Consider the following 57,671-nt stretch of genomic DNA (forward strand, 5'->3'; position numbering starts at 1 on the left):
GTATGGAACTGAATATATTTGTTAAACAAATCCAACAATTGGAACTTAGGTTATTGCAAAGTGATCTGACCGCGCATCCTGAATTGATTGATGAATTGTTGGCGGAAAATTTTGAAGAAGTTGATAGTAATGGAGAAATTCGTACCAGAAACGACGTGATCGATTGGTTGTTACACAAAGATAAGCACATTCAATGGACCTTTAAGGATTTTCGTATTAAAGCACTAACGGATGATATGGTGCTGGCAATTTATTCGTTGTGCAAACCGGATTGCATGAATGGCGCAGGGTCCACCAGAACCTCAATTTGGCAGTACCAGAAAAACCGGTGGAAAATGGTTTTTCACCAAGCATCCAGGAAAAATTAATTTCTCGAATAACAGGAGCAGCCCGTGGAATTCAGCGCAGAGCAGCAATTCAAAGACATCCAGAACAATCTCTCAACTGTCAAGCAACGCATTGTTGATGCTTGCAAGAAAGCGGGACGTGATCCTGCCAGTGTGCGATTGCTGCCAGTAACAAAAACGGTGCCTGCGGAAAGATTGCGCATTGCCTACGCTGCGGGTTGTCACGAAATGGGCGAAAACAAGATTCAGGAAGCGCGCGAGAAATCCGAGGTATTGAGCGACTTAAACATCAAATGGGCGGTCATCGGTCATTTGCAAACCAATAAAGCCAAATATCTGGCTCGCTTCGCCAATGAATTTCAAGCACTTGATAGCCTTAAAGTTGCCGAGGAACTCGACAAGCGTCTGCAAAATGAAGGGAGGGCGATTGATGTGTATGTGCAAATCAACAGTTCCGGCGAGGCCAGCAAGTTCGGTCTTCCACCTGAGGATGTACGCGATTTTGTCCAGAAACTCCCCAATTATTCGTCGTTGCGGATTAAAGGACTGATGACATTGGCCATTTTTTCTTCGGATCACGATCGGGTGCGCGAATGTTTCGTCAAAATGCGTGAAATCCAGGCCATGTTGCGCCAGGAAGCACCGGCTGGATTGTCATTTGACGAGCTATCAATGGGCATGTCGGGAGATTATGAATTGGCGATTGAGGAAGGTGCAACGGTGGTGCGGGTTGGGCAGGCGATATTCGGTAAGCGGCCACTGCCGGATAGCCATTATTGGCCTGGATTGGGGTAATGAAAGATTTTCGGAGCGATATAAAATCCGTTCCGAAGATACGGAGCAGACATTGTATGTTGATTCATGTGGAGAGCATTTTGGAGCGAGTTATGCCATTATAAGTCGGAATATGAGGGAGGTAGAAAAGATGAGAATATTAAATGATGTAAAATCTGAATCTATTTTTGCTTTATGACTTCTCTACTAATCTTTGTTGCGTAAAATAAAAAAGATTATCGAATAGGTCAATTGGTATATCGAGCCCTAGACCAAAATAAGCAGTACGAAACTCCTCAAGCTTTAAAGGTGAACCATCAAATTGTTCCCGACCTCTAGAGAACTCAAATATTCTATTAACAAGAGCTTGCAATTCTCCAAGAGAATACATATACGAAACTATATTTTGAGGAATTTGTACTATGTTGCTACTTTCACTAAATTCGTTTTCTAAACTTTGTAATCTTGAGTGGTGAATTTGTAAGCGAGTTAAAATACAAGCTAAGTGCTCACCAAAATCCGGTTTGGAAAATACGATGCAACGGCTAAATATTTTTTTATATGAACAGGGCAATTTTGGTAATGGTTTTTTTAAAGGTGTTTTACATTTATCCTTTGCATTATTTGCTCTATCCCAAGCTTCCTTTAACAAAGGAGAACACTGCTGAAAATATGAAGTAAGCTCGCTTAGGGTCTCAGGAAGGAATGCTCGAGCAGCGACAAATTCGCGCTCGCTTTGTTTTTTAGCGTTGTATCTAGATATATTGAAAGCGATTAAACTTGAAGTAAAAGCAAGTATGCCAACATTGAGAGATTGCCAACTGTGCCACACACTTTGCACATAAATCAATTCCCCTTTTCCTACAATAAAAGGGCATACAACCATGCTAATAATATAAATAACAAAAAACGGCCAAACTGCCCAGTTTAAAATGTTTATCCAGTCGTCAGTTTTTAGAATAAAAATACGTTTCAATAGATATTCCTTTGATTTTGAACTGAGATGTTTACTTCTACATTTCTCCTTCTATTGCGATGAGCTAGACTTGGATTTGTATAGTTGAAGGTGTTCCTCACTACAAAAAAATTGCTCTTTATCTTGGATGGCCTCATCCCGCGGTACCGGTACGTTACACTGTGCGCACTGAACGAGTTCTCTGGAATTCGAATGGATAAATTTGCTATCCGATGCAGGATAATGTTTTTTTGTTTCAGCTTCGTCCTTCTTTGATTCTTCAGTGGCATTAGTCCAGTTTGCTTGCTGATAATCGTGCCCGGATTCGTTATTTTTGAACCGGAGGGGTTCATTCAGGAAAATATCTTTATAACTCACATAAATGGAAGTGAAAATCGTTGGAATCAGAATCACGAGTCCCACACCGTAAGGCATTATGCTCAGAATGGTTAGAAGGATGAGCGTGATGCCATAGAGTTGGAAAGGAATGAAATTTCTTAAGCAAGCAAAAAAGCTTTTTTGCATGGCGGCAATAGGCGGAATATTGTGAAAGATCACCAATAGCGGAGAAAACCAGGATGCCATCATGAGCGGAATGGAAAGCGCTAATGTAAGCAACGATGCTGTGAGCATATTGCTCATGACGCCCATGAGCTCGCTTTCATCGACTCGTTTTCCATATAGCAGCATGTCCGTCATTTGAGAGCCTCCAACCAGGATGACCAAACCAATAATCAGAATTTGCCCGATCAGATAGATGCCGCCGATAGTGATTAAGGGTACTGGATTGGTTTTGAAAGCCATGAATAAATGCGATATATCCAAAGGTCTACCCTGTTCCATGTCTTTGCAGCCCAGCATGATACCGGCCAGAAAAACGGGTGAAATCAAGGTGAAAATAAATTTCCCCAGTAGTGGCACCAATGACATGGTAATAGCGATCAACATCAAGGAAAAGCATACAAATACCCAGGCTAGCGGGGCTTTGCGGAACAGGTAGAAGCCGCTTAAGATCCATTGCAATCCCTGTTTTGCATTAACTTGATGAATTTCCATTGATGTTTCTCCAGTTGAATTCGGTGATTAATATGAATAATGAGTTACAGCCAGAGTTGCCGCAGTTTTATCGAATCTGCGGCATGATTTTCCAATATTTCCCGGAAATGTGCCGGGTCTTTGGCGTGCGTTAATTCTCCCGGGCGTGGCAAATGATAGTCGTATAACCGGGAAATCCAGAAACGTAATGCGCCTGCGCGCAGCATGGCAGGCCAGGCATCGTGTTCGACCGCAGTGAGCGGGCGAATATCATGATAGGCTTTCAGCAAAGAAAGTGTGCGGGTTTCATCCAGAGTTTTGTTTTGAGCCATGCACCAGTCATTTACAGTAATGGCCAGGTCGTATAAGAAATTATCATTGCAAGCAAAATAAAAATCAATGACACCGCCTATTGTATGATCGGTAAACAGAATATTGTCGCGAAATAAATCGGCGTGAATAACTCCCTTGGGTAATGTGACTTTGTGTTGCGCTAACTGAAAATCCAATTCATTTTGGAGCAGATGATTTTCTGCATGAGATAAAAAAGGTGTGATCTCGGGTGCTCGGGCTTGCCACCATGTTAATCCGCGAGGATTATTCATTTTTTCGTGATACGAACCTCCTGCTAAATGCATCCTGGCCAGCACAGTACCGACTTCCGTGCATTCCATAGCGGTTGGATGAATCACTGATTGTCCGGGCAAGCATGTAACAATTGTTGCCGGTTTGCCGTTCAGTTCACCCAGTAACTTTCGGTCCAGTCGCGGGATTGGTGCGGGGCAGGGTATATTATGTTGTGACAAATGCGCCATCAGATTCAGATAATACGGTAGTTCATGGCTGGTAAGTTTTTCAAAAAGAGTTAAAACAAATTTGCCTTGCGTAGTGGTGACCCAATAATTGGTATTTTCTATACCTGATGTGATGCCTTGTAAATGGATGAGTTTCCCAAGTTCATAATCTTGTAACCAAATCGTAAGCTGGTTATCGGTAACAGGTGTGAAAACAGACATGAATTAGCAGAAAATAAAGGTGCGAATGTAGAAATACCGATTATTCATGGAATACAAATAGCTGCCTATTAATTATCATCAGAATCTCAATATTTGCCACATAGGTGGATTAACATCAATACCGCCCTCACCCGCATGATCGTGATGACTCCTGATAGGATTCTTTTTCAAATAGTAAGGGGGGCCAATACGCGGAATCACTTTGATCATCAGAAGTTCACCGTTCACGCGATGTTCTTCAATGGTATCTCCGCCCCGTTTAATAATGGTGACTTCGGTTTCCAGTTCAGGATCTATCGGAATCTCAGGCAGCGGCGGTGAAGAATCGGTTTCAGGGGGCAGTTCGGGAACCTCAGGTAAGGGTATAAGATTGTCGGGGTGCTTAGGTTTCTTCGATTGCTGGGGATGCCCTGACTCCGCCATTGCAGGCGGTATCGAACATAGCAATGCAATTAAAATAAGTGGGTATAGGTGCATGAATGATTCCCGGCGGGTCAGGATTACCGTATTCTACCTAAAATCGCTGTTGAGGGTTATAAATTGAGTTGAATTTCTCGTTCAGCGGCAGATGGCTCAAATCCACTGGTTTCGTAATATTGGAAAATTGCGCTGACAACTTGTTCGGGTTCATCGATAACTTGAATCAGATTCATATCATCGATTGAGATAAAGCCTTCAGCAATCAACGCGTGTTGGAACCAGTCGAGCAAGCCGTGCCAGAATGCTGAATAAACAAGGATAATAGGCATTTTGCGGGTTTTTCCTGTTTGTACCAGAGTTAACGCTTCCATAAGTTCATCCAATGTTCCGAAGCCGCCGGGAAGCACGACGTAAGCGGTGGCAAATTTAACAAACATATATTTACGGGCAAAGAAATGCCGGAAAGTCTGGCTGATATCTTGAAATGCATTGCGATGTTGTTCGTGTGGCAATTGGATGTTTAAGCCGATGCTGGGTGATTTTCCGTAATAAGCGCCTTTGTTCGCCGCTTCCATAATACCCGGACCGCCGCCGGAGATTACAGCAAAGCCGGCATCAGAAAGTTGTTTGGCAATTTGCTCAGCTAATTTATAGTGTGGGCTGTTGGGATGGGTACGCGCACTGCCAAAAATGCTGACAGCGGGTTGAATGGTATCGAGTCGTTCTGTTCCTTCCACGAATTCTGCCATAATTCCAAACAGGCGCCATGACTCTTTGGCTGACCAGGGTTTATCCACGGACAGGGGGGCGATCGGTTTAGGTTTATCTTGCAAGCTCATAGGAAATTTATAAATGAAAACAGTGTTGCTGGTTGATGGTTCATCGTATTTATACCGCGCTTATCATGCATTGCCTGATTTACGTAATCGCAATAATGAACCAACGGGCGCTATTCATGGTGTTCTCAATATGCTGCGGCGTTTGCACAAGGATTACCACGCGGATTATAGCGCGTGTGTGTTTGATGCAAAAGGTAAAACTTTCCGTGACGAGATTTATCCTGAGTATAAAGCGCATAGACCTTCTATGCCTATGGAACTGGCAGTCCAGATCGAACCCTTGCATGCCTGCATCCGTGCTATGGGCTGGCCGATGCTGATTATTGACGGTGTGGAGGCGGATGATGTTATCGGTACCTTGGCGAGGCAGTCGGTCGAAGCTGATATGCGGTGCATTATCTCCACCGGAGACAAAGATATTGCGCAACTGGTGGATTCTCATATTTCATTGGTCAATACCATGAGTAATGAAGTACTTGATGAAGCGAGCGTGTTAGCCAAATTTGGTGTGCCGCCGGAGCGCATGCTGGATTACCTGATGCTGGTAGGCGATACATCGGATAATGTCCCCGGGGTACACAAAGTAGGACCCAAAACAGCCGTGAAATGGCTGACGCAATATGGATCATTGGATAACATCATTGCACATGCCGATGAAATCAAAGGGGCAATAGGTGATAATTTACGCACGGCTTTGGATTGGTTCGATACCGCGCGCCAGTTAATCACCATCAAATGTGATGTGGATTTGCCAATTAAAATCACAGATCTAGCCTTGCAGCCTCAAGATACCGAACAACTGGCACGGCTTTACGAGCAGCTGGATATGAGGACGTCGTTGCGTGAATTACGTCAACAAAGAGGGGCGTCAGATCCGAATCAACCGGGATCAGCCACTGTGAGTGAAAACCAGCTGGCCGCGGGCGATGGCGGAAATGATAAAGCCGTTATGGGTCAATCAGTAACTTATCAAACGATCTTTACCGACGCGGAATTGGATGATTGGTTAACTCGATTGGATACAGCGCAGCTGGTATCGATCGATAGCGAAACCACCAGTCTGAATCCAATGCAGGCAAAACTGGTGGGTATTTCGTTTTGCGTTGAAAGCCATCATGCAGCTTACCTTCCATTGATGCACAGGTATCCCGGGGTGCCGCAGCAACTTTCGTTTGATCGCGCGTTAAAGAAACTTAAGCCGTGGCTGGAGAGTGCAACAAAGCCCAAAGTGGGGCAGAATTTAAAATACGATAAACATGTTTTTGCCACCCATGGTATTCAGTTGAACGGTATCGTTCATGATACATTGCTGCAATCCTATGTGCTGGAATCTCATCGTCCTCATAATATGGATAATTTGGCGTTGCGCCATCTCGATGTTAAAACGATCAGTTATGACGATGTTACCGGGAAAGGCGCCAAGCGTATCGGCTTTGATGAAGTAGCGATTGATACCGCCACGCAATATGCTGCGGAAGATGCAGATATCACGTTTCGTTTGCATCAAACGTTGTATCCCGATATCCAAAGTAACGCGCAATTGAATCATATCTATCGTGAAATAGAAATGCCGATACTCAGTGTGTTATTTGAGATTGAAAGAAATGGCGTTTTATTGGACTACAAATTGTTACAAAAGCAGAGTCACGAACTGGGTGAAAAGTTGCATGCGCTGGAACAACAAGCCTATGACATCTCCGGACAGCCGTTCAATTTGAATTCACCCAAGCAGATACAGGAAATTTTGTTTCACCAGCTTAAATTACCGATCGTCAAAAAAACACCTACGGGGGTCCCTTCTACCGATGAAGATGTATTGCAGCAGCTTGCATTGGACTATCCATTACCGAAGTTATTACTTAATTATCGTAGTCTGTCTAAATTGAAATCCACATATACGGATAAATTACCGCTTATGGTGGATCGCAATACCGGGCGGGTGCATACCAATTATTCCCAAGCCGTCGCTGTGACTGGCCGCTTAGCCAGTTCGGATCCTAATCTGCAGAATATTCCAGTGCGTACCAGCGAGGGCCGCAGAATTCGTGAAGCGTTTATAGCCTCAACGGGATGCCGGATTATTTCAGCCGATTACTCACAGATAGAATTACGCATCATGGCGCATATTTCCCAAGACGAGGGTTTGTTAAAAGCTTTTGCGGCCGGAGAAGATATTCATAGTGCAACGGCTGCAGAAATTCTGGGGATTCCCTTGAGTCAGGTTGATCAAGAACAGCGCCGTTATGCTAAGGTGATTAATTTTGGCTTGATTTACGGTATGTCCGAGTTCGGTTTGGCGACGCAATTGGGCATTGAGCGTAGTGCTGCCCGTGCTTATATGGAGCGTTATTTTGCCCGGTATCCGAAAGTGGAGAGCTATATGCAGCAAACCCGCGAGAAAGCCAGACGGCTGGGTTATGTTGAAACTGTCCTGGGACGCAGGCTATGGTTGCCCGAGATTAACAATGCCAATGGCAATCGCCGGCAAGGGGCGGAACGGGCTGCCATTAATGCACCGATGCAAGGCACTGCCGCTGATATTATAAAGTTGGCAATGATCGCGGTACACAGCTGGTTACACAAGGAAAAATTACACAGCAAGCTGATTATGCAAGTCCATGATGAGTTGGTTCTGGAGGTTCCAGATAATGAGGTTGCATTAATAAAATCTAGCCTGCCCAAGTATATGGGTGATGTTCTGCAGCTTGACGTACCGCTAGTAATCGAGATCGGAGTCGGAGATAACTGGGAACAAGCGCACTAGAAAATTATATGCGCTTGCAGTGTGCACAGGCTTCATTCGCGTGTTTCGATTTGCATTAACGGCTCAACGGGAGCATCGGAGATTTGCTTGGTTTTTCTTCTTCGTGGTCTTTTAGGATTAACGATTTCTTCGGTTGCCAGCTCAACTTTTTCGGGCGGTGTTTCTATCATCACGAGGCCACTTTCCGTGAAATCCGGAAGTGCTTTAGTTACAGGGACTTCCTGTTGTTGTACAAGAGATGATTCATCGGGAAGATTATTGCTACCGGTTATTTCAGAATTGTCAGCAGGGTGTTTTGTAACTTCTTTTCTCACGGATTGCTTCTTAGCAGGTTCAATGACCTGAGTGGATGTTTCAATATCCTGTATAAAATTTGCCGAATTATCTTCATTAGTCGATGGAGTATCCGAAATATCCTGATTTTCAACCAAAGTTTTAGCGCGTGCGGATTGATCGCGATTCTTATTTCCGCGATGCCGGCGCGTACGTTTACGATCCACGGGTTTTGCATCTATGCCGTCATGATTTTCTGTTTCACTGATCAGTGCATTGTCTGGCAGTGATTTTTCATCAGAATCCGGATGGTATTGCGGAGAAGACTTGCTTCCGACATTTTTTCGTTCTGTAGATTGCTCTAGCGTATCACCAAATACCGCTGAGATGGGGTATTCTTCCGGTATCGCAGCGGTGGTACCGGAATCTGTCAATTCGCCTGATTTAACCGGCTTGTGCATAGAGGCATCCTTATTGCGCTCATTGCGATTTCTTCCACGTCGCCCTCTCGATCGCGTGCGTTCTTGAGACATTTTGTTTTTGTCAATGTCAATCTGTTGTTTTTTCTCAGGATCGGATTTGATCTCTTCATTCTTAACAGGCTTAAACCAACTGAAGAATTTATCCAACAACGAAGTGTCGCGTGATTTATCTTCCCGTACCGGTGCGGGTAGAGTAGGGGTTATACCTTGAACCGCAGCTTGAGGACGGATAGGTTTATTTTTCTGTTCGGAAAATACTAGATTGTTATCTTCAGTATTTTTTTCCACCAATTTATAACTGGCGACTGCTTCATTTGATCTCAGGTCTTCCTGGCGTAAACGATTAATACTATAGTTAGGTGTTTCAATATGAATGTTGGGGATCAGAACAATATTGATCCTTTGACGCATTTCAATGTCATAAATTTCCGCACGTTTTTCGTTTAGCAAGAAGGTGGCCACATCAACCGGCAATTGAACATGTAACGTGTTGGTGTTTTCTTTCATGGCTTCTTCCTGGATGATTCTTAGTATATGCAGCGCCGAAGAATCGGTTCCACGGATGAAGCCAGTGCCTTGGCATCGTGTGCATGGAATGTAATTGCTTTCCCCTAATGATGGACGTAAACGTTGACGGGATAATTCCAGTAATCCAAAACGCGAAATTTTCCCCACTTGAATACGCGCGCGGTCTTGCCGCAATGCCTCATGCAATCGAGCTTCAACTTCACGCTGATTGCGCTGTACATCCATATCGATAAAATCGATAACAATTAATCCACCCAAATCCCTTAATCGCAATTGACGAGCAATTTCATCCGCTGCTTCAAGATTGGTATTGAGCGCAGTATGCTCGATATCCAGACCGCGGATTGCACGGGCTGAGTTTACGTCAACCGAAACCAATGCTTCAGTGTGATCGATAACGATCGCACCGCCTGAAGGAAGAGAAACCTGTCTGGAATAGGCTGTTTCTATTTGATGTTCAATTTGAAAGCGTGAGAATAAGGGGACATCATCGTGATAAAACTTAAGGCGATCCACATTTGCAGGCATAACGTGTGCCATAAATTGACTGGCCTGTTCATAGATATCACGGCTGTCAATCAGGATTTCACCAATTTCTTGACTAAAATAATCACGAATTGCGCGGATAACCAGGCTGCTTTCTTGATAAATCAGAAAAACACCATCCTGATTATTGGCAGCTTCTTCAATGGCATACCAAAGTTGTGTCAGATAGTTCAAATCCCATTGCAGTTCTTCTTTACTGCGACCGATTCCGGCAGTTCTGGCAATAATGCTCATCCCTGTGGGAATTTCAAGTTTTGCAATGACTTCGCGTAAATCATTGCGTTCTTCACCTGTGATGCGACGCGACACGCCGCCACTATTGGAATTATTAGGGATTAAAACCAAATACCGGCCAGCCAGAGAGATATAAGTCGTTAATGCAGCACCCTTAGTTCCTCGTTCGTCTTTATCGACTTGAACAATGAGTTCTTGTCCTTCTTGCAGAAGATCCTGGATTCGCGCATTAGGATTGCTGCTTTCAGCAAAACACGAGGGGGCGATTTCTTTAAATGGTAAGAAACCATGTCTTTCACAGCCGTAATCAACAAACGCAGCTTCCAGGCTGGGTTCGACGCGTGTAATAACAGCTTTATAGATATTGCTTTTACGTTGTTCTTTGCTTACAGATTCTATATCGAGGTCGATCAGCGTTTGACCGTTTACTATTGCAACGCGCAACTCTTCAGGTTGTGTCGCATTAAATAACATTCGTTTCATTTACAAACCTTACGTGTTTTATTTGTCCATGCACTATCCATAATTTGTCGAATAGATAGATTTTTCCGGTGTACGTAGTTGTAATGACGAGGTTTGGGTTTATTGTTTGAATTACAAAAAATATTTGTCAATTAAGTGTTTCTTTTTTATTAATTTATTTAATATGTTGAATGACTTTGTAGTTTTAAGCTCAACGATATTTATAGATGTTATGCAAGCTGTTTAAGGTAACAGATTTTACATAAAGTTCCAAACGCCACTTTGTTTTAAGCTGCTCATTCGTTAATCTAAGAGTACATGAGCTAAAGCAGCGAATTTATAATGCATATTATGTCTTGAATGTCTAATTTTATAGAGAAAAAATGCTTAATCCCCTTACATCCCCTTGGAGCTTACATATTATATCTGGGATTTCATTAAATCAAATATATAATTAAAGTATGGAATCTATTACATCAATAACCAAAGAGCGTGTGAAAGAAGATGGAGATGATCAGCGGATCGATAATTTTTTATTCAAGCGATTTAGGAATGTACCCAAAAATCATTTGTATCAATTGGTAAGAAGTGGTCAGGTACGTGTTAACGGAAAGCGGATAGATGCTAACTATCGATTGCGATTAGGCGATATGGTGCGAATTCCACCAGTTAAAATTGAAACAAAAGATTCCTTAAATCGAACTGCAATTACTTGTTTAAATTTTTTCTCTTTTACTCATCTATATGAAGATGATGCAGTGCTGGCTATTGACAAACCAAGTGGAATGGCTGTTCATGGCGGAAGTAACGTCAGCTTTGGCGTGATCGAGCAATTACGTGCGCAAAACCCATCATGGAAATTTCTAGAGTTGGTGCACCGTTTGGATCGGGAAACTTCGGGTGTGCTGTTATTGGCAAAGAAACGCAGTGCATTGGTTGAATTGCATCGACAAATTCGCGAAGGCCTGGTGGAGAAACACTATTTGGTTATGGTCAAAGGTAAGTGGCTCAATGCTAAACAGCATGTAAGGCTGATACTTGACAAATATGTGACGGCCAGTGGTGAGAGGCGTGTTGCTGTAGTCACCAGCATTCGTCCTGGCAACAAGCCGATGCCTTCTCATTCGATATTTAAGCTGGATAAATCCTGGGATAATTTCAGTTTATTGGATGCACAAATAAAAACCGGACGCACGCATCAAATCCGTGTTCATCTTGCACATTTGGGTTTTCCCATTTTGGGAGATGATAAATATGGTAATTTTGAGATTAACAAGCGACTCGCTAAAGGTGGCGGGGACGGGAAGAGTAAACTGATGCGTATGTTTTTGCACGCTCATTCGTTGCAAATCACACACCCTGTTTCAGGACAGCGTATCAATCTGCGGTCGCCTTTGTCCAGTGATCTGCAGAAATTCATCGACGATCTGGATCGAATCTAAAGGCTTAGTTTAAGTTCTTTTGATGAAGTTGCGATGATACAATATACAACTAAATATCCGGATTGGTGGCAATTTGTTCAGTTTTAAACATGGTTTGCAAAACTTCCCAGACATTTTCTACAATTTTTTTCTGTGCGACTTCGGTAGGATGTATTCCATCAGCTTGGAAGAATTCGTGTTTATCGCCAAAACCAGCTAGTAAGAATGGTATTAATTTGATTTGATAACGCTCGGCCAATTGCGGAAAGATGGCTTGGAATTTTTGCGTATACGTTTTGCCATAATTCGGTGGTAACTGCATGCCGGCAAGTAAAACCAGTGCGTTGTTTTGTTGACATTCTTCTATAATGGCAGCTAGATTTTCATAAATGGATTGGATCGATGTACCGCGTAAACCGTCATTTCCACCAAGTTCAACGATAACAATTTCGGGGCGATGTGTTTCAAGCGCTTGTCGGATTCGATTGCGACCACCCAATGCCGTTTCGCCACTGATGCTTGCGTTAATGATGCGATAATCAGCATACTTTGACTGTAATCGTTGTTCCAGCAGTGTAACCCAGCCTGCTTCGGTCGATATGCCATAGCTGGAGGATAGGCTATCGCCAAAGACCAAGATAGTTTTGGTGGATGCGACTGCCGGAGCGCAGATAGTAAAAACAACAATCAGAATAATCAGGAAATTTTTTTTCATGTTAGATAATCATGTTAATCAACCTATTCTTTGGACACATGCATTGACCAAGCAGGTCAGTACCGGAGATACACAACTTACGATATTGCAAGATATCGATCTGCAAGTGTATGCGGGTGAAGCTGTTGCAATTATAGGCGCATCCGGTTCGGGAAAATCTACTTTATTAGGCTTGCTGGCAGGATTGGATTTGCCAACCGCAGGGAAAGTTCATCTGGATGCAGTCGATATTTTTACATTGGATGAGGATAGCCGCGCGGCTTTGCGCGGGAAAATTTTGGGTTTTGTTTTTCAATCGTTTCAATTATTACCCGCGTTAACAGCGATTGAGAATGTGATGTTGCCTTTGGAGCTTTCTCAACAGAACAAAAATGCTGAAGCGATTGCCCGGAAATTGTTGGAGCGCGTAGGACTGGCCAAACGCCTGAATCATTATCCTAAACAATTGTCCGGGGGAGAGCAGCAACGGGTTGCCATTGCACGTGCTTTTGCCACGGATCCTAAGTTATTGCTGGCGGACGAGCCCACTGGGAATCTTGACTCGGCTACCGGTATACAGATCATTGATCTTATGTTTGAGCTTAATCGTGAGCATGGTACGACATTGGTTCTGGTTACTCATGATGAAGTATTGTCACGGCGCTGTTCGCGTCAGATTCGCTTGGCGGACGGCAAATTGGTGCAATAGTTGCAGAAGCTTGGCATTATTGCTATTCATTTCATCTTTTCAGCACAGGGATAATTTTCATTATGAGTCATTTGAAATTGTCTTTCCGTATGTTATGTCGCGATTGGCGCGCAGGTGAGCTTAATGTTCTGGTGTTGGCATTGATCATTGCGGTGAGCGGTATGACCACGGTAGGTTTTTTTGCCGAGCGGGTGGAATTGGCCCTCACGCGTGAGAGTAATCAATTATTGGGCGCCGATTTACTGGTCATTTCGAGTCGGCCTTTGCCGGAGATGTATGCCGATGAGGCCAGTCGATTGGGGTTAACCATATCCTCGTTAACCAAGTTTCCCAGCTTGATTTCTGATGGTGAGAATAATTTGCTCACGGAAATTAAAGCGGTGACTGAGGGATATCCCTTACGCGGGCGTATACATCTGGCTAGCCGGTCGTCAATGTCGCGTGCAGAGCAACCAGAAATTACGATAGCCGACACTATACCGCAACCGGGTACTATTTGGGTGGATGAGAAAGTCATGACGCGACTCGATCTGAAAGCAAATGATGTGGTCGATGTCGGGGCGGCGCAACTAACCGTAACCGAACTGGTTGTACGCGAACCGGATCACTCGGTGGGATTCATCAATATGGGTGCACGCGCCATGATCAATGCATCCGATTTATCAGAAACGGATTTGATTCAAGAAGGCAGCCGTGTTTCGTATCAACTGCTGGTGGCAGGGGAAGTAAAAGCAGTGCAGCAATTTCGCGATTGGATAAAACCACAACTGACAAAAACACAAAGGGTGGAAGGCATTCGCGATGCGCGTCCCGAGATTAAAGCCGCGTTGGAACGTGCGGAAAAATTCTTAAGTCTGGCCGCATTGGCCAGTGTGGTTTTGGCAGCCGCAGCAATTGCATTAGCAGTGCGCCGGTTTACTCAGCGCCATTTGGATGGATGCGCTGTAATGCGCAGTCTGGGAGCCAGCCAGCAGCAACTATTTTATCTCTATTGGTATTATTTTATTACCCTGGGTGTTATTGCCAGCGCCATCGGCTGTTTGATAGGCTTTGCCGCGCAACAAATTCTGGCGCATTGGCTGATCGGTATCGTGGATACTGCATTGCCCTGGCCAAGTTGGTTGCCAGCGTTGCAAGGATTGCTGGTTGGCTTAGTGCTATTAGTAGGTTTTGCATTACCGCCGGTGCTGAATTTGCGTAGCGTTCCGGCGTTACGTGTGTTGCGTAGAGACATCGGCTTATCCAATGCACACAGTTTGGCAGGTTATTTACTGGGATTGATAACTTTATCGCTATTGTTTATTTGGAAAGCGCAGGATCTGAAGCTGGGTCTTTATATCGTGACGGGGTTTGTTGCAGCGATTATTATTTTTGGTTGCTTCGGTTGGTTGCTGATTAAGGTGCTTTCAGGTCTGCGTCATCAAGCCGGCGGTGCCTGGCGTTATGGTTTGGCCAGTATTCACCGTCGTGCGATTTCAAGCGTGTTGCAAGCCGTGGCTTTGGGATTGGGATTGATGGCATTACTTGTGCTGACTTTGATTCAGAATGACTTGATTGACGATTGGCACGCTAGCTTACCTCCTAATGCACCTAATCACTTCCTGGTAAATATACAAGCGGATCAAGTGCAATCGCTGCAAGAATTTTTTCAGCAATACGAGATAGAGTCGCCGCCGATGTATCCGATGGTCAAGGGGCGATTGGTCAAGATTAATGGTAAAAATGTGTCACCTAAGAGTTATAAGGATGATCTGCATGCCGAGAGGCACATACGGCGTGAATTCAATTTAACCTGGGCAAACGAACTTTCATCGGATAACCAGATCATTCAGGGCTCCTGGTGGAAAGTGGGCACCCAAGAGGCTGAACTGTCGATTGAAGAAGGCATAGCCAAAACCATTCGCGTGAAGTTGGGGGATGAATTGACTTATGATATTGCCGGGAGTCACTTCACAGCCAGGATTACCAGTGTAAGAAAAGTAGATTGGGACACTTTCCGGGCTAATTTTTTTGTTGTGGTGCCTCCGGGTTTGCTGAATGACTATCCGGCCAGTTTTGTCACCAGCTTTTATGTGCCGCCAGCAGAAATTTCCATGATTCACGAATTGGTCAGAACATACCCAAACATTCTGGTCGTTGATGTGGCTGTGGTTATCAATCAGGTACAGCAAATGATCCAGCAGGTTTCTCAAGCCATTGAATTTGTTTTTTTATTTACTTTGTTGGGAGGATTCGCCGTACTGTATGCAGCGATTGCCGCAACACAAGATGAGCGCATTTATGAAGCGGCCATTTTCAGAACACTGGGTGCCAAGCGGGAGCAGTTGTCACGCGCCTGGGCTGCCGAGTTTGCGATTCTGGGCGGATTGGCCGGCTTATTTGCATCTGCTGGTGCCAGCGCGCTTGCCTATGTCATCAGCAAGCATGTTTTGCATTTCGATTACACATTTAATCCGTGGATCTGGGTGATTGGCACATTGACAGGTGTGATCGGTGTTTTAGTGGCGGGTTTACTGGGTACGCGCTCGGCGCTATCCAGTCCGCCACTATTGACGTTACGCAAAATTGGTTAGCTCAATGCTTGATTGCAAGACTCCGAAGCTTAAATCGCTGCCGCCACTGAGTTTATATGTTCATTTTCCGTGGTGTCTGAAAAAATGTCCTTATTGCGATTTTAATTCACACGAACTTCGCGCCGACGAAAGCCGGGTACCTGAAGAGGAATATGTCGCCACGTTGATACGGGATCTTGAGTCTGCGCTTCAGGATGTGTGGGGGCGGCGGCTCAACAGCGTATTTTTAGGGGGGGGACACCCAGTCTATTTAGCGCCGGAGCAATGGACGCAGTGTTGACTGCAGTGCGTACACTGCTGCCGTTGGAACACTTCGCCGAAGTCACTCTGGAAGCTAATCCCGGAACATTCGAAGCGCAAAAATTCGCGGATTTTCGCAAAGCGGGTATCAATCGCCTGTCGATCGGCATACAAAGCTTCAATCCGCAGCATCTGAAGGCGCTAGGTCGCGTGCATGATGATCAGGAAGCACATCGGGCAGTGGATATTGCACTGAAGTATTTCGATAATATCAATCTCGACCTGATGTACGCATTACCCGGACAAACCCTGGAACACGCTCAGGCGGATATCGAGGCAGCATGTGCTTGCGGTGTTACGCATATTTCCGCGTATCACTTAACGCTGGAACCCAATACACTGTTTTATCGTTTCCCGCCCAAGCTGCCCGATGATGAAGCAGCTGCAGCGATGCAGGATATGATCGAACAGACCACCTCGGACCATCAGTACCGTAATTATGAAACTTCGGCATTCGCGCGTGCAGGGAAGGAGTCGCGCCATAACGTGAATTACTGGTTGTTTGGGGATTATGTCGGCATCGGTGCAGGCGCGCACAGTAAAATCAGCTTTGCCGATAAAATCGTGCGCCAGATGCGCTATAAACAACCCAAGGAATATCTGACCAAAGCCCGGATGGGTGAATCATTAATCCAGGTGCAGCAGGAATTGACGGTCGCAGATCGGAGCTTTGAATTCATGATGAACGCGCTGCGGCTTACCGGCGGATTTGATACACCGCTGTTTCTGGAGCGTACCGGGTTACCGATTGCTGTCGTGCAGCAACAACTGGATGAGGCCGAACAGCGCGGTTTGCTGGTTCATGATCATCTACGCATTAAACCCACTGTTCTGGGTCGGCGCTTTTTGAACGATCTGCTGCAAATCTTTTTGCCCGAAAACACGTCATCCGATAATGCGCTAAAATCGCTGCCTTGAATGGGTTCGAGGGAGAGTAGGGTCATGGCGTATGTAAAACCGGAAGAGATTGTCGAAAACATGTTGCAGGCAGGTGCCAAAAAGGCGGGCCTGCCAGTCAGGCAATTGCTGATCCGTGGTTTTTTGGCAGGCGCCTTTCTCGGTTACGCCACTACATTGGCGATTCTGACAGCCACACAGACAGGCTGGGGCATGGCAGGTGCTCTGGTGTTTCCGGTGGGTTTTGTCATGATTGTGCTGCTCGGATTGGAATTGGCCACCGGCAATTTTGCGTTGATTCCAATTGCCGTCAAAGCCCAAAGAACTTCATTGGGGCGTTTGTTCGTCAACTGGACTTGGGTATTGATTGGTAACTTGATCGGCAGCGTTGCGTATGCTTATTTATATTGTATTGTGGCGACCAAAATGGGAACGATTGATCCGGAAACCATTCCCGCATTGCAACGAACTATCGCGATTGCCGAGACTAAAACGCTCGAATACGCCAAATTGGGTTTCGATGGCACGATCACGGCCTTTACCAGCGCGATATTATGTAACTGGATGGTGACGCTGGGTGCCGTGATGGCTTTCACGTCCAGCACCACCGCGGGAAAAATCGCCGCGATGTGGTTGCCGATTATGACCTTTTTCGGTCTCGGTTATGAACACGCCATCGTCAATATGTTCGTAATTCCCGCGGGCATGTGGCTGGGTGCGGATATTACTATCGCGGATTGGTGGTTATGGAACGGATTGCCGGTGATTGTAGGGAATCTATTGGGTGGAATGCTGTTTACCGGATTTATGTTGTATTGGAGTTATGGGAAAGGAAATCAGTAGCTTTGCCGTATTGATTTCTTGATGTTGCGATGCAATGCCATGAGTTAATAGGGATTCTATGTGATAATTAGTCTGAAATATTTCTTAAAGCATGTATCCATAGTGATCTAAAAACATCAGATAAAGCGGATTTCGTTCCGACCTTAAAAGAATCTTTAAGAAGTTCAATGAAGGAAGATTGAGGAGTATTATTTATTCTTTCATTTACGGTTTTAGGAATTGCTCCAAGGAGTGCTAATCCTTTAAGAGTAAGTTTTGCACTAAAATACTCTCGGCTGATTATAAGATTGGGATCTTGATCATGCTGAATAAATTTTTCCTCGGTTAAGAACAATATTGTACTTGTTATGTAGGTGGTATAAATCTGAGTTGCCTCATTTTCATCTGTACAATCTTGAGCAATTTCATCATAAATTTCATTTAAATTGAGATTTAGTGGTATTGGAAAGGATTCATATAGTTTTATGAGCGTATATGCAGTAATCCGATCAAATATTTCAATATTTCTGGGTGGTGAGAATGCCATAAGGATTCCTAAAATATATTTTATGTATAAAAAATGAATATTATTCTGTCGATTGATGATGATCAGAATCAACTCTCCTGATTATGGAGCTGAAAGCATTATCTTGATTCATCAAAATAGCAGCACTACCAGAATAAATCGAATTTTTATCGATTTCAGCGTACCATAATTCATTAACCATTGTTGCTTGTGTGTCATCTTTAAAAAATCATGCCCCGAGCTGGTGCTTTAGTTCCTTTATCACGTGAACATCATTCATCGTTGGTGACAGCACGTGCTGCCCGGAAAGCGGCGGAGAGTAATGACATGGCTACTTGCTTGGCGGCGGTGCAGCATATCGAAGCGCACTGGCAGGATGTGTTGGTAACGCATTTTGCTCAGGAAGAGGCGCTATTGCAGTTTGCCAAGGACACATTGGAACCTGAAATTATTACGCGCATTCTTACTGACCATGAAGAACTGCGCAGCCTGGCCTGTGAATCCTGTACGCTTGATCCCGCAATGCGTTTGCGCCGGTTTGGCGATTTACTGGCGGCGCATGTGCGGTATGAAGAGCGGGTGCTTTTCCCCCAATTACAGTCGCATCCGGCTATGATTTTTGCAGCCGAGAAATCAATCCAATCTATACCAAGAGGTAAAAATGGCGAATTTTCCTGATTTTTATGAACAGGCTCCAGTTGTGCGTACTCATGATCCCTTTGCTGCCATGTTGGGCGCTGCTCAAGGTGGCCGGTTCGATTATCATTATCTGGATGCTGTGCGTTTGGCGGGGCATTCCTGCCCAACCGTTGCCGGAGCATTTTTGATCGGGCGTGCGGCGCTGACTGCGCTTTATCCCAATGAGCCTGCGGAGCGTGGCAATATCGCCGTGCATATGCCTGCGCCGGAGGATGACGGTGTCACCGGCGTCATGGCGCAAGTATTGACGTTACTGACAGGTGCTGCCGCAGGTAACGGTTTTCACGGGATACGCGGGCGCCACCGGCGCAAGGGATTGCTCAGTTTTGCATCGCAACGCGAGGGGGAAGCCATTGTTTTTACGCGCCTCGACACCAACACAAGCGTGGCGGTGACGCTTGATGTTTCGTTGATATCGGCTGACCCCGCTCAGGGGGAGCGCCTGATGGCTATCTTGCAGGATTGTGCCGATGCGGCGCAACAGACTGCATTTGCTGATGCATGGCAGGAGCGCGTGCGGCGCTTGTTGCTTGAGTTTGCCGATGATCCCCGCGTAATACGCGTTACATCTGTGAATTGATTGCAGAATCCGCCAACGATGGTGCCATAAGCAGGATGGCATGGCGGGGCTTATGCAATTATTAATTTTTATTGGGTTAATTACTGCATTTTCAATTAACCAGCTTATTTTTTGATTTTATCCTATGCTTTCTTCGCTGCGTTCGACAGAAAACCGGTAACCTGTCCCGCGTACGGTTTGCACCAGATTTTCTTTACCGACTGTTTCAAGAATTTTGCGTAGTCTGCGGATATGCACATCGACGGTCCGATCTTCGATAAAAACATGATCGCCCCAGACACGATCCAGCAATTGGGCTCGCGTATGTACACGTTCTTTATACGCCATCAGAAAATGCAACAAACGAAATTCCGTTGGGCCCAGTATGATTTCTGAGAGCTTTGCAGAATCATACTCGGAGTACACGTGAACCCTGTGTGTGGTGGGATCCAGTTTCAGGCCCCCAATGTCGATAATTTCATCGGACATTTCGGGCAGGCGGCGACGCAATACCGCTTTAATCCGGGCCAGTAATTCTCGCGGTGAAAATGGTTTGGTGATGTAATCATCTGCACCGGCTTCCAGCCCGGCAATTTTGTCGTTCTCTTGAATCCGGGCTGTGAGCATGATGATCGGGATGGTTTTGGTGCGCTCTTCGCGTCTTAAGCTGCGTGCAAATTCTAAACCGGTAATATCAGGCAACATCCAATCCAGCAATACCAGATCGGGTAAGACATTGTTGATCAGAAGTTTTGCATGTGCCGCGTCTCCCGCACATAAAACCATATGACCGGCCTTTTTTAAATTAAGCGCGATCAATTCCTGAATTGCAAGCTCATCTTCAACAATCAGTATTGTTACAGCCATCAACTACTCCATTGATATTCACTATCAGCTAATAGATGTTGTAATAATATTAATAAAGCATGACATATTTATGACATTCTGATGAATGTCATAAATATTTCTTATTGACGGTCGATCGGTGTATTCGATTGTAATTCAATTAATCAGCATGCAGAACTGATTGATTCAAACTAAGTCGCTTTTCTGAAGGTCAGATTGATTCGATAGGTGCCTGTTAATGGATGGCAGGCTTCCTTGATTGGTAGTACACCGTGGTAATGCAGCCTCGCCGGTCCTCCCCATACCATGATGTCACCATGCGTCAGTTGCACTCGCATCGGCTTGTTCTCCCGGTGTAAGCCGCCCCACAGAAAAATGGCCTGAATTCCCAGTGAAACTGAGACGATAGGAGCTTCAAAGTCGCGCTCATTTTTGTCCTGATATCCGGAAGCCGCCGGGAGTGACCATATGACGAAATGGAGCTCTGGTTGTAATATCGCGCAACGCTTCCAAAATAGCGACTTCATGCAGAACCGCAAAGCCACGTAACACTATAGCGCCGGGACATAGTTCTTCCCGCTCTGACTGGCATTGCTCCATATCCTGAAACAGACTCAATGTCATCTTTATTTGCTCTCAGGTTGCATCGTGAAATATGATTCCGACGGTATGGCGATGGCCAGAGCGCAGGCGACTGACGCCGTGCCGCATATTAACTCGATATATTCCCCGCGTGCCTTGTACCGGCCGATAATGCACGGCAAACATCATTGCATCCCCTTGCTTGAGTGTAACAACTTCGGGGCGCGACTGCATGCGCGGCCGCTGCTCGGTCAATACAAATTCTCCACCCAGAAAATCTCGCTCTGGCTCCGATAGCAGTATAGTGAGCTGAATCGGAAACACATGCTCTCCGTACAAATCCTGATGCAGGCAGTTGTAGTCACCGGGCTCATATTGCAATAGCAATGGAGTTGAACGGCACTGGCCCGCCTCATGACACTGTTTAATGAATTTCGTGTGCTCGATGGGGTACCGAACGTCGATGCGCATCGCTTCATTCCAGCGGTTCGCGATGGGCGCAAGCCACGGATATATAGATGTTCGCAGTTCCGAAATGATACCGGGAAGCGGATAACTGAAATACTTGTACTCTCCCCGGCCGAAGCCATGACGCTCCATCACGACGCGGTTGCGAAAAATCTCATCGCGCGGATAAAGGTCAGCCAATGCTTCGCATTCCTTAGGAGCAATGAGATTTTCGATTACCGCGAAACCCTGTGCATCCAGATTATCCGATATCCGTTTCCAATCTACGGTCTTTATAAGGTCGGCAATATCCTTGGCCGGTGTAATTTCTTGTACTTTCCTGCTCAGCTCGTTTATCGTATTCATGCCTGCAATTCCTTGGCTGGCATTCCCGTCTCTTTCTCAAGAAGCGTGCGCTTGCGCTCCACACCCCAGCGATAACCAGCCAGGGTACCATCGTTGCGTACCACTCTATGACAGGGAATGGCGACTGCCAGCTTGTTTGTCGCGCAGGCCTGTGCCACGGCCCGTACCGCAGTCGGTGAACCGATACGTCTGGCAACTTCTGTATAACTGGCGGTCTGACCCACGGGGATTTCCCGCAGCGCCTGCCACACGCGCTGCTGAAATGCAGTACCGCGGACATCCAGCGGCAACTCAAGGCCAATACCGGGCGCTTCGATAAAACCGACTACCTTGGCGACGAGCTGCTCGAAATTAGCATCTCCCCCGATCAGGTCGGCGCGGGGAAAGCTATCCTGCAGATCGCGTACCAGCTTGCCGGGATCGTCACCAAGAAGAATGGCACAAATACCGCGGTCGCTTTGTGCCACCAAGATCGATCCCAACGAACATTCACCGATGGCAAAGCGTATTTCAGCCTTAGTACCGCCAGTACGGTAACTGCTCGGCGTCATGCCGAGAATCTCGTTTGACTTCTCATAGAAACGGTTGTTGGAATTGTAGCCTGCATCAAAAATCGCTTCCGTCACGGCACTGCCACGGCCGAGTTCATCGCGTATCTTTCTCTCTCTCAGCGCCGCTGCATACTGCCGGGGTGTCAATCCAGTAATTTGCTTGAATATGCGATGGAAGTGATAAGTGCTCATACCCACCTGCTTTGCTAGTGCATCCAGACTTGGAGCGCTTCCCAATTCTTCAATAATGCGACAGGCTTGGGTAATCTTTGCCACATATTGCACAACAAGTGATGGCCGGTCAGGATGGCAGCGTTTGCAAGGCCTGAAACCCGCTTTCTCGGCTTCTTCGCGCGTGGGATAAAAACCGACATTTTCCGGTCGAGCCAGACGGGCCGCGCAGGAGGGACGGCAGTACACACCCGTGGTCTTGACCGTGTAATAAAACTTGCCATCCGCTTCAGGATCACGCGCGACAATGGCCGCCCAGCGCGGATCATTAACTGTTTCGGCAGCAAGCCTTTCTTTTTTTGCTAACGCATTCATGATGTGCTCCTTTAAAAAGTTGCAGATTGATTTGATGTCGGTTAGCAATTTATCAACGTCAACAATCGCTCGCACTCCGAGTCTTGCTTTCGAATTCAATAATCAGTTAGCTGTTGGCAGACCTGACCGACAATCGTTCTACCGCTGATCGTTTGTGTCTAAGCTTTACCCGCAGATTCCTACGATTCGGTTCCACGCCCTAACTTATCTGCCTGATCTATTTTACTTTAATTCCTATTGCGCCTTGCTCCAGTGTGCCCGGAATTAGTTGTTGAGTTTAACCGAGGCGGATGACGGTTCAATGAAAACCATCCATCTTTGTCGCTCCGCATCGAGTCGGGGGGGTATTTTGACGCAGGAAGCAGCAAATAAGAATCGATTCGAAAGCAAGAAGCGGAGTGTCACAGTAAAAACATGCGGTTAATATTTATCCCAAGTCATCAGTAGTGTTGCTGTCGATGACCTACTCAACTTTCTTACAGCAACAAAACGAAAGGAGATTAATATCATGTCACAAGCAAATAAAGAAATCGTGGGCCGCTGGTTTACCGAATACTGGCAAAAGGGAAATGTGGCGATTGTCGATGAACTTGGTGCGGAAGATCTCGTGTTTAGCTACCCTATGCATGGAGAACTGCACGGCCGCGAACCGGTTAAAAAAATGCTGATCGAGTTTCGCGAAGCTTTTCCCGATCTTAGTTTCAAGGTGGTCGGTGACATCATTGCAGAAGGCGGCTACGTAGTAGGGCGCTGGGAAGGTGGCGGCACCCATACAGGTCCGGCTTTCAGCGATCTGCCGGTCGGTTCCCTTTCAGCTGCAACTGGCAAGAAAATCCATTTTTCGGGAACGAGCGTTTTTCGCATCCGGAATGGCAAGGTTGCGGAAGAGATCGGCCAAGAACAGGCGTTGACCGCGCTACAACAGCTTGGTTTGGTAGCTACAAAATAAAGCTGAAAGGCCAGCCTGGATGCCATCGAGAGTAGGGAGAGGAGTTATGCTCTTCTCTCTGTTGCATTTTCTCGGAAGCAGCAGGGAGGAAATGGTGCCATTTACAGAATTGGTAACCACTGGATGAAAATTTTCAGGGTTATGCAGAGATCTTTATGAAGATCAATTGCTAATAACGCGTATTCCTTATGCCTAGGTACGATCTGCGCATTAAATTTTCATGCCTTCTTTTTTGGTAATTACGCAGCCTCAATCTCAATCAGCACTTCATTTGGATTCACCGATTCGCCTTTCACCACATGCACGGCTTTGATAGTTCCAGCAATCGGTGCAGTGATTTCAGTTTCCATTTTCATAGCTTCCGTGACTAAAACGGGTTGTCCGGCGGCGACTTTTTGGCCAATCTTCACCAGCACGTCCAATACATTGCATGGCATGCTGACGACGACATCGCCTTCACTGGCGGGACGCGGGCGTTTACTGGCGATGCTGCTTTTGACGGCACCTTGTGTGCCGCCGTCCAGCACGATCTCATCGAGCGTTTCGACGACAACCTCTTCCGGAACACCATCCACCATGAAATAAAAGTGCCGCAGGGTCTCATTTTTTGGACTAGTACCGGTGACTTTGATGTGATAAGACTCGCCATGCAGGGCGACATTGAACTCAGTCGGAGCTTTTTGCTCGCCACTACCTGCGGTTGGAACTGTTTCCAAAGGTTCCGGCACCAGATTGCCGGTAGCGCGCTGCTCCAGGAATTGTTTGCCGACTTCCGGGAACATGGCATAGCTCAACACATCCTCATCGTTATTGGCCAGACGGCCAATCTCCTGGCGTAGTTGATCAAATTCCGGTTTTAATAGATCCGCGGGGCGGCAATCTATAATGTCTTCCTTGCCGATCGCGCGTTTCTGCAAACTGGCGTTCATCGGTGCGGGTGCTTTGCCATAACCGCCTTGCAAATAGCGTTTCACTTCATTGGTGATGGTGGAATAGCGTTTGCCGGTCAGAACATTCAGCGCCGCTTGCGTACCGACGATCTGAGATGTAGGTGTGACCAAAGGCGGATAACCCAAATCTTTGCGCACCCGCGGAATTTCTTCGTAGACTTGATTAATACGGTCCAGAGCGTTTTGTTCTTGCAGTTGGTTGGCCAAATTTGAAATCATGCCGCCTGGAACCTGAAACACATGAACCCGGGTATCGACACCGGTGAATTCGCTTTCAAAACGATGGTATTTTTTGCGAACCTGGACGAAATAATCATTGACTTCCTGTAATTTTTGCAGATTCAGGCCGGTATCATAATCCGTGCCTTGCAGGGCCATTACCAGGCTTTCAGTGGGTGGATGGCTGGTGCCGCCCGACCATGACGATAATGCGGTGTCGATATGTCGGCAACCGGCTTCGATGGCTTTCAATTGACACATTTCGGCGAGTCCGGCGGTGGCATGGCAATGTAAATGGATAGGTAGATCGATCGCTTGTTTCAGCGCAGTTACCAGTTCCTGAGTTGCATAAGGCGTCAGCAGACCGGCCATGTCTTTTATGGCAATCGAATCGCATCCAAAATCGGCTAAATCTTTGGCCAGTGAGACGAAGCTATTGACATTGTGAACCGGACTGGTGGTGTAGCAAATGGTGCCTTGCGCATGCTTGCCGCATTTCTTGACGGCTTGGATGGCAGTTTTGAGATTGCGCATGTCGTTCAATGCATCAAAAATACGAAAAACATCCATGCCGTTTTCAGCGGCTTTGTTTACAAATGCGCGTACCACATCATCGGAATAATGACGGTAGCCCAGCAGATTCTGTCCCCGCAACAACATTTGCAGTGGTGTATTGGGTAAGGCGGCTTTTAATTTGCTAAGGCGTTCCCAGGGATCTTCCTTAAGAAACCGCAGGCAGGCATCGAACGTTGCACCTCCCCAGCATTCCAGCGACCAGTAGCCTATGCTGTCGAGCATCGAACACGCTGGCAGCATGTCTTCGGTACGCATCCGGGTGGCGATCAGGGATTGATGCGCATCGCGCAAGATAACATCAGTAATATGAACTTTTTGCATGATTTTCCTTGATTAACCAGTAAGTATGCTCACAGACCGGTATGCGAAGCCATTGCGGCGGCTATGACGCTAGCAAGGACTTCAGGTCGTGGCTTGTCGGAATAATTGATCAGAGCATGATTCTGCTCAACAAAACCGGTATTGAATCGGGCTGCACGAAACTGAGAGTGCTTCAGAATCTTTAAATAATAGGGAATCGTGGTTTTGATGCCAAATAACCCCATATCGCGCAATGTACGCTGCCCGCGCTTAATCACATCTTCCCAGGTCAGCGCGTTGACAATGACTTTCGCGACCATGGAATCATAAAAAGGGGGAATCTCATAACCGGTGTAAATCGCGGTATCAGTCCGAACGCCTGGGCCACCGGGTGCATAATAGCGAGAAATGCGGCCAAAACTGGGTAAGAAATTATTTTTCGGATCTTCGGCATTGATCCGGAATTGCATTGCATAACCCCGTCGCACGATCTCATCTTGCTTGAAGCGCAACGGCAAACCCGCCGCCACGCGAATTTGTTCCTCGACAATATCGACACCGGTGATTGCTTCAGTAATAGTATGTTCGACCTGTACTCGCGTATTCATTTCCATGAAATAAAACCGGCCGTTGTCATCCAACAGAAACTCGACTGTGCCGGCATTAGTGTAACCGACGGACTTTGCGGCAATTACTGCTAGACCGCCAATATACTGGCGCTGTGCTTCGTCCAGCTGCGGGGACGGTGCAATTTCGATCAGTTTCTGATTACGTCGCTGGATCGAACAATCCCGCTCGTAGAGATGAATCACGTTGCCATGCTGGTCTGCTAGAACTTGTACTTCAATGTGCACCGGATTGACGATGCATTTTTCCAGAAAAACGTTGGCACTGCCGAATGCCTTGGAGGCTTCGGAAATGACCCGGGCGTAATTGTGTTTCAGTTCGTCAGCGCTATCACAGCGCCGGATGCCGCGCCCGCCGCCGCCCGAAGTGGCTTTCAACATGACGGGATAGCCGATCTGCGCTGCGACTTCCTGTGCTTCTTCTATTGACCGCACATTACCTTCCGAACCGGGCGTAACCGGAAGGCCGGCAGCTTTCATTGCTTTCCGGGCTTCGGTTTTGTCGCCCATACGATGAATGACATCAGCATTCGGTCCAATGAAAATCAGGCCGCGTTCTTTACATGCGCGCGCAAATTTTGCATTCTCAGAAAGAAATCCGTAACCCGGATGTACAGCGTCACAACCGGTTGCCAGCGCTAAATCAACCAAGGCATGAATATTCAGATAGCAGGCTACCGGATCGCTGCCGATGTAATAAGATTCATCCGCTTTTTTGATATGCAACGCGAAACGATCCGCTTCCGAATAAATAGCTACCGAGCGAATACCCATCTCAGCGCAGGCGCGAATGATGCGAACAGCAATTTCGCCACGATTGGCAATGAAAATTTTACGTAACATCATATTTGTATTTGGAGCGCTTTGAGAAACTGTAATGCGCGTATTCTACCCGATCAATTCTGGAATTGATCCAGCATTGAGTCAAGACGATCATTCTCCAATGCAAGATGAGGGTTCAATATCTGTTTTTGATTAGTATGCATGGTGATAATAAATATTTAATAACAATCAATTACGAAATTATTATTCTCGAATGGATTTGACACTTATTTCTTTTTGGCTTGAAGGTTAGCGGCAATATTTATACGCGCATTATGAATCCGACTATTGTCGTCCTTGAGCAGTGCATGATTGAGCTGGAAGGTGGGATTGGAGGTCTTGGATTAGTTTCCGGTCAAGCGGCGCTTACTTATGCGATTATGACTATTGCCGAAGCTGGTGATAATATCGTGTCGGTAGGTACGCTCTATGGCGGTATCTACAATCTGTTCGCGCACACATTGCCACAGTATGGCATTCACGTTCGCTTTGCCGATTATCGTGATCCATCCGGTTTTCAAACATTGATAGACGAGCGCACCAAAGCGGTCTACTGCGAATCTATCGGTAATCCGCTTGGTAATGTCGTGGATATTACTGCTTTGGCCGAGGTGGCGCATAAGGGGGGCGTACCCCTGATTGTAGATAATACGGTAGCAACGCCATACCATACTTATGCCGTCTGTTTGAACATGGCGCTGATATTATTGTGCATTCTTTGACAAAGTACTTGGGAGGCCACGGTAACAGCATTGGCGGAATGCTGATTGACTCGGGTAAATTTCACTGGACGGAGCACAAGGAAAGGTTCAAACGCCTTAATACCCCGGATGTTTCCTATCATGGGGTAGTATATACCGAAGCATTGGGTCCGGCGGCTTACATAGGTCGGGCGCGCGTCGTACCATTGCGTAACATGGGAGCGGCAATTTCGCCGTTTAACAGTTTTCTAATTCTGCAGGGTATCGAGGCGTTGGCAGTACGGATGGATCGCATTTGCGAGAATGCCTTGGCTGTTGCGCAATATCTCAAAGCACATCCAAAAGTGGATTGCGTCAAGTATGCCGGTTTACCGGATCATCCTGAGCATGCGCTGATGCAGCGATACATGGGTGGGCGTGCGTCCGGCATCCTGACCTTTGGGGTTCAGGGGGGTATTGCTGGCGGCACGCGATTCCAGGATGCACTCAAGCTCATTACCTGCCTGGTGAATATCGGTGATGCCAAGTCACTTGCCTGTCATCCCGCCAGTACAACGCATCGTCAGCTAAATCCGGATGAGATGAAAAAGGCCGGGGTGTCTGAAGATATGGTTCTCTTGTCTATTGGCCTGGAACATGTCGATGATCTGAAAGATGATCTGGAACGAGCATTCGCGGCAGTTTGATTTTTTCCTACGATGGTAACGGCATGATTTAATTTTTTAGTACACAAGCATCATATTTCTTATTGTTACAGAATATCTCCATCAACATAAAACCATATTCCATCTTCGCGCACAAACCGGCTGATTTCATGTAATCGGTGAGCTCGCCCGTTAATTTTGTAGCGTGCGATAAATTCAATGATGGCATGATTCCCCGTAAATTGTTCATGGCGTTTGATTACCAGACCTAGCCACTTCTTTGGCAATTGATCGATTACTTCTATAGCGGTGGGGCGTGTATCGTGGTGCCAGGTTGCCAGCAGGTAGTTCTCGTAATTCAGTGTGTACGCTGTGTAACGTGAACGCATGAGGATTTCTGCGGTAGAGGCCAGCTCATCCAGATTAATATAACGATTGCAGCAATCAGCATATCGTTTGCTGCTACCGCAAGGACAAGAGCAAGCCAGTGTTTCTAAATGGATGGTTTTCGTATTCATATACAATGCGGATTATCTGTCAGTGTAATTTATCATAGTCCGCAGGAATTTTGCCTTGGATCCCTACAATGAACGCCTCATTACGTCGGATAGCGCATTTGGATATGGATGCTTTTTATGCTTCGGTTGAACTGTTGCGTTACCCTGAGTTGCAGGGCTTGCCGGTTGTGATCGGTGGTCGCAGTGAGCACCAGCCGGTGATAGGAGAGGATGGCAGAAGGCATTTTTACCGCTTGCGTGATTATATAGGTCGTGGTGTTATTACGACCGCCACCTATGAGGCACGTGCTTTAGGAATCCACTCCGCCATGGGAGTCATGAAAGCTGCGCAACTGGCGCCGGATGCGATTCTGTTGCCGGTGGATTTTGTTATTTACCGGCATTATTCGCGCTTGTTCAAAGCCGCTGTTGCGAAGATTGCTCCACAAATTGAGGATTCCGGTATCGATGAGATATACATAGATCTGAGTGATTTGCCCGATGAAATATTACCATTGGCAAAACGCATCAAACAGGCAGTCAAGGATGCTACCGGACTTTCTTGTTCAATCGGGATCACGCCGAATAAACTGTTATCTAAAATTTGCTCGGATTTGGAGAAACCGGATGGTTTGACCATCATCGGAATGTCTGATATCCCGCAGCGAATTTGGCCGTTATCGGTACATAAAATCAATGGTATCGGTCCTAAGGCTGCGAATAAGCTGGCGTTACTGGGAATCACTACAATTGCTGAGCTGGCACGGGTCGAACTCAGCTTTCTCCGGATTCACTTCGGCCGCAGTTACTCCATCTGGCTTTATGAAGCATCGCGCGGCATCGATTCACGCCCGATAATTACTGATGCGAAGCCTAAGTCTATCAGCCGGGAAATTACATTTGAGCGGGACTTACATCCACGTCAGGATCGCTCCGATTTATCTGAAGCATTCAATGCATTGTGTATTCAAGTCGCTGATGACTTGAAGCGCAAAGGTTACGTTGGACGTACGATCAGTATCAAGTTACGCTTCGAAGATTTTCATACGCTTACACGCGATTGTTCATTGAGTGCATATACCGGAGATCCGATTTTGATACGTCGTGCTGCCGGAGATTGTCTGCGGCGAGTTTTATTGAAGAAAAGAATTAGATTACTCGGTGTAAAAGTCACCATGCTTTGCTCCGTTAATGCCGTCACCGGAGCTGCACCTCGGCAGAGGGAGTTGCCGCTGATGCCATGACGCATTGAAAATGACAGCTTGCAGATAATCAATCGGAGCCGTTTACATTGCAATCAGAAGGAAATTTAGAAGGACGCTGTTATGTTTGATCGTGCTAATTTTTGTCGCATAGCGCCTTTCGGTGCTTATGTCTTTTTCATGATACTGGAGGACGTGCTATTGAAATTTGGCTGGGAAGCTAATGACTTACGTATGCTCTATGCAGTCAAAATCACTGTCGTGATCGGGTTACTTTGGGCGATGCGAAGTGCTTATAGCGAACTGCATTGGCCGATCAATAGCAGTTTTCGCACCTGGTTAATTGCAATAGTCGCGGGTATCCTAGTGTTTGTTGCCTGGATCAATTTGATTGCAGACTGGATGGTAATGGGAGAGGCAGTTGGTTTTGATCCACGCGATAATAATGAAATGGATTGGTTTCTGGTTACTGTAAGGTTGATCGGTGCGGTTCTGGTGGTTCCCGTAATGGAAGAGTTATTCTGGCGGTCATTTCTGATGCGCTGGCTTGTTCACCCGAATTTTCTTGCTGTAAATCCCGCGCAAGTTGAAGTAAAGGCTTTCTGTATTACGGCAATACTTTTCGCAATCGCGCACAGCTTATGGTTGGCCGGATTGTTTGCCGGTATTGTCTATAATATGTTGTATATGCGCAGCGGGACATTGTGGTCTCCCATTCTTGCACACGCTACGACCAATGGGATACTAGGCATTTGGATTATCTATACAGGTAGTTGGGGTTTTTGGTAAATAAGTTTGATGGTGCGATTTTCGTATGGTCATTTTTTAAATTGCTCTCTCAGGATGTTCAACTATTTCCTGATAAATCAGATGCCTTAATGTAAGTTCCTGATCTGGCTTTATTTCAGTAAACTCGACCCCCGAAAAGATTAATTTTTGATCATTCTTGTAGCTTTGTTTAGTAGATTTGATGATAGCTTTAATGAATATTGGTATCTCTCTGTCGTGCACTAAGATAGTAAAAGATAAAGTTACCACTGAATTTAATGTTCCCAAAGGAAGGATCGAATTGATCCCAGCGCCGTAAATACTGAGGTCCACGATATTGGCTGAAATAGAATTTTCAGCGATGGTGGTCTGATAATCGCATTTAATTCTTCGTGATTTACGTATACTCTGCCCTTGTATATTTTTAGGGAAAGATAAGTGTAAATATTTAAATGGTATTTTTATGATTTTGTCGATATACACCGAAAATTTATAGGCATTTTGCCCATTAACTAAACGTACGTGCACCTGATCTTCTTCAACGAAGGGTTCCCCGATTAATTGGGCTGATAATGGCATGGTCACCATTAACGTACTATTTTGCACATAACCGATCATAGATGTTGCGTATGGATTGCTGGGTTTACCAGAATTAGTATTTGATAAAGCCAAATGCATTTTTTGACCCACTTTGAGGTGCATATCTTCAAAATTGATTTTTTCTGAGGAATCATGGGTTGATCCGGGAAGCTCATTTTTTAAATTTTGTTTATACATTTTATAAGCTATTAATTATTAAAATTTATTACTTGTTATTGTATTGTTTTAAAAATGTATCTGCGTCGAGATGTTTGTTAATGCATGTAATTGAGTAAACCACTACAGAGCGGATTAGAAAATGATTGCAATAATTAAATCTGATAGATAAGTAGCTTCCAATCGATTGAATCATTCAATTATCTATTCTTGGTGCAGTAAGCTAATTTTTACAGAGGTTATCTGGATTTTTTAACGGTAACAATAATTAAAAACTTTAATGATATCAAAAGCATTTTATTAATAATGGGTAGAGGTAAAATAATGCTTCTGATTTTATCATTTCATTTTCAAAATTGATTTCTATGGAACTTGTTGTATTTTTTCCAATAAAACAAATATCAGGGGAGTTCGCGTTGACCCTCCACGTTATTCAGTGTTAGAGTTCTATCCATGTGAAGATTAGGGTTTTTGCGTGTGTTTGTGTTTTTGTATGAGCATTTTTAAAGGGGGAGTTGATGGAACCTAAAACGATCAATAAAAACCAGATGTTTCGTGCCGTTACTGGAGGATTGTTATTAATCAGCATGAGTGCGTCTGGTGTTTATGCTAACAGCATGACAAGTAGTAATAGTTTTATGGAAGCACTCAAAAGTACTGGTATCACAGCTGGTGGTTGGATTCAGGGTGGTGCGACATTTAATCCCAGTTCAACTCATGGGTTCAATGGTCCGGTCACTTTTACTGATCAGGCAAATAGATTCCAGCTGAATCAATTGAATTTCTTTGTGGAACGTGCAGTAAAAACGGAAGGCACCGGCTGGGATATTGGTTTCCGCGCTGATTTTTTATTCGGTACCGATGCAATTTTTACTCAGGCCTATGGTAATCCGGCATTTGATGTAAACAATGGAAGACCTCTGGCAGATCGGGGTAATTGGGATCTGGATATATGTTGTAATTCAAGTCGCACTTATGGCATTGCAATTCCGCAGGCTTATGCTGAGATTTATGCGCCAGTTGGTAATGGATTGAATGTTAAGGTAGGGCATTTTTATACCCCGATAGGTTTTGAATCGGTTCCTGCTCCTAACAACTTCTTTTATTCACATGCCTATACCATGCAGTACGGCGAGCCTTTCACACATACCGGTGTACTGGGTAATTACACAGTCACTAAGAACTTCACTGCGATGGCGGGTACAATCGGCGGTAGTGGAACCGGTGGCTGGGATGGCAATTTCGATAAGCAAATGGAAAACTGGGGCGGGATCGGGGGTGTTACCTGGACCAGCGATGATAGCAATACCTCCCTCAATGTCAGTGGTACCGGCAGTACGACATCTACTCGTAATAGTAGCTTCTGGGGTATGTACAGTATTGTCTTGCAGCATAAATTTACAGACAAAACTCATTTAATAGTGCAACATGATCACGGTTTTGCTGATAACGTAATACTATTCAATAATGTCTATAACGGTGTCATTAAAGATGCAGAATGGTATGGGGTTAATTCGCATTTTTACTATGATGTGACTCCTAATGTGTCTGTGGGTGTCCGTGCTGAATGGTTTCGTGATCGGGATGGCTTTCGCGTTTTTGCACCGGGCAGGGTGACTGCAGCAACCAATCATCTTGGAACTAGCTATGCAAGTAACATTGGTTTATTAGGCACCAGTACACCTGCAGATTACTATGCGGTAACCATCGGTGCTAACTGGAAGGCTCTTAGAACGCTTAAAATGGGGTGGCAGGGGATGAAAAATTTGAATATCCGTCCGAATATCCGCTATGACCGTGTAGATGCGCTGCATGAATCGCTTCAGGCGTCCGCTTACCGGCCTTTTGGTGGTAATAAAGACCAGATTCTCTTCTCACTGGACGCGGTACTGCCTTTCTAATGCGATATGCAGATAGTTATGCTGTATCAATTATGAAAAATGCGCTCTCGGGCGCATTTTTCATTTCGTATCGATCATTTTTTTTTCCGTAATATCTGCAGCAAGTCATTAATGTCTTCTGGGGTGGGGGTTTCCCACTGATTGATTTGTTCAGTTCTGGGGTGGATCAATGCAAGTTTTTGAGCATGCAGTGCTTGTCGCGGAAAATCTGTCAATATTTGAGCAATCGCTCGTGCTGTTTTACCAGGTTTGCCACCATAAACAGGGTCGCCTACCAAGGCATGTCCGATGGCGTTTAAATGCACCCGGATTTGGTGCGTACGGCCGGTTTCAAGACTGCATTGCAGTAATGTGCAACCCTCAAAATTTTCGATGACTTGATAGTGCGTGCGCGCAGGTTTACCTTTGGATGTGATGGTCATTTTGGTCCGATGAATGGGGTGACGACCAATCGGCGCATCGATATTTCCCGCTTGTTTGATTTCCCCCAGAACCAATGCCAGATAATCCCTTTTTACTATGCGCTGTTGCAGTTGGCGTACGAGACTTGTTTGCGCAGCTAGGGTTTTTGCGATAACGAGCAGCCCGGTAGTATTTTTGTCCAAACGATGAACAATACCCGCGCGCGGTATATTTTTCAGTTCTGGAGCATGATGCAGTAGCGCATTAAGCAAGGTGCCTTGCCAGTTACCATTGCCCGGATGAGTTACCAGGCCGGCAGGTTTGTTGATGATAATGAGCGTTTCATCTTCTTCAATGATGTTTAAATGAATAGCTTCAGCCACAAAAGGTGATTCAGCCGCGATCTTCAGAGGGAAAATTTCGACATGTTCGTTTCCCCATACAAGTTGTTTAGCCGTAGATATTTGCCCATTCACAAGAATTCTTTTTTCAACGATCCAGGTTTGCAGACGGCTGCGCGACCAATTCGGCACAAGCTTTGCTAAAGCTTGATCAAGGCGCGAACCTGCATAATTAGTCGGGATCGTTAAATTTACAACATTCGTTGTTAATTCGTCGCTTACTGCCGCTTGAGGCTTTACGTTATAATCGCCCGTTGAATCTTTGTTTTTTACGGAATTTATCATGTTACATAGTTTAGCTTTATTTCTGGTTTTAGGGTTGTCAGCATGCGGTTTGTTGCCCGATCGTACGGATGATCAAGAGGATTGGTCTGCCAATAAGTTTTATTCGGAAGCAAAAGAAAAATTGAATGATGGTAGTTACCCTGCAGCTATTAAGCTCTATGAAACTTTAGAATCGCGCTATCCTTATGGGAGAATTGCTCAACAAGCACAGCTTGAAGTTGCTTACGCACACTATAAAAATGATGAGCCTGCTTCGGCAATTGCAGCTGCTGATCGATTTATCAAATTGCACCCTAATCACGCGAATGTTGATTATGCATATTATATCAAAGGGCTAGCAAATTTTAATGAAGGCTGGGGGATGCTGGGTTTTTTGCTGAAGGGACCATTTAAACAGGATATGAGCGAGCGTGATCCCAAAGCCTCGTATGAGTCATTTGAAATTTTCAAGGAATTGGTTACCCGTTTTCCGGAAAGTAAATATGCGGCAGACTCTAGGCAACGTATGGCGTATTTGCTTAATTTACTTGCGATGGGTGAAATTCATACGGCACGATATTACATGAAACGTAAAGCTTATATTGCAGCTGCTAATCGGGCGCAGAATGCCGTCAAGGAGTATCCTCCTACGCCGGCGACGGAAGAAGCCTTGTATATAATGATCAGAGCGTATGAAGCACTGGAAATGTATGATTTACGGGATGACGCAGAACGTGTGATGCGAATTAATTTCCCGGATAGCATTTTTCTTGCGGAATTACCCGAGGTGGGTGCTAAATCGTGGTGGGAGTTTTGGAAAAACTGACAGTCCTGGTTTCTGCCTAAATCATTGACTAATGAGCACCTCTAGAACCCATATTTTGTCATAATTCATTGTTGTTTAGAAATATTTCTCTATATATCAATTGTATGCTGCGGCAACATTTTTTTGTTTTTACCTCGACTTGTTTAGGATTGTGAATTTTTGGAGTTACCCTAATGATCTTCCAGATGAACAGCCAATATATCGCATTTCGCATGATATAGAACTCCCTTTGCTGTGGAGCCCAATAATACGGCAAGACCGTGCCGTCCATGGGAACCCACGACAATCAAGTCAATACCTTGCTTCACGGCAAGCTGAGTAATTTCTTCCTGCGGCTCTCCCCATATCATCCAACAGCACTCTGGCGTAATGTTCAATTCGTTGCTGATTTGAATCAATTTTCTTTTCTCCGTTTCCAGCAGTTCATAGGATGAGCTTTCATTGAGAGGGATAATTGATCCATAAGGTGTGTCTGGCATAGGAATATTATCCAATACATGAAGGATGTGAAGTTGTGCATTGAATTGTACTGCAAGGGATTTCGCTTTATCTGCAACAGCATGTTCGAATCCGGAGAAATCAACAGCAAGTAAGATGTTTTGATAATTGTTCATGTGAAGTATTCTTTGTTATGGCAATGAGCAAGAGAAAATGTAAATTCTACAGTAGCGTGGCGCTGTATTACATTTTTACTTATCTTTTTATTTATATGCTGGGAGTTATTGCTCGTGATCATGCTTTCTTAGATATTTTGATAGAAAAGCGGTAACATGTTGTTCATATTCTCTTCCGGCATAGGTATGCATATTAAAATGTTTTGCGCCAGGCACAATCCATAGGTCTTTTGGCATTCGGGCAGCCTCAAAGAGTCTTTCGGTTTCCGATTGAGTGGTATGCATATCATCGGTTCCAGAAATAAACAATAGGGGTGAATGAAGATTATTAATTCGGAAAATTGGGCTTAACTCATCCATAGAAATATCCAGATGAAAAGATAATTGCCATAGCATCAGGGGTAATAATAGCGATCCATAGTCTCCAAAATACAACTTCAGACGATTCTCGACAGCTTCTTCAATCGTGGGGTGAAGCGACTCGAGAATAACAGCATTCAATCTCAATTCTTGCTTAGCCAATACTATAGCCGCGGCGCCCAAAGAAGTACCAAGTGCACCTATTCGTTCGAATGGAAATGTTTCTTGTAGAAAAGTGATTGCCGCTTCTACATTTCTGGATTCATGCAAACCAAAGGTGATACGATCCCCGGCAGTTTCTCCATGGGCTTGCATGTCAATGAGCAAAACGCTAAAGCCTTGATCCTTCAAGAACCGTGCCCGGCTTAGCATTTCGACTCGATTGCTGCGCATTGAATGTACCAGTAATACCACGCCATTCCCCGGTTTTCCATAAATCATCCAACCATGCACGGTGGGCCCGTCCGCAGCAGGAATCTGCACTGATTCAACTGGAAAATCTGTAGTCAATATTCCTACAGCAGTCGGTGCCGATGCAGTCAAAACTGTACCGATAGTAAATATGCCAAGTATGATTGTGATAATAAAGGCCAGAATCTGAAAAAATAGTTTGTGTAGCATTATATTGGGTTCTTAATCGCATTATTGTTGCGAGCGCCAAGGTGCGATATCGCGTTCAGCTATCAACCGATGCTTGCTGATACCGGTATCATCAAAATCAGCCTGTTCAAACGCACTGATCTGATAAACCCCGGAAGCTACGTGTACCTTAATATAACCATCGGCAACTGCAATATGGCGGCCGCCACCTTTATGCAATTGGATACTGAAACGGGTGCCGAAATCTTTAATAATAGTATTGCCAATTTTCACTTCAAGCTGATTGACGGCATTCTTCCGAATATCAAAATAAACATTTCCCTTGAGCAACTCCACCTGCAGCGGTTGACCTTCTTTGACTGCTATAGAGCTCTGTGTATCCAGTTCCATATCGATACCATGGGCTATTGCAGCGGTAAGCTGTTCTTCTGAATTTGTTTCAAAAAATCGGACATTATCAGGTTTACCAAAATACCAAGTCATCAGGCCCAGCATGACACAAATTCCCATGATGGAGCAATGAAGTAAAAAACGCCGCCAACTGAAGACAAAGGTATATGGTTGTATAATAGGTGGTTCAGGTTTCTGCATTTTTACTTAACAAGCGATTAATAAAAGCAGGAATTATATACTGTTGATAATTATTTTTTAGCCTGGGGTTTAAACAAAGCTATCTACTTTTAGTTCTGTCAATTAAGCTGATAAATGTAGAGATTAAAATTGGGGAGAAAAAATGCTTAATTCTTCAATACTGGATATTGCCATGGGCATGGTGTTTCTTTTCGTGTTGATCAGTTTGCTGTGTTCCACGATCAATGAAATGGTTGCGCAATTTCTGTGCATGCGAGCGAAGAATCTTGAAGCAGGGTTGGCTAACCTGCTGCAATCCGGCGCAGGAAACAAACTGGTAAGTGATCTTTATAATCATCCGCTAATCAACGGGCTTTCAAAAGCGGGGCATAAACCCTCTTATATTCCGTCCAAGAACTTTACCTTGGCGTTGATGGATATTATGTCAGGCAGCATGGGCAAGATTCCGGCTGACAATAAATCCTTAATCGAGGCGATCGAGAAACAGGGGCAATTTGCGCGGACTGAAGCAGGGAAATCTATCATTCTTCTGCTGCATGAAGCAGGAGACAATGCGGAGAAAGCACGCCGAAATCTTGAAGGCTGGTACAACGATGCAATGGATAGGGTGGGCGGCTGGTATAAACAGAAAACACAAATTATCATTTTTGTAACCGCATTTATCATATGTGCAGTACTCAATATTGATGCAATCAAGATTTCCCAAACACTTTGGACCGATATCGCGCTCAGGCAAGCGCTGGTTGAAGCTGCCTCATCATCGGATATTGCCCGTTTGATGCGACAAGAATCCACTGAACAAGAGCCGGCAGTCGTAGATGATGTTGTCGTGCATCCCAGTGAACAAACGGCAATTAAAGCTGCAACGGAAGATATGGTGCAATCCGCTAAGAATACCGGAGCGCTAATCGAGCAAATCAAAGCATTGCATCTGCCGATCGGTTGGAAGGAAAAGATAGATGGAGAAGATGTTTGGGTTTACAGGGAACTCGATTTAATGGGATGGATCGTTAAAATCATGGGTATCCTGATTACCACTTTTGCTGCTTCTTTAGGTGCTCCCTTCTGGTTCCAGTTATTGAATAAAGTGGTTGATCTTCGTGCTGCGGGTAAGCAACCTGCTAAATCCGGAAGATCATAAATGAGGTATGGGGTGCTAAACGAGTACAGGATAAATTTTTACAAATAGATTTCGTGAAATTACGCAATTCCGTGAAATTACGCAAGTTGATAAAAAATAAACATATAGTGATATGGTGCGATACTGAGTGTGGAGCGAGATTGATTGATTTTAAAATCGATTAAAGTTGAGTGGGGTAATGCAGTTATACGTTAAGTAATTAATTTATAGTTGTTTTTAACTTGCCAGTATTCGTGAGATATTTTGCTTGAGTGTATTCGGGTAAAAGGGTTTTATGATAAAACCTGCAGCTCCTGCGCTCATAGCTAGTTTGAGCAATTCTCGGCTAGCTAATGTTGTTGTCATTACGACCTTTGTTGTATCATTTTTACTGCGTATAATTTTTAAGGCTTCTATTCCATTCATCGTTGGCAGATCGAAATCCAGACATGCAATATCGGGTTTGTGTTCTGCTACCAGTTCGGTGGCTTGCATGCCATCATAGGCTTCCCCGACTACTTCGATTCCCATTTGTGTCAAAATTGTTATCAACAATCGTCGCACTGTGCGGCTATCATCGGCAACAACGGCTTTTGTGTGACAGGTATTATCCTCGGGGAAACTATACTTTCTAGACAGGATCATTAACTGTTTTTTTGCGTGAGTTATTTCTTGCAGTACATCAAAGATTTTTTTCTGAGAAAATGGCTTATTGATAAATCCATCAATCCCCAACATGGTCGCAACATGTTGCAATGTGGTGTCATCGCTTCCCGTAATCATTACCACAGGGAGGTTAGGATATGCAGTGCGGATTTCGCCCAAAAGAAGCATACCATCTTTGTTGGGTAATAAATGATCAAGGCAGATGATATCCGGATCCAGCATTGCAATTGTTGCAAGAATGTTCTCACCATTACTCAATTCTCCTGCAACTACATACTCATCGCTGTTCAACATTGCTCGTAATGTGGTGCGAATACATACACAATCGTCCACGATGAGGACCCGAATTCTTTTGGATAATTGAGTCATAACAGTAATTCTGTAATATATTTCTTATTTATGGACTTTTTATGTAATTACTTGGAGGTGAATGGGGTAACGTGCGTGAGGATAGGTATTCTAAGTTTCTATAATGAGATTAATTGCTGAGGTATCATTTAAATTTATAAAAAATATAGCCATTTATCATTATTATTTTATTAAACAAGAATAAATATTACAGTATAAGAAAAAGGAAATTTAGGAAAGAGAAGTCATAGTTTGTAAGAATATTTCTATATTTTTAAGGTGTCAATGTTGAAGTGAGAAAGGCTCCTGCACCATTTTCCAGTCAGTCAAATAAACGACTAGAACAGAGACTACTTGAACGAATTTTCTACATTTCTATGGATTATGCTGGGGCGATATTTGAATAAACAACGCTGTGATGGTTTTATAACGAGTTGGTCTACGACAGGCTGGAGTAAGAAGAATTAAGCAATTGTATATTTTATATTTTTAGTTGCTGATTGTTGGGCATTCCTGACACATTGTGTGGCAGTCAAGGTGCATCTAACATTAGATGCTATTTTTCAGCCATTCATCGCGCAGGCTTCGTGCTCGAGAAAAATTTTCTTCCAGTGCCTCTGCATCATTAGTGCTTAATATTACTTGCAGTACCTTCAATTCATCCCGATATCTATCAATTTGCTTGAGCAAAGCCGCGCGATTTGCCAGGCAGATATCGCGCCACATTTCTGGGGAACTGCTGGCGATGCGGGTGAAGTCACGAAAGCCGCTGCCGGCGAAACGCAGCATATTTTCGGGTTGATTGGTGTTACTAAGGTGATTCATCAATGTGAAGGCGAGAATATGTGGTAAGTGACTGGTGGCGGCGAGGATTTGGTCGTGTTCATTTGCAGGCATCAACGATACTTGTGCGCCGCAGACCTGCCATAACTGATACACCCGTTCGATAGCGTCGGCACTGGTTTCCGGTAACGGGGTTAAAATCACATGTTTATTAAGATATAAATCAGGTTGCGCGGCTTGTACACCGCTGTGTTCTGCGCCGGCGATCGGGTGGCCGGGGACAAAATGATGACGACTTTGCATCGAAAGAGAGTGATGTGCAGCAGCGATTACATCTTGCTTGGTGCTGCCAGCGTCGGTGACGATGGTGTTGGCCTGCAGATGTGGGGCGATTTTTTCCATGATGTGCTGGGTTTGGCCTACCGGCATCGCAAGGAATACCAAGTCAGCATGATGTAGGGCAGAAGCGATATCGCTTGCAATTTCATCAATTACCCCAAGCTCAATGGCATATTGCATGTTTTTCTGGCTGCGGCCAATGCCGACGATATGCTTGACCAGACCGGCGTTGCGCAGTGCCTGTGCAAATGAACCGCCGATCAGGCCTACCCCTATAATAACCAGTTTGTTGAGTGCTGCGATATGTGTCATTGATGGCACTTGATTGAGTTTTTAATTAATTCAATTCACTTAACGCCAGTTCCAGTGCTTCCAGAAATCGTTTGTTTTGCGCTTCCAATCCAACCGTAACCCGAAGATGATTAGGCATTTCATAGATACCGAGCGGGCGTACAATGATGCCTTGGTGCAATAGATTCTGATAAACTTTCATGGTGTTGGATGGATCGCCTTTGATGCCGAAACTGATGAAATTGCCATATGAAGGAATATATTCAATGCTCATCCTGCGGAAACCATCGGTGAGTTGCAGCATACCCGCACGGTTCAGCGCGTATGAACGTTGCACGAATTCGGCATCGTGCAATGCAGCCAGAGCACCTACCAGGCCAATGCTGCTGACATTGAAAGGTTGGCGTACGCGATTCATCAAATTAGCCACATGCGGATGTGTCAGGCCGAATCCAACACGTACACCGGCTAAGCCGTATGCTTTGGAGAAAGTCCGCGTGAGCAGCAAGTTGGAGAACTGCTTTAGCCAGCTAATACTATCCGGTTTGTTCGCCTCGGGTAAGTATTCGTAATAGGCTTCATCTATAACGACTAATACATCACGGGATACACGTTCCATAAATCGGAATAGCTCTTCTTCGCTGGATAGGGTGCCAGTAGGGTTATTGGGACTGGCAATAAATACGATGCGTGTTTCCGGCGTGATGGCATCCAGCATCGCCGGTAAGTCATGACCATAATCGCGAGCCGGAACCGATATGCCATTGGCGCCGATCATCTTTACCACTAATGGATAAACGGCAAAAGCATGTTGCGAATATACAGCAGTGGCACCCGGTTTTAGAAATACGCGAGCAGCCAGATCTAATACATCATTCGAACCATTACCCAGGATAATTTGTTCCGGATCAAGTTGATAGCGCTTGGAGAGCGCAGCTTTCAATTCGTAGCCGCTGCCGTCTGGATAAAGTGCGATATCGTGCAATGTATTTATTATTGCATCTAATGCGAGTGGGCTGGTGCCGAGCGGATTCTCGTTGGAGGCGAGTTTGATTATATGTGCTTCATCCAAGCCCATTTCCCGTGCAAGTTCGGAAATGGGTTTGCCGGGTTGATAGGGTTGGATCGAGCGGATATATTCCGGAGCAAAGTCACAAAGATTCATAAGATTAAATGTGTTATGGGTAAAATATCGAAAGTTGAATAATTCAATAATATGATTATTCGGTGATAGTGAGCCAGTTATGTTACTGGATACGATCCGAGGATTTTCAGAAAAGCTGCTTTGTTACGTAATTCTACCAATGCAGCAGCCACTTTTTGATCTTGTTGGTGTCCTTCAATATCCACAAAGAAAACATATTGCCATAGCCCTGCGCGCGATGGACGCGACTCCAAACGGCTCATGCTGACACCATATCGCGCCAGCGGCTCAAGCAATTTATAAATTGCTCCGGAATGGTTGTTGGTCGACATGATCAAAGAAGTTTTATCTTTTCCCGAGGCATCTACTAGCTGTTTACCGATAACGAGAAAACGCGTGGTATTTTTTGGATCATCTTCGATGTTTCCGGCACAGATGGAAAGCCCGAATAATTCGGCAGCTCGCTTGCTCGCTATGGCCGCTGCATGTGCATCCGCTGCTGCCTGCCGGGCTGCTTCTGCATTACTGACGGTAGTGACAAAAGCAATATCGGAAATTTGCGGCAAATTGACTTTTAGCCATTGATGACATTGCGCGAAAGATTGCGGGTGAGTATATATTTTTTTGATGTGTGATAATCCGGTTTGTTGTGCCATTAAAAATTGATGGATAGCCAGTTGAATTTCACCGCAAATGATCAGTGAGGTTTGCAGCAATAAATCCATGGTTCTGCCCACTGCGCCCTCAGTAGAATTTTCCACTGGCACCACGCCGTAATTAGCTGAATCTGATTCCACAGCACGAAATACTTCATCGATAGAATCACATGCCAGGGTTGAAATGGCGTTACCAAAACGTTTTAACGCCGCATCTTCCGAAAAAGTACCGCTAGGTCCGAGATAAGCTACACTCATTGGTTTTTCCAAGGCGCGGCATACCGACATAATTTCGATAAATAGCTGTTTGATGTGTTTGCTACTGATGGGGCCGGGATTCTGTTCTTGCATCCGTGTCAGTATTTGCGCTTCACGTTCAGGACGATAAATAATGCCGCTCTTTTTAATCTTGCCGATTTGCTGTGCCAGGTCGGCGCGTTTGCTTATCAGCAGGAGCAGTTCATCGTCAATGATGTCAATCTGATTGCGTAATTGTTTGAGTTCTTCTGACATGAGCAGTAAAAATTTTGGCTTAACGATAAGACATCGAATTTTATTGAGTTAGCGGTAGATAACGTGCCATGAGTACACCCGCAATGGCGGCAATTTCATCCAATGCATGTTGCGGTACCGGACTGTCGACATCGACCAGCGTACAAGCTATTTCTCCTCGTGACTTGTTGATCATATTATGAATATTCAATCCGGCTTTGGCCATGCCAGTGGAGATTTGACCTACGATATTGGGCACGTTGGCATTGGCTACCGCTACACGATAAGGTGATTCCCGTTCCATCCTGATATCGGGAAAATTGACCGTATGAGTGATATTGCCGTTTTGCAGATAATCGATGAGCTGATCCACTACCATAACCGCGCAATTTTCTTCTGATTCCTGTGTTGATGCGCCGATATGCGGAAAAGTGATGACCGATTTCTGATGCTGCAATTTCTGACTGGGAAAGTCACTGACATAAGTTTTGATTTTGTTCATAGCGATACCGGCCAGAACAGCTTCTTCATCGACGATCGCGCTGCGCGAAAAATTTAAAAGAATCACATTCTGCTTCATCAGCTTGATGTTTTTAGCATCAATCAGATGACGGGTGGAATCCAGTAATGGAACATGTACGCTGACAAACTCGCTGTGGCGCAGGAGATCTTCCATACTGTTAGCTTTTTTAACTTCTGCCGATAAATTCCATGCCGAATCCACGGTGATTTGAGGATCATAACCGATAACTTTCATGCCTAGTTTAAGTGCGGAATTGGCAACCAGTCGACCAATCTCACCCAGGCCGATGATGCCGAGCGTGCGGCCGGGTAATTCAATGCCAGAAAAAAGTTTTTTTCCATCTTCGGCTTGTTTGTTCAGAATCACATCATCACCTTGCAGATTGTCAACAAACTGCAAAGCAGGCACCAGATTACGTGCGGTTACGAACAGGCTGGCTAGAACCAATTCTTTAACCGCATTGGCATTTGCCCCCGGTGTGTTGAATACGGGAATGCCACGGTTATTCATATCGGGCACCGGAATGTTGTTGGTACCCGCACCAGCACGGCCAATTGCCTTAACGCTGATGGGAATGTTCTGGTTTAACATGCTATGTGAACGCACCAGAATTGCATCCGGTTCAGTGATATCTTTGCCAACTTGATAGCTTTCTGTTGGAAAGCGGCACAGACCATGATGAGAAATCTGGTTAAGTGTGAGAATCTTGAAAATTTTATGCTGATGTTCAGGCATGTTGACTGGCGAATTCATTCATGAACGCAACTAATTTTGTTACACCTTCAACCGGCATGGCATTGTATATCGATGCACGCATACCGCCTACGGAGCGGTGGCCTTTTAACTGAATCAAACCATTGTTGTCGGCTTGCTTGAGAAATTCTTCATTAAGTGCAGGATTTCGCAATGTGAAGGGAACATTCATGCGTGAGCGATCTGATTTTGCTACCGGGCAATGATAGAAATCATTGTGATCCAGCAAGTCATACAGTAAATTGGCTTTGGTAATATTGATTTTTTCCATCATCATCAATCCGCCTTTATTTTTCAGCCATGCAAATACCAATCCGGTGATATACATGGCGTAGGTAGGTGGAGTGTTGTACATCGAATCATTTTGTGCATGAATTTGATAATCATATAATGTCGGAGTGCCTGTTAGTGGCTGACCCAATAAATCTTCGCGGACTACGACCAGCGTGAGCCCTGCAGGCCCAAGGTTTTTCTGAGCGCCCGCATAGATCAATCCAAAACGCGTGATATCCAGCGGTCGTGACAAAATATCGGATGACATGTCGGCTACCAATGGAATATCGTTGTGCGAATCAATTTCGGGTATCCAATGAAACTCGACGCCACCAATCGTTTCATTGCTGGTGTAGTGAATATAGGCTGCTTCAGGATCCAGATGCCATTTATCCTGTGTGGGTATGCAAGTAAAATTAGTTTTTGCCGAGGAAGCAGCTACATTGATCGTGCAGTAACGGTTAGCCTCCTCGATGGCCTTGGTTGACCACTGGCCGGTATTGATATAGTTCGCTTTTGTTTTGCCACGCAACAGATTCATCGGCACCATGGAGAATTGGCTGGAAGCCCCGCCTTGTAGAAATAACACTTTGTAGTTTTCGGGGATGCCAATCAGTTCACGAAAATCGTTTTCGGTTTTTTCGGCGATAGACATGAATTCCTTGCCTCGATGGCTCATTTCCATTACGGACATTCCGCTACCCTGCCAATCCAGCATCTCATCGCGCGCTTGCTGCAGTACTTCTTTGGGAAGAACCGCGGGGCCTGCGCTAAAGTTATAGATTTGATTCATTGCGCTATGTGCGATTAATTTTAGGTTAGTTATTAACAGTCACCATCATCGTCTTCGCTTTCCACCACGCGTTCCAGGCCGGCCAGTTTCTCACCCGCATCCAAGTTGATTAAAGTAACGCCTTGCGTGGCCCGACTCATTTCGCGTACTTCGTTAACACGGGTACGGATTAATACGCCGCCGGAAGTGATCAGCATGATTTCGTCATCCGGTTTTACCAGTTTTGCCGTGACAACCTTGCCGTTACGTGCGCTGGTAATAATTGCAATCATACCTTGCGTGCCGCGGTTATGGCGTGTGTATTCGCTGATCGGGGTACGTTTTCCGTAACCATTCTCAGTGGCTGTTAATACTGCGAGATCTTCATTTTCAGCGACTAGCATTGATATGACCTTATGTCCTGGACCCAATTTCATGCCACGCACTCCACGAGCGGTACGTCCCATCGGACGCACGTCATTTTCGCTGAAGCGCATGGCCTTGCCGTTGTCTGAGAACAGCATCACATCATGTTTGCCTTCAGTTAATTCAACGCCAATGAGAAAGTCGCCTTCATCCAGTCCGATTGCAATAATGCCATTATTGCGCGGGCGGGAGAATTCCGATAAGGGTGTTTTTTTGACTGTGCCGAAAGATGTTGCCATAAAGACAAAGCGGTTTTCATCAAAGGTTTTGACCGGTAGAATCGCATTGATCTTTTCGCCTTCTTCCAATTGCACCCAGTTGATAATCGGCTTTCCACGGGACTGCCGGCCACCTTGCGGTACTTCATAAACTTTGATCCAATACACACGCCCCAAGCTTGAAAAGCACAGGATGTAATCATGCGTGTTGGCAATGAACAATTTGTCAATAAAGTCATCTTCCTTGGTACTGGTTGCCAGCTTGCCACGTCCGCCACGTTTTTGTGCGCGGTAATCATCCAGCAATTGGGACTTGATATAGCCGGTATGCGACAGTGTAACAACGACATCTGCCGGTGTGATCAAATCTTCCATGCTTAAATCTTGCGTGTCGACAACGATCTCGCTGCGGCGTTTGTCACCGAATTGTTGTTTGATTGCATCCAGCTCTTCGGTAATGATTTGAGTGATGCGCTCTGGGTTTGCCAGAATATCGAGATAGTCAATAATCTTTTCAATGACATCTTTATACTCATGAACAATCTTTTCCTGTTCCAGACCAGTGAGGCGTTGCAAACGTAATTCCAGAATGGCTTGTGCCTGGGCATCAGATAAATGATAGCCTTGCGCTTTTAGTCCGAACATGTCATCCAGACCTTCCGGACGTAGTGCATTAGCGTCCGCCATTGCGCGCGTTAGCATTTCTTCAACCAATTGGGAATGCCAGGCTTTTGCCATTAGCGCTTCTTTGGCATCAGCCGGGGTCGGTGCAGCCTTGATCAAGGCGATGATTTCATCAACATTCGACAGTGCGACTGCCAGACCTTCAAGTAAATGGCCGCGTTCCCGAGCTTTTTTCAGCTCGAATACTGTGCGGCGCGTGACCACTTCGCGACGATGACGTAGAAAAGCATCTAGAATCTGCTTTAAATTTAACAATCGTGGCTGACCGTCGAGCAAGGCGACCATGTTCATACCAAACGTATCTTGCATTTGTGTTTCTTTATACAAGTTGTTCAGAATGACCTCGGGCATTTCCCCACGTTTCAGTTCAATAACGACGCGCATGCCGGATTTGTCGGATTCGTCACGTAAATCGGAGATGCCTTCGATTTTTTTATCGCGAACCAACTCTCCGATACGGATAAGTAAGTTTGCTTTGTTAACTTGATAGGGTAATTCGTCAATGATGATAGATTGACGGTTGCCTTTCTCCAGATCTTCGAAGTGCGTGCGTGCTCGCATAACAACACGGCCGCGGCCCGTACGGTAGCCGTCTCGTACGCCATTTACACCATAAATAATGCCGGCAGTGGGAAAATCTGGCGCCGGTATTAGATCAATAAGCTCATCGATGCTGATATTCGAATTCTTGAGCAGAGCTAGGCAGGCTTCTACTACTTCGCTGAGGTTGTGTGGCGGAATATTGGTTGCCATACCCACGGCGATACCAGATGAGCCGTTGATCAGCAGATTGGGGATTTTCGCCGGCAGAATTAGAGGCTCTTTCTCGGAGTCATCATAGTTGGGACCGAAATCCACTGTTTCCTTGTCAAGATCAACTAGCAGTTCATGGGCGATGCGTGACATGCGAATCTCGGTATAACGCATGGCCGCCGCGTTATCACCATCTACTGAACCGAAGTTGCCTTGCCCATCAATGAGCATATAGCGCAGCGAGAAATCCTGTGCCATGCGTACAATAGTGTCATAAACGGCGGTATCACCGTGAGGATGGTATTTACCAATGACATCACCGACAATACGTGCAGACTTTTTGTATGGTCTGTTCCAGTCGTTGGAGAGTTCATGCATGGCAAATAATACGCGCCGGTGAACCGGTTTCAAGCCGTCACGAACATCAGGCAAGGCACGACCTACAATCACACTCATCGCGTAATCAAGGTAGGAACGCCGCATTTCTTCTTCAAGACTGATGGGCAGGGTTTCCTTGGCGAATTGATTCATATCTTATGATTTTTGTGAGAACAGCGGGTTATGATGCAGAGGTGTATCTTCTTAAGGTTTAATATAAGAAAATGTATAAACTTTGACATTCTAACATGCTGTCATAATTTCTTAGTTCTTTGCAGTGTAAAATTGCAAAAATAAGCCAATCATTGGAGAAAAAAGCTTGAAAAAGGAAATTAAATAAGTAAACATAATAGTTTTTCCAAGTTTTTCTTACTTTATATGTTGGATTAAGTTAGGACACATAATTGAATCTTCCAGCTAAAATTAAACTGAATGTGAGTGTGGTGCTGTGTCTAATTTGATGAATACTTATTCGCGGTTACCCGTCACCTTTGTAAAAGGCGACGGAGTGTGGTTGTGGGATGATCGTGGCGAGCGGTATTTGGATGCGTTGGCCGGTGTTGCTGTGTGTGGATTGGGGCATTGTCATCCAAGATTGACTAAAGCTATTTGTGAACAAGCCGGAACGTTAATCCATACCTCTAATCTTTATGGTATTCAGAAGCAGGGGCGATTGGCTGATCGTCTGGTCGAACTATCAGGAATGGATAATGTATTCTTTTGCAATTCTGGAGCAGAAGCGAATGAGGCGGCAATAAAGCTAGCTCGCTTGCATGGGCATAATAAAGGAATTTCCTTGCCCACCATTGTAGTAATGGAGCGTTCATTTCATGGACGTACCATGGCAACCTTGACAGCTAGCGGAAATCGTAAGGTGCAAGCAGGATTTGAACCTCTGTTGTCGGGATTTGTGCGTGTTCCCTATAACAGCATGGAGGCGATCACGCAAGTTGCTGCTAACAATAAGGATGTTGTGGCAGTGCTGGTGGAGCCTTTTCAGGGTGAGGGTGGGGTTAATATTCCAGAAGTGTATTATTTACGGAAATTGCGCGATTTATGCGATCAGAATGGATGGCTTTTGATGCTGGATGAAATACAGTCTGGGATCGGACGTAGTGGTAAGTGGTTCGCGTTTCAGCATAGCCATATCATGCCGGATGTAATAACGCTGGCTAAGGGTTTGGCGGGAGGGGTTCCGATCGGTGCTTGTCTGGCTAGAGGTGTGGCTGCGGAAGTTTTCAAACCGGGCAATCACGCTTCTACCTTTGGAGGGAATCCGCTGGCTTGCGCTGCTGGAATTGAAACCCTCAATGTAATTGCGGATGAAAATCTTCTTGATCATGTTACCGAATTAGGTAATTTTATACGTGAAAAACTGAAAAATCAGCTGGCTGACGTTGCCGGAGTCGTGCAGATCAGAGGCCAGGGTTTGATCATAGGTGTTGAGCTTTCAGTGCCTTGTGTTGAGTTGGTCCAGAAAGCCTTGGAAAAAAAATTATTGATTAATGTAACATCTGATAAAGTGGTGCGATTGCTGCCTGCATTTGTGATGCAGCAAAACGAAGCTGAACAAGTGGTTGATATTACTTGCTCATTAATAAGGGAGTTTTTTAATAACTAATCAGCTTGCATCTATGTAATAACTGACTGGTTATTTATTTTATTATGCAATTTAAGCATTTTCTGCAATTTAACGATTTCTGCCGCGATGAATATGAATATTTGTTTGAACGTGCGCGCTGGATAAAAAAGGAATTCAAACAATACCGGCAATATTGGCCATTGAATGATCGAACATTGGCAATGATTTTTGACAAAAATTCGACGCGTACACGGTTATCATTTGAAGCGGGTATGCATCAGTTGGGTGGCGCGGCCATTTACCTGTCAACACGGGATACACAGCTAGGGCGTGGGGAACCTGTAGAAGATGCTGCACGAGTGATTTCGCGCATGGTTGATCTGATTATGATTCGAACTTATCAACATGACACGATTAAGCGCTTTGCTGAGAATTCGAGAGTTCCAGTAATCAATGGGTTAACTGATGAATATCATCCATGCCAAATCATGAGCGATATTTTTACTTATATCGAATGCAGAGGCAGCATAGAAGAAAAAACCGTAGCGTGGATCGGTGATTCCAACAATATGTGCAATACATGGTTGCAAGCGGCTGAAATTTTTAATTTTCAAGTGCATGTCTCGACACCGCCAGGATATGATATTGATCCTGAGCGGATAGGATTAAATGGTACTGCGCATTATGAAATCTATACAAATCCTCGTGAAGCTGTAATGAGTGCGGATCTTGTTACAACAGATGTATGGACAAGTATGGGATTCGAGGAAGAAGTTGAGCAAAGAAAAAATGATTTTGCTGCATTTTGTGTCAATAAGGAAATGATGTCTTTGGCTAAATCAGATGCGTTATTTATGCACTGTTTGCCAGCACATCGTGGAGAAGAAGTGAGTGCCGAAGTTTTGGATGGGCCTCAATCGGTAGTATGGGATGAGGCTGAAAACCGGCTTCATACGCAAAAGGCGCTCATGGAATATTTGCTACTGGGTAAAATAAGCATTGGAATATAAAAAGGGAATTTTAGATTTTTAATGAGTATATTTATTTGCTTGAATTCGCTATATAAAAACGTGGTATGAAAGAATAATGAGAAAGATAAATAAAGCAGTTTTGGCGTTCTCGGGAGGATTGGACACATCAGTTATCTTGAAATGGTTGCAAGATACCTATCAATGTGAGGTGGTGACATTTACTGCTGATATTGGGCAAGGCGAAGAAGTTGAGCCGGCGCGCGCTAAAGCAAAGCAGCTTGGGGTCAAGGAAATTTACATTGATGATTTGCGTGAAGAGTTCGTGCGTGATTTTGTTTTTCCTATGTTTCGGGCCAATACGATCTACGAAGGAGAGTATTTGCTGGGTACAAGTATTGCGCGCCCATTAATTGCAAAGCGGCAAATTGAAATTGCCAAAGAAACTGGTGCCGATGCGGTTTCCCATGGTGCTACGGGGAAAGGGAATGATCAGGTGCGTTTTGAACTGGGATATTATGCATTACAGCCGGATATCCAGGTAATTGCACCTTGGCGCGAATGGAATTTAACTTCCAGAGAAAAATTGCTGCAATATGCCGAGCAACATAATATTCCGGTTGAGATGAAAAAAAAGACTGGTTCACCTTATAGTATGGATGCGAATTTACTACATATTTCCTATGAAGGGAGAGTGCTCGAGGATCCTGCGGTTGAGCCGGAAGAGTCAATGTGGCGGTGGAGTGTGTCACCTGAAAAAGCACCGGATGTACCTGAGTATTTAGATGTGGAGTTTAGGTGCGGAGATGTTGTCGCATTAAATGGTGTTGAATTATCGCCAGCCGGGGTATTAGAAAAGCTTAATAGGCTGGGTGGTAAGCATGGGATTGGCAGATTAGATTTAGTGGAAAATCGGTACGTTGGTATGAAATCGCGAGGGTGCTATGAGACCCCTGGAGGATCCATTTTACTGCGTGCACATCGTGCAATGGAATCAATTACTTTGGATCGAGAGGTTGCTCATTTAAAAGATGATTTAATGCCGCGTTACGCTGAACTAATTTACAATGGTTATTGGTGGAGCCCGGAGCGCAGAATGCTGCAAGTCATGATAGATGAGAGTCAGGAAAGAGTAAACGGATGGGTGAGATTGAAGTTGTATAAAGGAAATATCACTGTAGTTGGTAGAGATTCTCCTGCTGATTCATTATTTGATTCAAATATTGCAACATTTGAAGATGATGCCGGAGTTTACAATCAGGGAGATGCGGCAGGATTCATTAAACTTAACGCCTTGAGGTTGCGTATTGCAGCCAAACGTCGGTCGGTTTAATTTAATTGAAAGATCAGGCTGGGACATGAATGCGCGACAGTATATGTAAGAATCAAGATTATTTACTCATTTGATCGTAATAAAATGCCAACATTTGATATAGTTTCGGAAGTTGATAAGCAGGAAGTCAAAAATGTAGCTGATCAAGTTAATAAGGAAGTAAATGCTCGTTTTGACTTTAAAGGCTCGGATGCGAGAGTGGAGCAAGCTGATTATCAATTAACGATATTCGCGGATGATGAATTTAAATTGGAGCAAGTTTTAGATATCCTTAGAACTAAATTGACAAAACGGGGTATAGATGTACGATGTCTGGATAAGGGGCGGATTGATAAAATAAGCGGGAACAAAGTAAAGCAATTAGTAACGGTTAAAACCGGGGTGGAAACAGAACTGGCTAAAAAAATAATAAAAGATATTAAAGATAGTAAGCTCAAAGTGCAAGCCAGTATCCAAGGGGAGGTGGTGCGCGTGACCGGTGCAAAGAAAGATGTATTGCAGGAAGTGATAAAATTAATAAAAAAAACTATTGATAATTTTCCATTGCAGTTTCATAACTTTAGAGATTAATAGAGACCGTTGATTCTTTATATCATATAAAAAATGAATGGTAAGGCATAGTAAGATGCTGGTAAAATGATGCCATCTGCAAACGATGTTTATCTTGACACAAAAATATAAACCCAATAGAATCCGCTCTCTTTTTTGATGCATCTTCCCTTTTGTGAAAATGAAGATGACAAGTAATAGTAATTAGTTTTTACGTTATTAGTAAAAATAAAATTCAGCAATAGGTTCGTTGTGGACGGCTTAAAAGCCGTCGCAGTTTTTTAGGACATAGAAATGCCGACAATAAGTCAGTTAGTTCGAAAGCCGCGTATAGCTAAGCGGGTTAAAAGTACCGTCCCTGCATTGGAGAATAGTCCGCAAAAGCGAGGGGTGTGTACGAGGGTATATACAACAACGCCAAAGAAACCAAATTCTGCGTTGCGCAAAGTAGCGAGAGTGAGATTGACTAATGGATTTGAAGTTTCAAGTTATATTGGCGGTGAAGGACATAACCTTCAAGAGCACTCGGTTGTGCTGATTCGTGGAGGGCGTGTTAAAGATTTGCCGGGCGTTCGGTATCACACAGTAAGGGGAAGCTTGGACACGGCAGGCGTTAAAGATCGTAAGCAGGGAAGGTCAAAATATGGTTCTAAGAAGCCCAAAACTGCCTAGTATTTTTGATGTATGTGACACAAGCTTATTAAATAATAATGAGTATTTTTAAATAGTAAAAAGCAAGCGGAAAAGTAATAAATCTGATGAGGTTGTATAATGCCAAGACGTAGAGAAGTTCCAAAGCGGGAAATTTTGCCGGATCCAAAATATCACAATGTAGAGTTAGCAAAATTTGTTAATGTTCTTATGACGCGAGGTAAAAAGTCTGTGGCAGAAAGAATTATTTATGGCGCGCTAGAGCATATCGGGAAAAAAACTGGAAATGATCCGCTTGAGGTTTTCACGCAAGCACTGACCAATGTGCGGCCGATTGTAGAGGTGAAAAGTCGTCGAGTAGGTGGTGCTAACTATCAGGTTCCTGTTGAAGTGCGCTCTGTCAGGCGTAATGCGCTGGCCATGAGGTGGCTTAGAGATGCTGCAAGAAAAAGAAGTGAGAAGTCAATGGATGCGAGATTGGCAAATGAATTGACTGAAGCGGCTGAAGGTCGGGGGGGCGCAGTTAAGAAACGTGAAGAAGTGCATAGAATGGCAGAATCTAATAAAGCATTTTCGCATTTTAGATTCTGATTGTATAAATTGAAAGAGTCTTCATTCGTTAATTGAATATCGTAAGGCGTTAAATTGTGGCAAGAAAAACTCCTATAGAGCGTTATAGAAATATCGGTATCATGGCACATATTGATGCTGGCAAGACAACAACTACCGAGCGTGTATTATTTTATACCGGCGTATCACATAAATTGGGCGAGGTTCATGATGGTGCAGCAACAATGGATTGGATGGAGCAGGAGCAGGAAAGAGGCATTACGATAACATCGGCTGCTACAACATGTTTCTGGAATGGTATGGGTGGTAATTATCCTGAGCATAGAATTAATATCATTGATACGCCAGGGCACGTCGATTTTACTATCGAAGTGGAACGCTCACTTCGAGTGTTGGATGGGGCTTGTACCGTTTTTTGTGCTGTTGGAGGGGTTCAGCCGCAGACTGAAACAGTCTGGAGGCAAGCAAATAAATATCAAGTTCCGCGACTTGCATTTGTGAATAAAATGGATCGCTCGGGAGCAAATTTTATGCGTGTTTATGAGCAGATTAAAACGCGACTTAAAGCGGTTCCGGTGCCAATCCAGCTACCAATTGGGGCCGAAGATAAATTTGAAGGCGTAGTCGATTTGGTTAAAATGAAAGCTATTTACTGGGATGATGAAAGCAGAGGGATGAAGTTTGAAGAGCGTGATATTCCTGAAGCTTTGCAAGTAGATGCGAAAGCGTGGCGTGAAAAAATGCTGGAGTCAGCAGCTGAAGCTAATGAAGACTTGATGAACAAGTATCTAGAGGATGGGGATCTGGATATTGCAGAAATAAAGATTGGTTTGCGAGCGCGTACAATTAACAATGAAATAGTGCCAATGATGTGTGGTACCGCCTTTAAAAATAAAGGGGTGCAGGCAATGTTGGATGCAGTCATAGATTATATGCCTTCACCGACAGATATCTTGGCGGTGCAAGGTGAAAAGGAAAGTGGTGAGCCTGATAAGAGGAGGGCTGATGATAACGAGCCCTTTTCGGCGCTGGCGTTTAAGATTGCAACTGATCCGTACGTAGGGCAGCTCATTTTTTTTAGGGTGTACTCGGGCGTTGTGGTTTCGGGCGATACAGTCTATAACCCGATAAAAGGAAAAAAAGAAAGAATTGGTAGAATACTACAAATGCATGCAAATCAGCGCGAAGAGATTAAAGAGGTGCGGGCAGGAGATATTGCTGCAGCAGTAGGTTTGAAAGATGTGGTTACTGGGGATACATTATGTGATTCTCAGAATGTAATAACTCTAGAAAGAATGGATTTCCCAGAACCTGTAATTCATGTTGCAGTTGAGCCAAAAACAAAAATGGATCAGGAAAAAATGGGGATAGCGCTTAATAGGTTGGCCCAAGAAGATCCATCATTTAGAGTTAGAACAGATGAGGAATCTGGGCAAACAATCATTTCTGGGATGGGGGAACTTCATCTTGAGATCATTGTTGATCGCATGAAACGTGAGTTTGGCGTAGAAGCGAATGTAGGAGCTCCACAAGTGGCTTATCGTGAAGCGATAAGAAAATTAGTCGAGATTGAGGGGAAGTTTGTAAAGCAGTCGGGAGGGCGTGGGCAATATGGTCATGTTTGGTTAAGAATGGAGCCAAATGAGACCGGAAAGGGTTTTGAATTTGTGGATGAAATCAAAGGCGGTGCCGTTCCGCGAGAATATATACCGGCAGTTGAAAAAGGATTGTTGGAAACGCTGCCAAGCGGTGTATTGGCGGGGTATCCTGTTGTAGATGTAAGGGTTACTCTTTTCGATGGTTCGTATCATGATGTGGATTCAAATGAAAATGCCTTTAAAATGGCGGCATCAATAGCATTTAAGGATGGTATGCGCAAAGCTAATCCAGTTTTGTTAGAACCCATGATGGCTGTGGAAGTAGAAACACCGGAAGATTTTATGGGAAATGTCGTGGGAGATTTGTCATCAAGGCGCGGTATGATACAAGGAATGGAAGATATTCCTGGTTTTAAAGTTATTCGAGCTGAAGTGCCTCTTGCAGAAATGTTTGGTTATTCAACAGCTTTAAGATCTGCAACGCAAGGAAGAGCCACTTATTCAATGGAGTTTAAGCATTATTCAGAAGCGCCAAAGAATGTGGCGGAAGCCATAATAAATAAGAAGTAATGAAATTGAATAGAGTGTAAAGGGATAAGACATGGCAAAGAGTAAATTTGAGCGGTCGAAGCCACATGTGAATGTTGGAACGATAGGGCACGTGGATCATGGTAAGACTACGCTTACGGCAGCAATTACGACGATATTGACGAAGAAGTTTGGTGGAGAAGCGAAGAGTTATGATCAAATTGATTCTGCGCCGGAAGAACGTGCGCGTGGGATAACCATAAACACAGCTCATGTTGAATATGAGACGGATAAGCGTCATTATGCTCATGTGGATTGTCCGGGCCATGCGGATTACGTAAAGAATATGATTACGGGAGCGGCCCAAATGGATGGAGCGATATTGGTTGTATCTGCAGCCGATGGTCCGATGCCGCAGACGCGAGAACATATTTTGTTGGCGCGCCAAGTAGGTGTTCCTTACATCATTGTGTACATGAATAAAGCAGACATGGTTGATGATGCTGAGCTGATTGAGTTGGTGGAAATGGAGATACGTGAGCTGCTATCGAAATATGATTTTCCAGGTGATGATACGCCGATTATAGTTGGATCGGCGTTGAAAGCGCTTGAGGGTGATCAAAGTGATATTGGTGAGGCTTCCATTCTGAAATTGGCAGATGCGCTAGATAGTTATATTCCACAACCGGAGCGTGCTATTGACGGTGCCTTTATTATGCCGGTTGAAGATGTATTTTCAATATCTGGTCGCGGAACTGTTGTAACGGGTCGTGTAGAGAGAGGCATAATCAAAGTGGGTGAAGAGATTGAGATAGTGGGTCTCAAGCCGACACTAAAGACAGTATGCACGGGGGTCGAAATGTTTCGTAAGCTTCTGGATCAAGGGCAGGCAGGAGACAACGTGGGGATACTTTTGCGTGGTACGAAGCGTGAAGAGGTGGAGCGAGGCCAAGTATTGGCGAAGCCGGGCAGCATATCACCCCATACTAAATTCACGGCGGAGATTTATGTATTAAGTAAGGAAGAAGGTGGAAGGCATACTCCGTTTTTTCCCGGCTATCGTCCCCAATTTTATTTTAGAACGACAGATG

Annotated in this window: 51 protein-coding genes and 2 pseudogenes (1 of these 53 running past the window's edge); 25 read left to right on the forward strand and 28 right to left on the reverse strand. The window is 44.8% G+C overall.

Annotated elements, in window-relative coordinates:
* Window positions 1–2 precede the first annotated feature (2 nt).
* Both CPG39_RS13625 and CPG39_RS13630 read left to right on the forward strand, forming a co-directional pair.
* The gene (locus tag CPG39_RS13625; protein WP_096294096.1) at window positions 3–368 is read left to right on the forward strand and encodes a DUF4440 domain-containing protein; all 366 of its coding nucleotides are present in this window, start codon (window positions 3–5) and stop codon (window positions 366–368) included.
* Between the two features lie 24 nt (window positions 369–392).
* A complete protein-coding gene (locus CPG39_RS13630; protein ID WP_096294097.1) occupies window positions 393–1,142 on the forward strand; it encodes a YggS family pyridoxal phosphate-dependent enzyme in 750 nt (249 codons plus the stop codon).
* Between the two features lie 172 nt (window positions 1,143–1,314).
* Here CPG39_RS13630 and CPG39_RS13635 read toward each other — a convergent pair whose 3' ends face one another.
* The 5 genes from CPG39_RS13635 to CPG39_RS13655 all read right to left on the reverse strand — a co-directional run bounded on the left by CPG39_RS13635 (window position 1,315) and on the right by CPG39_RS13655 (window position 5,386).
* Window positions 1,315–2,097: a hypothetical protein gene (locus tag CPG39_RS13635; protein WP_197702886.1), complete on the reverse strand. Its 783-nt coding sequence runs from the start codon at window positions 2,095–2,097 to the stop codon at window positions 1,315–1,317.
* A gap of 51 nt (window positions 2,098–2,148) precedes the next feature.
* On the reverse strand, window positions 2,149–3,132 hold the full coding sequence (locus tag CPG39_RS13640) for a BPSS1780 family membrane protein (RefSeq protein WP_096294098.1): 984 nt from the start codon (window positions 3,130–3,132) through the stop codon (window positions 2,149–2,151).
* A gap of 44 nt (window positions 3,133–3,176) precedes the next feature.
* Window positions 3,177–4,127 carry a homoserine kinase gene (locus CPG39_RS13645; RefSeq protein WP_096294099.1) on the reverse strand — a complete coding sequence of 317 codons (951 nt, stop codon included), beginning with the start codon at window positions 4,125–4,127 and terminating at the stop codon, window positions 3,177–3,179.
* 78 nt (window positions 4,128–4,205) lie between these two features.
* Window positions 4,206–4,604, reverse strand: a complete 399-nt coding sequence (locus CPG39_RS13650) for a DUF2782 domain-containing protein (protein WP_096294100.1) — start codon at window positions 4,602–4,604, stop codon at window positions 4,206–4,208.
* A 56-nt stretch (window positions 4,605–4,660) separates the two neighbouring features.
* Window positions 4,661–5,386, reverse strand: coding sequence for a TIGR00730 family Rossman fold protein (locus tag CPG39_RS13655; protein ID WP_096294101.1), 726 nt, complete (start codon window positions 5,384–5,386; stop codon window positions 4,661–4,663).
* 13 nt (window positions 5,387–5,399) lie between these two features.
* Between CPG39_RS13655 and polA the strand changes: the two genes are divergently transcribed.
* On the forward strand, window positions 5,400–8,150 hold the full coding sequence (gene polA, locus CPG39_RS13660; protein WP_096294102.1) for a DNA polymerase I: 2,751 nt from the start codon (window positions 5,400–5,402) through the stop codon (window positions 8,148–8,150).
* Window positions 8,151–8,182: 32 nt separating this feature from the next.
* Here the strand turns inward: polA and CPG39_RS13665 are convergent, their stop codons facing one another.
* Window positions 8,183–10,696 (reverse strand): Rne/Rng family ribonuclease, encoded by a 2,514-nt coding sequence (locus CPG39_RS13665; RefSeq protein ID WP_096294103.1) that lies wholly within the window; start codon window positions 10,694–10,696, stop codon window positions 8,183–8,185.
* A gap of 440 nt (window positions 10,697–11,136) precedes the next feature.
* Between CPG39_RS13665 and CPG39_RS13670 the strand changes: the two genes are divergently transcribed.
* Window positions 11,137–12,117 carry an RluA family pseudouridine synthase gene (locus CPG39_RS13670; RefSeq protein ID WP_096294104.1) on the forward strand — a complete coding sequence of 327 codons (981 nt, stop codon included), beginning with the start codon at window positions 11,137–11,139 and terminating at the stop codon, window positions 12,115–12,117.
* 49 nt (window positions 12,118–12,166) lie between these two features.
* Here CPG39_RS13670 and CPG39_RS13675 read toward each other — a convergent pair whose 3' ends face one another.
* Entirely contained in the window at window positions 12,167–12,811 is a 645-nt protein-coding gene (locus CPG39_RS13675; protein ID WP_041362177.1) for an arylesterase, read from the reverse strand.
* On the opposite strand from CPG39_RS13675, the gene CPG39_RS13680 reads away from it, so the two are divergent.
* From CPG39_RS13680 to CPG39_RS13695, 4 genes and pseudogenes are all read left to right on the forward strand, one after another.
* A complete protein-coding gene (locus CPG39_RS13680) occupies window positions 12,810–13,499 on the forward strand; it encodes an ABC transporter ATP-binding protein (RefSeq protein WP_013647067.1) in 690 nt (229 codons plus the stop codon). The genes CPG39_RS13675 and CPG39_RS13680 overlap by 2 nt on opposite strands.
* Before the next feature lie 62 nt (window positions 13,500–13,561).
* Window positions 13,562–16,072 (forward strand): ABC transporter permease, encoded by a 2,511-nt coding sequence (locus CPG39_RS13685; RefSeq protein WP_096294105.1) that lies wholly within the window; start codon window positions 13,562–13,564, stop codon window positions 16,070–16,072.
* A gap of 4 nt (window positions 16,073–16,076) precedes the next feature.
* Window positions 16,077–17,290 (forward strand): annotated as a pseudogene (gene hemW / locus CPG39_RS13690) (radical SAM family heme chaperone HemW).
* A gap of 24 nt (window positions 17,291–17,314) precedes the next feature.
* The gene (locus CPG39_RS13695; protein ID WP_096294106.1) at window positions 17,315–18,112 is read left to right on the forward strand and encodes a formate/nitrite transporter family protein; all 798 of its coding nucleotides are present in this window, start codon (window positions 17,315–17,317) and stop codon (window positions 18,110–18,112) included.
* A 67-nt stretch (window positions 18,113–18,179) separates the two neighbouring features.
* On the opposite strand, the gene CPG39_RS13700 is transcribed toward CPG39_RS13695, so the two are convergent.
* The gene (locus CPG39_RS13700) at window positions 18,180–18,638 is read right to left on the reverse strand and encodes a hypothetical protein (protein ID WP_096294107.1); all 459 of its coding nucleotides are present in this window, start codon (window positions 18,636–18,638) and stop codon (window positions 18,180–18,182) included.
* 210 nt (window positions 18,639–18,848) lie between these two features.
* Between CPG39_RS13700 and CPG39_RS13705 the strand changes: the two genes are divergently transcribed.
* Window positions 18,849–19,295 (forward strand): hemerythrin domain-containing protein, encoded by a 447-nt coding sequence (locus CPG39_RS13705; protein WP_096294108.1) that lies wholly within the window; start codon window positions 18,849–18,851, stop codon window positions 19,293–19,295.
* A complete protein-coding gene (locus CPG39_RS13710; RefSeq protein ID WP_096294109.1) occupies window positions 19,279–19,896 on the forward strand; it encodes a hypothetical protein in 618 nt (205 codons plus the stop codon). The genes CPG39_RS13705 and CPG39_RS13710 overlap by 17 nt, the downstream gene beginning before the upstream one ends.
* 117 nt (window positions 19,897–20,013) lie before the next feature.
* Here CPG39_RS13710 and phoB read toward each other — a convergent pair whose 3' ends face one another.
* From phoB to ada, 5 genes are all read right to left on the reverse strand, one after another.
* Complete coding sequence (gene phoB, locus CPG39_RS13715) at window positions 20,014–20,742, reverse strand: phosphate regulon transcriptional regulator PhoB (protein ID WP_096294110.1); 729 nt, start codon at window positions 20,740–20,742, stop codon at window positions 20,014–20,016.
* Window positions 20,743–20,912: 170 nt separating this feature from the next.
* The gene (locus CPG39_RS13720; RefSeq protein ID WP_231990453.1) at window positions 20,913–21,218 is read right to left on the reverse strand and encodes an alpha-ketoglutarate-dependent dioxygenase AlkB; all 306 of its coding nucleotides are present in this window, start codon (window positions 21,216–21,218) and stop codon (window positions 20,913–20,915) included.
* A complete protein-coding gene (locus tag CPG39_RS14825) occupies window positions 21,148–21,345 on the reverse strand; it encodes a hypothetical protein (RefSeq protein ID WP_231990458.1) in 198 nt (65 codons plus the stop codon). Before CPG39_RS14825 ends, CPG39_RS13720 begins: the two co-directional genes overlap by 71 nt.
* A gap of 12 nt (window positions 21,346–21,357) precedes the next feature.
* Window positions 21,358–22,116, reverse strand: a complete 759-nt coding sequence (locus tag CPG39_RS13725) for a 2OG-Fe(II) oxygenase (protein ID WP_096294111.1) — start codon at window positions 22,114–22,116, stop codon at window positions 21,358–21,360.
* Window positions 22,113–23,213: a bifunctional DNA-binding transcriptional regulator/O6-methylguanine-DNA methyltransferase Ada gene (gene ada / locus CPG39_RS13730; RefSeq protein ID WP_096294112.1), complete on the reverse strand. Its 1,101-nt coding sequence runs from the start codon at window positions 23,211–23,213 to the stop codon at window positions 22,113–22,115. The genes CPG39_RS13725 and ada overlap by 4 nt, the downstream gene beginning before the upstream one ends.
* 508 nt (window positions 23,214–23,721) lie before the next feature.
* Here ada and CPG39_RS13735 point away from each other — a divergent pair.
* Window positions 23,722–24,162, forward strand: coding sequence for an ester cyclase (locus tag CPG39_RS13735; RefSeq protein ID WP_096294113.1), 441 nt, complete (start codon window positions 23,722–23,724; stop codon window positions 24,160–24,162).
* A 239-nt stretch (window positions 24,163–24,401) separates the two neighbouring features.
* On the opposite strand, the gene oadA is transcribed toward CPG39_RS13735, so the two are convergent.
* Together oadA and CPG39_RS13745 are read right to left on the reverse strand one after the other, a co-directional pair.
* Complete coding sequence (oadA, locus tag CPG39_RS13740; protein WP_096294114.1) at window positions 24,402–26,228, reverse strand: sodium-extruding oxaloacetate decarboxylase subunit alpha; 1,827 nt, start codon at window positions 26,226–26,228, stop codon at window positions 24,402–24,404.
* Window positions 26,229–26,257: 29 nt separating this feature from the next.
* Window positions 26,258–27,676, reverse strand: a complete 1,419-nt coding sequence (locus CPG39_RS13745) for an acetyl-CoA carboxylase biotin carboxylase subunit (protein ID WP_096294115.1) — start codon at window positions 27,674–27,676, stop codon at window positions 26,258–26,260.
* A gap of 212 nt (window positions 27,677–27,888) precedes the next feature.
* On the opposite strand from CPG39_RS13745, the pseudogene CPG39_RS13750 reads away from it, so the two are divergent.
* A pseudogene (locus tag CPG39_RS13750) lies at window positions 27,889–29,042 on the forward strand (O-acetylhomoserine aminocarboxypropyltransferase/cysteine synthase family protein); the annotation flags it as partial.
* 65 nt (window positions 29,043–29,107) lie between these two features.
* On the opposite strand, the gene CPG39_RS13755 reads toward CPG39_RS13750, so the two are convergent.
* A complete protein-coding gene (locus tag CPG39_RS13755) occupies window positions 29,108–29,518 on the reverse strand; it encodes a YchJ family protein (RefSeq protein ID WP_096294116.1) in 411 nt (136 codons plus the stop codon).
* Between the two features lie 68 nt (window positions 29,519–29,586).
* Between CPG39_RS13755 and CPG39_RS13760 the strand changes: the two genes are divergently transcribed.
* The gene (locus CPG39_RS13760) at window positions 29,587–30,741 is read left to right on the forward strand and encodes a DNA polymerase Y family protein (protein ID WP_096294117.1); all 1,155 of its coding nucleotides are present in this window, start codon (window positions 29,587–29,589) and stop codon (window positions 30,739–30,741) included.
* Between the two features lie 81 nt (window positions 30,742–30,822).
* Window positions 30,823–31,488 carry a CAAX prenyl protease-related protein gene (locus CPG39_RS13765; protein WP_096294118.1) on the forward strand — a complete coding sequence of 222 codons (666 nt, stop codon included), beginning with the start codon at window positions 30,823–30,825 and terminating at the stop codon, window positions 31,486–31,488.
* Between the two features lie 36 nt (window positions 31,489–31,524).
* Here CPG39_RS13765 and CPG39_RS13770 read toward each other — a convergent pair whose 3' ends face one another.
* Window positions 31,525–32,244 (reverse strand): flagellar brake domain-containing protein, encoded by a 720-nt coding sequence (locus CPG39_RS13770; RefSeq protein ID WP_096294119.1) that lies wholly within the window; start codon window positions 32,242–32,244, stop codon window positions 31,525–31,527.
* 497 nt (window positions 32,245–32,741) lie between these two features.
* On the opposite strand from CPG39_RS13770, the gene CPG39_RS13775 reads away from it, so the two are divergent.
* Window positions 32,742–34,124 carry a porin gene (locus tag CPG39_RS13775; RefSeq protein ID WP_096294120.1) on the forward strand — a complete coding sequence of 461 codons (1,383 nt, stop codon included), beginning with the start codon at window positions 32,742–32,744 and terminating at the stop codon, window positions 34,122–34,124.
* A gap of 74 nt (window positions 34,125–34,198) precedes the next feature.
* Here CPG39_RS13775 and rluD read toward each other — a convergent pair whose 3' ends face one another.
* Window positions 34,199–35,212, reverse strand: coding sequence for a 23S rRNA pseudouridine(1911/1915/1917) synthase RluD (gene rluD, locus CPG39_RS13780; RefSeq protein ID WP_172424132.1), 1,014 nt, complete (start codon window positions 35,210–35,212; stop codon window positions 34,199–34,201).
* Here rluD and CPG39_RS13785 point away from each other — a divergent pair.
* Window positions 35,211–36,017 carry an outer membrane protein assembly factor BamD gene (locus CPG39_RS13785; protein WP_096294121.1) on the forward strand — a complete coding sequence of 269 codons (807 nt, stop codon included), beginning with the start codon at window positions 35,211–35,213 and terminating at the stop codon, window positions 36,015–36,017. The two genes, rluD and CPG39_RS13785, sit on opposite strands and share 2 nt — an antisense overlap.
* Window positions 36,018–36,187: 170 nt before the next feature.
* Here the strand turns inward: CPG39_RS13785 and CPG39_RS13790 are convergent, their stop codons facing one another.
* From CPG39_RS13790 to CPG39_RS13800, 3 genes are all read right to left on the reverse strand, one after another.
* Window positions 36,188–36,631: a universal stress protein gene (locus CPG39_RS13790; protein WP_096294122.1), complete on the reverse strand. Its 444-nt coding sequence runs from the start codon at window positions 36,629–36,631 to the stop codon at window positions 36,188–36,190.
* Window positions 36,632–36,736: 105 nt separating this feature from the next.
* Window positions 36,737–37,612, reverse strand: coding sequence for an alpha/beta hydrolase (locus CPG39_RS13795; RefSeq protein ID WP_096294123.1), 876 nt, complete (start codon window positions 37,610–37,612; stop codon window positions 36,737–36,739).
* 21 nt (window positions 37,613–37,633) lie between these two features.
* Window positions 37,634–38,086 (reverse strand): FecR domain-containing protein, encoded by a 453-nt coding sequence (locus CPG39_RS13800; RefSeq protein ID WP_231990319.1) that lies wholly within the window; start codon window positions 38,084–38,086, stop codon window positions 37,634–37,636.
* Window positions 38,087–38,324: 238 nt separating this feature from the next.
* Here CPG39_RS13800 and CPG39_RS13805 point away from each other — a divergent pair, with 238 nt between their 5' ends.
* The gene (locus CPG39_RS13805; protein ID WP_096294125.1) at window positions 38,325–39,323 is read left to right on the forward strand and encodes a hypothetical protein; all 999 of its coding nucleotides are present in this window, start codon (window positions 38,325–38,327) and stop codon (window positions 39,321–39,323) included.
* 216 nt (window positions 39,324–39,539) lie between these two features.
* On the opposite strand, the gene CPG39_RS13810 is transcribed toward CPG39_RS13805, so the two are convergent.
* From CPG39_RS13810 to gyrA, 7 genes are all read right to left on the reverse strand, one after another.
* Complete coding sequence (locus CPG39_RS13810; RefSeq protein WP_096294126.1) at window positions 39,540–40,337, reverse strand: response regulator; 798 nt, start codon at window positions 40,335–40,337, stop codon at window positions 39,540–39,542.
* Window positions 40,338–40,865: 528 nt separating this feature from the next.
* The gene (locus tag CPG39_RS13815; RefSeq protein ID WP_096294127.1) at window positions 40,866–41,750 is read right to left on the reverse strand and encodes a prephenate dehydrogenase; all 885 of its coding nucleotides are present in this window, start codon (window positions 41,748–41,750) and stop codon (window positions 40,866–40,868) included.
* A 25-nt stretch (window positions 41,751–41,775) separates the two neighbouring features.
* Entirely contained in the window at window positions 41,776–42,894 is a 1,119-nt protein-coding gene (hisC, locus tag CPG39_RS13820) for a histidinol-phosphate transaminase (protein ID WP_013647091.1), read from the reverse strand.
* A gap of 77 nt (window positions 42,895–42,971) precedes the next feature.
* Window positions 42,972–44,042 carry a prephenate dehydratase gene (gene pheA, locus CPG39_RS13825; RefSeq protein ID WP_096294128.1) on the reverse strand — a complete coding sequence of 357 codons (1,071 nt, stop codon included), beginning with the start codon at window positions 44,040–44,042 and terminating at the stop codon, window positions 42,972–42,974.
* 40 nt (window positions 44,043–44,082) lie between these two features.
* Window positions 44,083–45,279, reverse strand: a complete 1,197-nt coding sequence (locus tag CPG39_RS13830) for a 3-phosphoglycerate dehydrogenase family protein (RefSeq protein WP_013647093.1) — start codon at window positions 45,277–45,279, stop codon at window positions 44,083–44,085.
* Window positions 45,272–46,363, reverse strand: coding sequence for a 3-phosphoserine/phosphohydroxythreonine transaminase (gene serC / locus CPG39_RS13835; RefSeq protein WP_096294129.1), 1,092 nt, complete (start codon window positions 46,361–46,363; stop codon window positions 45,272–45,274). Before serC ends, CPG39_RS13830 begins: the two co-directional genes overlap by 8 nt.
* Window positions 46,364–46,395: 32 nt before the next feature.
* The gene (gyrA, locus tag CPG39_RS13840) at window positions 46,396–48,954 is read right to left on the reverse strand and encodes a DNA gyrase subunit A (protein ID WP_096294130.1); all 2,559 of its coding nucleotides are present in this window, start codon (window positions 48,952–48,954) and stop codon (window positions 46,396–46,398) included.
* 307 nt (window positions 48,955–49,261) lie between these two features.
* Here gyrA and CPG39_RS13845 point away from each other — a divergent pair, with 307 nt between their 5' ends.
* From CPG39_RS13845 to tuf, 8 genes are all read left to right on the forward strand, one after another.
* Complete coding sequence (locus CPG39_RS13845; protein ID WP_096294131.1) at window positions 49,262–50,422, forward strand: aspartate aminotransferase family protein; 1,161 nt, start codon at window positions 49,262–49,264, stop codon at window positions 50,420–50,422.
* Between the two features lie 44 nt (window positions 50,423–50,466).
* Window positions 50,467–51,393: an ornithine carbamoyltransferase gene (gene argF, locus CPG39_RS13850; protein WP_096294132.1), complete on the forward strand. Its 927-nt coding sequence runs from the start codon at window positions 50,467–50,469 to the stop codon at window positions 51,391–51,393.
* Window positions 51,394–51,469: 76 nt separating this feature from the next.
* Window positions 51,470–52,684 (forward strand): argininosuccinate synthase, encoded by a 1,215-nt coding sequence (locus CPG39_RS13855; RefSeq protein ID WP_096294133.1) that lies wholly within the window; start codon window positions 51,470–51,472, stop codon window positions 52,682–52,684.
* An 84-nt stretch (window positions 52,685–52,768) separates the two neighbouring features.
* The gene (locus CPG39_RS13860) at window positions 52,769–53,254 is read left to right on the forward strand and encodes a YajQ family cyclic di-GMP-binding protein (protein ID WP_096294134.1); all 486 of its coding nucleotides are present in this window, start codon (window positions 52,769–52,771) and stop codon (window positions 53,252–53,254) included.
* Between the two features lie 273 nt (window positions 53,255–53,527).
* Window positions 53,528–53,905, forward strand: coding sequence for a 30S ribosomal protein S12 (rpsL, locus tag CPG39_RS13865; protein WP_013647100.1), 378 nt, complete (start codon window positions 53,528–53,530; stop codon window positions 53,903–53,905).
* A 99-nt stretch (window positions 53,906–54,004) separates the two neighbouring features.
* Entirely contained in the window at window positions 54,005–54,475 is a 471-nt protein-coding gene (rpsG, locus tag CPG39_RS13870) for a 30S ribosomal protein S7 (protein WP_013647101.1), read from the forward strand.
* A 56-nt stretch (window positions 54,476–54,531) separates the two neighbouring features.
* A complete protein-coding gene (gene fusA / locus CPG39_RS13875; protein ID WP_096294135.1) occupies window positions 54,532–56,622 on the forward strand; it encodes an elongation factor G in 2,091 nt (696 codons plus the stop codon).
* 31 nt (window positions 56,623–56,653) lie between these two features.
* Window positions 56,654–57,671 carry the 5' portion of an elongation factor Tu gene (tuf, locus tag CPG39_RS13880; protein WP_013647103.1) on the forward strand. It continues 173 nt past the right edge of the window, so 1,018 of the gene's 1,191 nt are visible here — the first part of the coding sequence; the start codon lies at window positions 56,654–56,656; its stop codon lies beyond the right edge, outside the window.

Source organism: Nitrosomonas ureae (assembly GCF_900206265.1).
GTDB classification, from domain to species: Bacteria; Pseudomonadota; Gammaproteobacteria; order Burkholderiales; family Nitrosomonadaceae; genus Nitrosomonas; species Nitrosomonas ureae_C.

Bases quoted from the DNA above. Each gene is read 5' to 3' on its own strand.
- CPG39_RS13855 (WP_096294133.1), top strand. From the start codon at position 51,470: ATGAGAAAGATAAATAAAGCAGTTTTGGCGTTCTCGGGAGGATTGGAC.
- rluD (WP_172424132.1), bottom strand. From the start codon at position 35,212: ATGATAAATTCCGTAAAAAACAAAGATTCAACGGGCGATTATAACGTA.
- CPG39_RS13760 (WP_096294117.1), top strand. From the start codon at position 29,587: ATGAACGCCTCATTACGTCGGATAGCGCATTTGGATATGGATGCTTTT.
- CPG39_RS13725 (WP_096294111.1), bottom strand. From the start codon at position 22,116: ATGAATACGATAAACGAGCTGAGCAGGAAAGTACAAGAAATTACACCG.
- phoB (WP_096294110.1), bottom strand. From the start codon at position 20,742: ATGGCTGTAACAATACTGATTGTTGAAGATGAGCTTGCAATTCAGGAA.
- CPG39_RS13645 (WP_096294099.1), bottom strand. From the start codon at position 4,127: ATGTCTGTTTTCACACCTGTTACCGATAACCAGCTTACGATTTGGTTA.
- gyrA (WP_096294130.1), bottom strand. From the start codon at position 48,954: ATGAATCAATTCGCCAAGGAAACCCTGCCCATCAGTCTTGAAGAAGAA.
- argF (WP_096294132.1), top strand. From the start codon at position 50,467: ATGCAATTTAAGCATTTTCTGCAATTTAACGATTTCTGCCGCGATGAA.
- CPG39_RS13695 (WP_096294106.1), top strand. From the start codon at position 17,315: ATGGCGTATGTAAAACCGGAAGAGATTGTCGAAAACATGTTGCAGGCA.
- CPG39_RS13685 (WP_096294105.1), top strand. From the start codon at position 13,562: ATGAGTCATTTGAAATTGTCTTTCCGTATGTTATGTCGCGATTGGCGC.
- CPG39_RS13650 (WP_096294100.1), bottom strand. From the start codon at position 4,604: ATGCACCTATACCCACTTATTTTAATTGCATTGCTATGTTCGATACCG.
- CPG39_RS13680 (WP_013647067.1), top strand. From the start codon at position 12,810: ATGTTAGATAATCATGTTAATCAACCTATTCTTTGGACACATGCATTG.
- CPG39_RS13805 (WP_096294125.1), top strand. From the start codon at position 38,325: ATGCTTAATTCTTCAATACTGGATATTGCCATGGGCATGGTGTTTCTT.
- oadA (WP_096294114.1), bottom strand. From the start codon at position 26,228: ATGCAAAAAGTTCATATTACTGATGTTATCTTGCGCGATGCGCATCAA.
- polA (WP_096294102.1), top strand. From the start codon at position 5,400: ATGAAAACAGTGTTGCTGGTTGATGGTTCATCGTATTTATACCGCGCT.
- rpsL (WP_013647100.1), top strand. From the start codon at position 53,528: ATGCCGACAATAAGTCAGTTAGTTCGAAAGCCGCGTATAGCTAAGCGG.
- serC (WP_096294129.1), bottom strand. From the start codon at position 46,363: ATGAATCAAATCTATAACTTTAGCGCAGGCCCCGCGGTTCTTCCCAAA.
- CPG39_RS13710 (WP_096294109.1), top strand. From the start codon at position 19,279: ATGGCGAATTTTCCTGATTTTTATGAACAGGCTCCAGTTGTGCGTACT.
- CPG39_RS14825 (WP_231990458.1), bottom strand. From the start codon at position 21,345: ATGACATTGAGTCTGTTTCAGGATATGGAGCAATGCCAGTCAGAGCGG.
- CPG39_RS13765 (WP_096294118.1), top strand. From the start codon at position 30,823: ATGTTTGATCGTGCTAATTTTTGTCGCATAGCGCCTTTCGGTGCTTAT.
- CPG39_RS13830 (WP_013647093.1), bottom strand. From the start codon at position 45,279: ATGCCTGAACATCAGCATAAAATTTTCAAGATTCTCACACTTAACCAG.
- CPG39_RS13795 (WP_096294123.1), bottom strand. From the start codon at position 37,612: ATGCTACACAAACTATTTTTTCAGATTCTGGCCTTTATTATCACAATC.
- CPG39_RS13810 (WP_096294126.1), bottom strand. From the start codon at position 40,337: ATGACTCAATTATCCAAAAGAATTCGGGTCCTCATCGTGGACGATTGT.
- CPG39_RS13705 (WP_096294108.1), top strand. From the start codon at position 18,849: ATGCCCCGAGCTGGTGCTTTAGTTCCTTTATCACGTGAACATCATTCA.
- hisC (WP_013647091.1), bottom strand. From the start codon at position 42,894: ATGAATCTTTGTGACTTTGCTCCGGAATATATCCGCTCGATCCAACCC.
- ada (WP_096294112.1), bottom strand. From the start codon at position 23,213: ATGAATGCGTTAGCAAAAAAAGAAAGGCTTGCTGCCGAAACAGTTAAT.
- CPG39_RS13640 (WP_096294098.1), bottom strand. From the start codon at position 3,132: ATGGAAATTCATCAAGTTAATGCAAAACAGGGATTGCAATGGATCTTA.
- CPG39_RS13755 (WP_096294116.1), bottom strand. From the start codon at position 29,518: ATGAATACGAAAACCATCCATTTAGAAACACTGGCTTGCTCTTGTCCT.
- CPG39_RS13700 (WP_096294107.1), bottom strand. From the start codon at position 18,638: ATGGCATTCTCACCACCCAGAAATATTGAAATATTTGATCGGATTACT.
- CPG39_RS13775 (WP_096294120.1), top strand. From the start codon at position 32,742: ATGGAACCTAAAACGATCAATAAAAACCAGATGTTTCGTGCCGTTACT.
- CPG39_RS13845 (WP_096294131.1), top strand. From the start codon at position 49,262: ATGAATACTTATTCGCGGTTACCCGTCACCTTTGTAAAAGGCGACGGA.
- CPG39_RS13625 (WP_096294096.1), top strand. From the start codon at position 3: ATGGAACTGAATATATTTGTTAAACAAATCCAACAATTGGAACTTAGG.
- CPG39_RS13770 (WP_096294119.1), bottom strand. From the start codon at position 32,244: ATGTATAAACAAAATTTAAAAAATGAGCTTCCCGGATCAACCCATGAT.
- CPG39_RS13745 (WP_096294115.1), bottom strand. From the start codon at position 27,676: ATGTTACGTAAAATTTTCATTGCCAATCGTGGCGAAATTGCTGTTCGC.
- CPG39_RS13815 (WP_096294127.1), bottom strand. From the start codon at position 41,750: ATGACACATATCGCAGCACTCAACAAACTGGTTATTATAGGGGTAGGC.
- CPG39_RS13655 (WP_096294101.1), bottom strand. From the start codon at position 5,386: ATGAGCTTGCAAGATAAACCTAAACCGATCGCCCCCCTGTCCGTGGAT.
- CPG39_RS13860 (WP_096294134.1), top strand. From the start codon at position 52,769: ATGCCAACATTTGATATAGTTTCGGAAGTTGATAAGCAGGAAGTCAAA.
- pheA (WP_096294128.1), bottom strand. From the start codon at position 44,042: ATGTCAGAAGAACTCAAACAATTACGCAATCAGATTGACATCATTGAC.
- CPG39_RS13790 (WP_096294122.1), bottom strand. From the start codon at position 36,631: ATGAACAATTATCAAAACATCTTACTTGCTGTTGATTTCTCCGGATTC.
- CPG39_RS13665 (WP_096294103.1), bottom strand. From the start codon at position 10,696: ATGAAACGAATGTTATTTAATGCGACACAACCTGAAGAGTTGCGCGTT.
- CPG39_RS13785 (WP_096294121.1), top strand. From the start codon at position 35,211: ATGTTACATAGTTTAGCTTTATTTCTGGTTTTAGGGTTGTCAGCATGC.
- CPG39_RS13735 (WP_096294113.1), top strand. From the start codon at position 23,722: ATGTCACAAGCAAATAAAGAAATCGTGGGCCGCTGGTTTACCGAATAC.
- CPG39_RS13675 (WP_041362177.1), bottom strand. From the start codon at position 12,811: ATGAAAAAAAATTTCCTGATTATTCTGATTGTTGTTTTTACTATCTGC.
- CPG39_RS13800 (WP_231990319.1), bottom strand. From the start codon at position 38,086: ATGCTGGGCCTGATGACTTGGTATTTTGGTAAACCTGATAATGTCCGA.
- CPG39_RS13670 (WP_096294104.1), top strand. From the start codon at position 11,137: ATGGAATCTATTACATCAATAACCAAAGAGCGTGTGAAAGAAGATGGA.
- rpsG (WP_013647101.1), top strand. From the start codon at position 54,005: ATGCCAAGACGTAGAGAAGTTCCAAAGCGGGAAATTTTGCCGGATCCA.